Source organism: Neisseria flavescens (assembly GCF_001618065.1).
Lineage (GTDB): Bacteria > Pseudomonadota > Gammaproteobacteria > Burkholderiales > Neisseriaceae > Neisseria > Neisseria flavescens_A.
Window position 1 is genome coordinate 1 of sequence record NZ_LAEI01000058.1, and the last position, 57,671, is coordinate 57,671.

General features: G+C 46.4%; 49 protein-coding genes, 1 tRNA gene, 6 pseudogenes and 1 riboswitch (1 of these 57 running past the window's edge). Of the genes and pseudogenes, 26 read left to right on the forward strand and 30 right to left on the reverse strand.

Translation table 11 applies throughout. From position 1 onward, the window contains the following. Positions 1-302 precede the first annotated feature (302 nt). The 6 genes from TW89_RS08875 to TW89_RS08900 all read right to left on the reverse strand — a co-directional run bounded on the left by TW89_RS08875 (position 303) and on the right by TW89_RS08900 (position 7,719). On the reverse strand, positions 303-776 hold the full coding sequence (locus TW89_RS08875) for a pilin (protein ID WP_128581195.1): 474 nt from the start codon (positions 774-776) through the stop codon (positions 303-305). Positions 777-870: 94 nt separating this feature from the next. Continuing rightward, entirely contained in the window at positions 871-1,347 is a 477-nt protein-coding gene (locus TW89_RS08880) for a pilin (RefSeq protein ID WP_128581197.1), read from the reverse strand. A gap of 789 nt (positions 1,348-2,136) precedes the next feature. After that, positions 2,137-4,695, reverse strand: coding sequence for a [protein-PII] uridylyltransferase (glnD, locus tag TW89_RS08885; protein ID WP_128581198.1), 2,559 nt, complete (start codon positions 4,693-4,695; stop codon positions 2,137-2,139). Between the two features lie 19 nt (positions 4,696-4,714). Continuing rightward, a complete protein-coding gene (locus TW89_RS08890) occupies positions 4,715-5,011 on the reverse strand; it encodes a helix-turn-helix domain-containing protein (RefSeq protein WP_128581199.1) in 297 nt (98 codons plus the stop codon). A gap of 437 nt (positions 5,012-5,448) precedes the next feature. After that, positions 5,449-5,889 carry a TIGR01244 family sulfur transferase gene (locus TW89_RS08895; RefSeq protein WP_128581200.1) on the reverse strand — a complete coding sequence of 147 codons (441 nt, stop codon included), beginning with the start codon at positions 5,887-5,889 and terminating at the stop codon, positions 5,449-5,451. Between the two features lie 78 nt (positions 5,890-5,967). Continuing rightward, positions 5,968-7,719 carry a M61 family metallopeptidase gene (locus TW89_RS08900; protein ID WP_128581201.1) on the reverse strand — a complete coding sequence of 584 codons (1,752 nt, stop codon included), beginning with the start codon at positions 7,717-7,719 and terminating at the stop codon, positions 5,968-5,970. Between the two features lie 332 nt (positions 7,720-8,051). Here TW89_RS08900 and ccoN point away from each other — a divergent pair. From ccoN to ccoP, 4 genes and pseudogenes are all read left to right on the forward strand, one after another. Further along, positions 8,052-9,484, forward strand: a pseudogene (gene ccoN / locus TW89_RS08905) (cytochrome-c oxidase, cbb3-type subunit I). A gap of 24 nt (positions 9,485-9,508) precedes the next feature. Beyond that, on the forward strand, positions 9,509-10,120 hold the full coding sequence (gene ccoO, locus TW89_RS08910) for a cytochrome-c oxidase, cbb3-type subunit II (RefSeq protein WP_003748778.1): 612 nt from the start codon (positions 9,509-9,511) through the stop codon (positions 10,118-10,120). 4 nt (positions 10,121-10,124) lie between these two features. After that, complete coding sequence (locus TW89_RS08915) at positions 10,125-10,322, forward strand: cbb3-type cytochrome oxidase subunit 3 (RefSeq protein WP_003748776.1); 198 nt, start codon at positions 10,125-10,127, stop codon at positions 10,320-10,322. Beyond that, positions 10,322-11,668 carry a cytochrome-c oxidase, cbb3-type subunit III gene (ccoP, locus tag TW89_RS08920; protein WP_128581203.1) on the forward strand — a complete coding sequence of 449 codons (1,347 nt, stop codon included), beginning with the start codon at positions 10,322-10,324 and terminating at the stop codon, positions 11,666-11,668. The genes TW89_RS08915 and ccoP overlap by 1 nt, the downstream gene beginning before the upstream one ends. Positions 11,669-11,818: 150 nt before the next feature. On the opposite strand, the gene ubiT is transcribed toward ccoP, so the two are convergent. The 13 genes and pseudogenes from ubiT to TW89_RS08985 form a co-directional block, all read right to left on the reverse strand. Then, entirely contained in the window at positions 11,819-12,265 is a 447-nt protein-coding gene (gene ubiT, locus TW89_RS08925) for a ubiquinone anaerobic biosynthesis accessory factor UbiT (RefSeq protein WP_049323906.1), read from the reverse strand. Further along, positions 12,252-13,169 carry a U32 family peptidase gene (locus TW89_RS08930; protein ID WP_128581205.1) on the reverse strand — a complete coding sequence of 306 codons (918 nt, stop codon included), beginning with the start codon at positions 13,167-13,169 and terminating at the stop codon, positions 12,252-12,254. The genes ubiT and TW89_RS08930 overlap by 14 nt, the downstream gene beginning before the upstream one ends. Before the next feature lie 10 nt (positions 13,170-13,179). Continuing rightward, positions 13,180-14,187, reverse strand: a complete 1,008-nt coding sequence (gene ubiU, locus TW89_RS08935; protein WP_128581206.1) for a ubiquinone anaerobic biosynthesis protein UbiU — start codon at positions 14,185-14,187, stop codon at positions 13,180-13,182. 334 nt (positions 14,188-14,521) lie between these two features. Beyond that, the gene (locus TW89_RS08940; protein ID WP_128581207.1) at positions 14,522-15,142 is read right to left on the reverse strand and encodes a DUF2238 domain-containing protein; all 621 of its coding nucleotides are present in this window, start codon (positions 15,140-15,142) and stop codon (positions 14,522-14,524) included. A 108-nt stretch (positions 15,143-15,250) separates the two neighbouring features. Beyond that, positions 15,251-16,240: a phosphatidate cytidylyltransferase gene (locus TW89_RS08945; RefSeq protein WP_128581209.1), complete on the reverse strand. Its 990-nt coding sequence runs from the start codon at positions 16,238-16,240 to the stop codon at positions 15,251-15,253. Beyond that, the gene (locus tag TW89_RS08950; protein ID WP_128581210.1) at positions 16,237-16,944 is read right to left on the reverse strand and encodes a lysophospholipid acyltransferase family protein; all 708 of its coding nucleotides are present in this window, start codon (positions 16,942-16,944) and stop codon (positions 16,237-16,239) included. Before TW89_RS08950 ends, TW89_RS08945 begins: the two co-directional genes overlap by 4 nt. Before the next feature lie 63 nt (positions 16,945-17,007). Next, positions 17,008-17,382 (reverse strand): hypothetical protein, encoded by a 375-nt coding sequence (locus tag TW89_RS08955; RefSeq protein WP_128581252.1) that lies wholly within the window; start codon positions 17,380-17,382, stop codon positions 17,008-17,010. 2 nt (positions 17,383-17,384) lie between these two features. Then, positions 17,385-18,672, reverse strand: a pseudogene (locus TW89_RS08960) (phosphatase PAP2/dual specificity phosphatase family protein). 67 nt (positions 18,673-18,739) lie between these two features. Next, a complete protein-coding gene (locus TW89_RS08965; protein WP_128581212.1) occupies positions 18,740-20,482 on the reverse strand; it encodes a bifunctional alpha/beta hydrolase/class I SAM-dependent methyltransferase in 1,743 nt (580 codons plus the stop codon). A 157-nt stretch (positions 20,483-20,639) separates the two neighbouring features. Continuing rightward, entirely contained in the window at positions 20,640-21,614 is a 975-nt protein-coding gene (locus TW89_RS08970) for an HNH endonuclease family protein (RefSeq protein ID WP_164836717.1), read from the reverse strand. A gap of 145 nt (positions 21,615-21,759) precedes the next feature. Beyond that, complete coding sequence (locus TW89_RS08975) at positions 21,760-22,539, reverse strand: DUF262 domain-containing protein (RefSeq protein WP_128581216.1); 780 nt, start codon at positions 22,537-22,539, stop codon at positions 21,760-21,762. Beyond that, positions 22,526-23,833 carry a DUF262 domain-containing protein gene (locus TW89_RS08980; protein WP_128581218.1) on the reverse strand — a complete coding sequence of 436 codons (1,308 nt, stop codon included), beginning with the start codon at positions 23,831-23,833 and terminating at the stop codon, positions 22,526-22,528. Before TW89_RS08980 ends, TW89_RS08975 begins: the two co-directional genes overlap by 14 nt. 41 nt (positions 23,834-23,874) lie before the next feature. Then, on the reverse strand, positions 23,875-24,627 hold the full coding sequence (locus TW89_RS08985) for a PP2C family protein-serine/threonine phosphatase (protein WP_128581219.1): 753 nt from the start codon (positions 24,625-24,627) through the stop codon (positions 23,875-23,877). A 231-nt stretch (positions 24,628-24,858) separates the two neighbouring features. On the opposite strand from TW89_RS08985, the gene TW89_RS08990 reads away from it, so the two are divergent. Continuing rightward, positions 24,859-25,143, forward strand: a complete 285-nt coding sequence (locus tag TW89_RS08990) for a PepSY domain-containing protein (RefSeq protein WP_003684382.1) — start codon at positions 24,859-24,861, stop codon at positions 25,141-25,143. Between the two features lie 166 nt (positions 25,144-25,309). Further along, positions 25,310-27,171 (forward strand): annotated as a pseudogene (locus tag TW89_RS08995) (Pycsar system effector family protein). 139 nt (positions 27,172-27,310) lie between these two features. Here the strand turns inward: TW89_RS08995 and TW89_RS09000 are convergent. Next, positions 27,311-27,910 carry a CDP-alcohol phosphatidyltransferase family protein gene (locus TW89_RS09000; RefSeq protein ID WP_128581221.1) on the reverse strand — a complete coding sequence of 200 codons (600 nt, stop codon included), beginning with the start codon at positions 27,908-27,910 and terminating at the stop codon, positions 27,311-27,313. Between the two features lie 71 nt (positions 27,911-27,981). Beyond that, positions 27,982-28,027: riboswitch (PreQ1 riboswitch) on the forward strand. A 3-nt stretch (positions 28,028-28,030) separates the two neighbouring features. Here TW89_RS09000 and queC point away from each other — a divergent pair. Further along, positions 28,031-28,690 (forward strand): 7-cyano-7-deazaguanine synthase QueC, encoded by a 660-nt coding sequence (queC, locus tag TW89_RS09005; protein ID WP_128581223.1) that lies wholly within the window; start codon positions 28,031-28,033, stop codon positions 28,688-28,690. Between the two features lie 95 nt (positions 28,691-28,785). On the opposite strand, the gene TW89_RS09010 is transcribed toward queC, so the two are convergent. Then, complete coding sequence (locus TW89_RS09010) at positions 28,786-29,847, reverse strand: L,D-transpeptidase (RefSeq protein ID WP_128581225.1); 1,062 nt, start codon at positions 29,845-29,847, stop codon at positions 28,786-28,788. 139 nt (positions 29,848-29,986) lie between these two features. On the opposite strand from TW89_RS09010, the gene rlmD reads away from it, so the two are divergent. The 9 genes from rlmD to TW89_RS09060 all read left to right on the forward strand — a co-directional run bounded on the left by rlmD (position 29,987) and on the right by TW89_RS09060 (position 38,453). Continuing rightward, positions 29,987-31,312: a 23S rRNA (uracil(1939)-C(5))-methyltransferase RlmD gene (rlmD, locus tag TW89_RS09015; RefSeq protein ID WP_128581227.1), complete on the forward strand. Its 1,326-nt coding sequence runs from the start codon at positions 29,987-29,989 to the stop codon at positions 31,310-31,312. A 124-nt stretch (positions 31,313-31,436) separates the two neighbouring features. Next, positions 31,437-32,912 carry a 23S rRNA methyltransferase gene (locus TW89_RS09020; RefSeq protein ID WP_128581228.1) on the forward strand — a complete coding sequence of 492 codons (1,476 nt, stop codon included), beginning with the start codon at positions 31,437-31,439 and terminating at the stop codon, positions 32,910-32,912. Between the two features lie 23 nt (positions 32,913-32,935). Further along, positions 32,936-34,039 (forward strand): response regulator transcription factor, encoded by a 1,104-nt coding sequence (locus tag TW89_RS09025; RefSeq protein WP_128581230.1) that lies wholly within the window; start codon positions 32,936-32,938, stop codon positions 34,037-34,039. A gap of 10 nt (positions 34,040-34,049) precedes the next feature. Further along, complete coding sequence (locus TW89_RS09030) at positions 34,050-34,586, forward strand: GTP-binding protein (protein ID WP_003748733.1); 537 nt, start codon at positions 34,050-34,052, stop codon at positions 34,584-34,586. A 1-nt stretch (position 34,587) separates the two neighbouring features. Beyond that, positions 34,588-35,229: a hypothetical protein gene (locus TW89_RS09035; RefSeq protein WP_003679679.1), complete on the forward strand. Its 642-nt coding sequence runs from the start codon at positions 34,588-34,590 to the stop codon at positions 35,227-35,229. A gap of 39 nt (positions 35,230-35,268) precedes the next feature. Beyond that, positions 35,269-35,628, forward strand: a complete 360-nt coding sequence (locus tag TW89_RS09040; RefSeq protein WP_003679682.1) for a roadblock/LC7 domain-containing protein — start codon at positions 35,269-35,271, stop codon at positions 35,626-35,628. 98 nt (positions 35,629-35,726) lie between these two features. Next, positions 35,727-35,802: transfer RNA gene (locus tag TW89_RS09045), tRNA-Asn, on the forward strand. Between the two features lie 245 nt (positions 35,803-36,047). Further along, positions 36,048-36,443: a hypothetical protein gene (locus TW89_RS09050; protein ID WP_063069136.1), complete on the forward strand. Its 396-nt coding sequence runs from the start codon at positions 36,048-36,050 to the stop codon at positions 36,441-36,443. A 450-nt stretch (positions 36,444-36,893) separates the two neighbouring features. Next, positions 36,894-38,453, forward strand: a complete 1,560-nt coding sequence (locus tag TW89_RS09060) for a TerC family protein (RefSeq protein WP_128581231.1) — start codon at positions 36,894-36,896, stop codon at positions 38,451-38,453. A 64-nt stretch (positions 38,454-38,517) separates the two neighbouring features. Here the strand turns inward: TW89_RS09060 and TW89_RS09065 are convergent. Further along, a pseudogene (locus tag TW89_RS09065) lies at positions 38,518-39,620 on the reverse strand (anhydro-N-acetylmuramic acid kinase). A 153-nt stretch (positions 39,621-39,773) separates the two neighbouring features. Between TW89_RS09065 and TW89_RS09070 the strand changes: the two are divergent. After that, a complete protein-coding gene (locus TW89_RS09070) occupies positions 39,774-41,348 on the forward strand; it encodes an inorganic phosphate transporter (protein ID WP_128581233.1) in 1,575 nt (524 codons plus the stop codon). A gap of 309 nt (positions 41,349-41,657) precedes the next feature. On the opposite strand, the gene TW89_RS09075 is transcribed toward TW89_RS09070, so the two are convergent. The 4 genes from TW89_RS09075 to secA form a co-directional block, all read right to left on the reverse strand. Beyond that, positions 41,658-42,113: a ProQ/FINO family protein gene (locus tag TW89_RS09075; RefSeq protein WP_128581234.1), complete on the reverse strand. Its 456-nt coding sequence runs from the start codon at positions 42,111-42,113 to the stop codon at positions 41,658-41,660. A 289-nt stretch (positions 42,114-42,402) separates the two neighbouring features. Next, positions 42,403-42,996 carry a type II secretion system protein GspG gene (locus TW89_RS09080; protein ID WP_128581235.1) on the reverse strand — a complete coding sequence of 198 codons (594 nt, stop codon included), beginning with the start codon at positions 42,994-42,996 and terminating at the stop codon, positions 42,403-42,405. A gap of 92 nt (positions 42,997-43,088) precedes the next feature. After that, the gene (aroC, locus tag TW89_RS09085; RefSeq protein ID WP_128581236.1) at positions 43,089-44,189 is read right to left on the reverse strand and encodes a chorismate synthase; all 1,101 of its coding nucleotides are present in this window, start codon (positions 44,187-44,189) and stop codon (positions 43,089-43,091) included. 130 nt (positions 44,190-44,319) lie between these two features. Continuing rightward, positions 44,320-47,073: a preprotein translocase subunit SecA gene (secA, locus tag TW89_RS09090; RefSeq protein WP_128581237.1), complete on the reverse strand. Its 2,754-nt coding sequence runs from the start codon at positions 47,071-47,073 to the stop codon at positions 44,320-44,322. Positions 47,074-47,227: 154 nt separating this feature from the next. Between secA and TW89_RS09095 the strand changes: the two genes are divergently transcribed. The 8 genes and pseudogenes from TW89_RS09095 to argF all read left to right on the forward strand — a co-directional run bounded on the left by TW89_RS09095 (position 47,228) and on the right by argF (position 53,357). Next, on the forward strand, positions 47,228-47,650 hold the full coding sequence (locus TW89_RS09095; protein WP_164836718.1) for a DciA family protein: 423 nt from the start codon (positions 47,228-47,230) through the stop codon (positions 47,648-47,650). 291 nt (positions 47,651-47,941) lie between these two features. Further along, positions 47,942-48,520, forward strand: a complete 579-nt coding sequence (gene azu / locus TW89_RS09100; protein ID WP_003748712.1) for an azurin — start codon at positions 47,942-47,944, stop codon at positions 48,518-48,520. A 92-nt stretch (positions 48,521-48,612) separates the two neighbouring features. Then, complete coding sequence (locus TW89_RS09105) at positions 48,613-49,122, forward strand: hemerythrin domain-containing protein (protein ID WP_036493113.1); 510 nt, start codon at positions 48,613-48,615, stop codon at positions 49,120-49,122. Between the two features lie 33 nt (positions 49,123-49,155). Next, positions 49,156-49,776: a glucose-6-phosphate 1-dehydrogenase family protein gene (locus TW89_RS09110; protein WP_107810697.1), complete on the forward strand. Its 621-nt coding sequence runs from the start codon at positions 49,156-49,158 to the stop codon at positions 49,774-49,776. Between the two features lie 111 nt (positions 49,777-49,887). Beyond that, a complete protein-coding gene (dapE, locus tag TW89_RS09115; RefSeq protein ID WP_128581239.1) occupies positions 49,888-51,021 on the forward strand; it encodes a succinyl-diaminopimelate desuccinylase in 1,134 nt (377 codons plus the stop codon). A gap of 97 nt (positions 51,022-51,118) precedes the next feature. Next, positions 51,119-51,466, forward strand: a complete 348-nt coding sequence (locus tag TW89_RS09120) for a VOC family protein (protein WP_128581240.1) — start codon at positions 51,119-51,121, stop codon at positions 51,464-51,466. 6 nt (positions 51,467-51,472) lie between these two features. Next, on the forward strand, positions 51,473-52,228 hold the full coding sequence (locus TW89_RS09125; protein ID WP_128581253.1) for a methylated-DNA--[protein]-cysteine S-methyltransferase: 756 nt from the start codon (positions 51,473-51,475) through the stop codon (positions 52,226-52,228). A 134-nt stretch (positions 52,229-52,362) separates the two neighbouring features. Then, a pseudogene (gene argF / locus TW89_RS09130) lies at positions 52,363-53,357 on the forward strand (ornithine carbamoyltransferase). Positions 53,358-53,456: 99 nt separating this feature from the next. Here the strand turns inward: argF and TW89_RS09135 are convergent. The 3 genes from TW89_RS09135 to TW89_RS09150 all read right to left on the reverse strand — a co-directional run bounded on the left by TW89_RS09135 (position 53,457) and on the right by TW89_RS09150 (position 55,672). Continuing rightward, a complete protein-coding gene (locus TW89_RS09135) occupies positions 53,457-54,443 on the reverse strand; it encodes a TraB/GumN family protein (protein ID WP_128581241.1) in 987 nt (328 codons plus the stop codon). 38 nt (positions 54,444-54,481) lie between these two features. After that, positions 54,482-54,727 (reverse strand): DUF1289 domain-containing protein, encoded by a 246-nt coding sequence (locus TW89_RS09140; RefSeq protein ID WP_128581242.1) that lies wholly within the window; start codon positions 54,725-54,727, stop codon positions 54,482-54,484. A 612-nt stretch (positions 54,728-55,339) separates the two neighbouring features. Continuing rightward, positions 55,340-55,672: a hypothetical protein gene (locus tag TW89_RS09150; RefSeq protein ID WP_128581243.1), complete on the reverse strand. Its 333-nt coding sequence runs from the start codon at positions 55,670-55,672 to the stop codon at positions 55,340-55,342. 110 nt (positions 55,673-55,782) lie between these two features. Between TW89_RS09150 and TW89_RS09155 the strand changes: the two are divergent. Next, a pseudogene (locus TW89_RS09155) lies at positions 55,783-56,157 on the forward strand (transposase); the annotation flags it as partial. A 154-nt stretch (positions 56,158-56,311) separates the two neighbouring features. Here the strand turns inward: TW89_RS09155 and hemN are convergent. After that, positions 56,312-57,671 carry the 3' portion of an oxygen-independent coproporphyrinogen III oxidase gene (hemN, locus tag TW89_RS09160; protein ID WP_128581244.1) on the reverse strand. The gene runs 62 nt beyond the window's last position, so the window shows 1,360 of its 1,422 coding nt (coding positions 63-1,422); its start codon lies beyond the right edge, outside the window; its stop codon occupies positions 56,312-56,314.

Consider the following 57,671-nt stretch of genomic DNA (forward strand, 5'->3'; position numbering starts at 1 on the left):
ATGTGTTTGGCGATCATGGCTTGGGCGGTTTGTTGAAAGAAGGTGGTCATGGAAAATCCCCTAAATGTCTTGGTGGGAATTTAGGGGATTTTGGGGAATTTTGCAAAGGTCTCAGGCCGTCTGAAAATGAATTTCAGACGGCATTTATTTTCGTAATGTGATGATTCAGGCTCTTAATGACCTTGTTTTGGAGAGTTTTGTTCTTTTGCTTTGATTCGTTTTCCGCGTTTGTATTTGGCTTTGTTTGGGGTGTTTTCTTCGCAATGTATTTTTGTGTTTTTCTTAAGGTATATGCTTGGTCGTTATCCGTTTGAGTTGTCTCGGCACATGGCGGGAATCATCATCGGATCCAGTGTTCCGCCGCATTGCCAGTTAAACAACCAAGTCGAGTCATTGTTAATTCGATAAGGAGTCAGGGTCAGGACTTTGCCTTTGTTTTGCCCTTTATCGAAAGGAATGCTGATTTTGCCTGTATCTGCTTCTACGGTTACGCCACCGTTTTGGATGTATGTGCCGCCGATGCGTTGAGCAGTAACGCCGATTATGCCTTGTTTGCTGACATCTTCTGCATTGGGCAGGCGGTTATTTACCGCTGAAGCGATGCTGATTTCGGTTTTCAGGTCATCGGCAAGGTATAGTGCTTCGGAGGCTTGTGCCCTGCCGATATAGTTTTGGTAGGTAGGCACGGCGACAACAACCAGAATACCGAGGATGGCGATCACTATCATCAGCTCAATCAGGGTAAAACCTTTTTGGGCTTGAAATGGGGTATTCATTTGAGTGTATCGTTTTCAAGTTTTTTATTTTTATAAAGCAAATCCCATAACCGCGTTATGGGATTTGCTTATATTTTAGACTGCAATACCAATATTAGCGGCAGTTAGCAGGAACGTGTTTAGGTTCGCCACCAGTAAATTTACAACTCCAACTCAAAGGAGCTTCTGAATCTGAGGTACCTGCTGTGGCACCATTTTGACTTGGGGTCAATGTGAATACTGGATCTTCTGTTGCACCAGTGGCTTGGGTGGTAACTGTAATTACCCCACCATTTGCAATGTCAATACTCTTAACATATTTAGTTGGTACAAATTTGTAGCCTGTATTACCCATTTTGGCTTTATCAGTTGTACCAGTAGTATAGGCTGTAACACTACTTAAGCCATCAAGAGCAGCAGCTGTTTCGGCTACAGCTAATTTAGCAGGTTCAGCTAATCCCAAGCCTTCAGATACTTTGGCGCGGATAGTGTAGTCTTGGTACGCAGGCAGAGCGATTACGGCCAAGATGCCCAAGATGGCGATAACGATCATCAATTCGATCAGGGTGAAACCTTTTTGGATTGCTTTCATTGATTAAAACTCCAGTTTGAAAGTGTGAATAATTATGTTTAAGTAAAAAGTCCGTAATGTGCTTGGCACTATGTATTATGAGTAAACCATAAAGTAAGAAGGAATATACAGCTTCCGTCGGGCTTGCTGCTTTGAGGCTTGGGCCTTATCGGACGTGTTGTTCCAAGCAGTCGGTGTGCCAAGTGCGCAAAACTGATTAAAAAAATTATTTTTTATTTTTTGTTTATTGTTTTTATTGGAATTATTTTTTGATTTTTAAGTTTTGTGTGGTTTTGTTTGAAAGTTTCAGAATTTTAGGGAAATTGGGTGGTTGACGTTTTTTGTCAGTTTTGTGTTTTTTGTGACAGGGAGTGTGTGCGAGTTTGGGTGTGTGACGTTTTTTGTCAGAAATTAAGCTTGTTCAATAATATGTTAATTGATTTAGATAGACGGTATCTTTATGGATTAATCGGTAGGTTTAATATTTTGTGATTTTATTTTTTTGTTTTTATGGGTTTTATTTTGTATGCGTATTTTGTTTGAATATGAATGGGGAAAAGATTTGGCAGGAAGGATTTTTAAGGAGGGTTTGGTGTAATAGGTGAATGAAAATTTGTTATTAGAATTATATTCATATAGGTTATGATTTTGGAATGTAGTTTTATGTCAGAAGGAAGTTTTGGTTCGCATTTTAAGGCTTTGGATTTCTTGAGTGTTTGAGAAGGGTATATTCAGGATGTTTATAATTTGGATGTGATTAGGGTGAGCAAAAAATGCTCACCCTATGTTTTTAAGATGTTCAGACGGCCTTTATGGGGTTAAGACTTCGATCAATGCCTGTTTTAGGGTGTTTTGGGTTTGCGGGTCTTGTAGGGATGGGCTGTAGGTAATGAAGCTGTCCTCAATGCGCTGATCCAAGGTGGTGATTTTGGCGTAGCGCAGGCTGATGTTGTGTGCGAAGAAGGTCTCGGCGATGTCGGCGAGGAGGTGGGGGCGGTTGACGGCGGTGATGTCTATGGTGTGCCAGCCGGGATAATCTTCTTCGGGGGTGATGATTACGGTAGGCAGAATAGGAATATGGCGGATGCGGCGACTGATGTGTGGGCGGCCGCTTTGTTTTTTGACGGTGGTATTGCCGTGGATGAAGCTGTTGAGTTCGGCTTCGAGTGCGCTTTGGCGGTCGGGATATTCTTCGGGCGGGAGATTGTCGGGAAGTTGCAGGATAAAGGTGTCGAGGATGTAGTCGTGCTCGGTAATGAAGGCGCGGGCGGCTTGGATGTCGAAACGGTGGCTGCTGAAGATGCGGCAGAGGCGTGCAAAGAGGCGGTCACCATTGGGCATGAACACCATGACTTGAAGGCTGTTGCTTTGGGGAAGGATGCGGCTGCGGACGGCCGGACTTTCGGTGTCGTAGGCGAGGTTTGCGGTGTGCCAGAGGATTTCCCGTGTCTGATGGCGGACGTAGTATGCGCTGCCGAGTATGCGGCGGAGTTTTTGTTGGTTTTTGAGGGGAACGGCCGCGCGCGTGAGCTGATCGGTCGAGGCTTGTTCGCGTCGGTTGGGGAGGCGTTCGGGATCGTGGTGTTTGCTGTTTAAAACGGCGGCGGTGCTGTGGTAGAGGGTTTGGAGCAGGCTGGCGCGCCATGTGTTCCAAAGTTTGGGGTTGGTGCCGCGGATGTCGGCAATGGTAAGCAGGTAGAGTGCGTCGAGGTATTCGCGTGTGGGAATGCGGCGGCAGAAAGCTTGGAGGACATGGGGATCTTGGATGTCTTCTTTTTGGGCAACAGTGGACATGAGCAGGTGGTTTTCAACCAGCCATGCGAGGAGGTGGCTTTCTTCTTCGGTGTAGTAGTGGTTGGCGGCGAATTGTTGTGCGTCTTTGATGCCTTCGTTGGCGTGATCGCCGCCACGGCCTTTGGCGATGTCGTGCAGCAGGGCGGCGGTGTAGAGGACATATGGTCGCGGATAGGCCTGCATGATGGCGCTGGCCTCGGGCATTTCGTGGCTGTGGGTTTCGATGGCGAGACGGCGCATATTGCGGACGACGGTCAGGATGTGGTCGTCTACGGGGTAAATATGGAAGAGGTCGTGTTGGAGCAGGCCGGTGATTTTTTCCCATGCGGGGAGATAGCGGCCAAGTACGCCGTAGAGGTTGAGAAAACGGAGGGTTTGGGTAAGGCCGGTGCCGTGTTTGAAGAATTGGATGAAGCGGCGACGGTTTTCTGGATTTTGGGTGAAACGGGTGTTGATTTTTCGTGTGGCCGCCCACCATGCACGCAGGGTTTGCGGCTCGATGGTGGTGATGTTTTGCTCCTGCATGGTTTGGATGATGGTGAAGATGTGTTCAGGATTTTGTTCAAACAGGGCAAGGTCGTTGGCGGCGATTTGGTGGCCGATGCGTTTGTAGTGGCTGTCGATGGGGTGGATATGTTGGGGACGGCTGGAGGTTTGATGGTTTTTGAGAACCGGAATGAGGATGCCGTTGAGTTGTTTGATGGCTTTGGTGGCGCGGTAGAAGGTGTGCATCAGGGCTTCGCTTCTGCCGCGGATGTCGGGTTGGGTATAGCCTAAGCTTTCGGCAACTTGGGATTGGTAGTCGAAAAGCAGCCTATCTTCGGGGCGGTCGGCGGTAAGGTGGAGGTGAATACGGATATTGGCGAGACGGCGGTAGCCATGGGCCAGCATGCCGGCTTCGGTGCGTGTAAGGACGCCGGCGGTAACGAGGGCGGTGGGGTTGCTGTCTATGCCTTGTGCTTTGGCTGTCCAGATAAGGGTGTGGATGTCGCGCAGGCCGCCGGGGCAGGTTTTGATGTTGGGTTCGAGTTGTGCGCCTGTGCCTTGGGATTTGGTATGGCGTTGCTCCATTTCGAGGAGTTTGGCTTCGATAAAGGCGGCTGTGTCGCGGCGTGTGTTGAGTTTGTTTAGAAGTTGGGTGGTAAGGTTGGTATTGCCTTGGAGATAGCGCGCTTCTAGAAAGGCGGTTTCACCGGTAATGTCGTTTTGGGTGCTTTGGAGGATTTCTTCTATGCTGCCGCTTTTGATGGCCGGATTGAGGCGTGCGTCCCAAAGGGTTTGGATAAATTGGGTGGTTTGTTGTTGCAGGTCGTCTGAAAAAGGAGTGGAGGAAATAATCGCTAAGTCCCAGTCGGAATGGGGGTAGAGTTCACAACGTCCGAAGCCGCCGATGGCAATCAGACTGATGTCATTGCTGTTGGGGAAATGGATTTGCCAGAGGGTTTGCAGCAGGGTTTCGGCAGCGGCGATATGGTCGCGGAAGTAAGCGGTAGGGCGGTTGTTTTGGCGGTAGGCAGTTTCTGCTGTGGCTTTTTGCTGCCGGTAGGTTTGAATGGCTTGTTGGGCGGCGGTCATGATGGTATCTGGCTGTGAATTAGGCTTGGGTGTCGGCAGGCTCGGTCATTTGGCGGAGCATTTCTTGTGGTGGAAGGAGAAGTTTGTAAGGGGCGATTTTGAGTGCAGATGCGATTTTTTCAATGTTGGAAAGGGCGATGTTCCAGCGTTTGCGTTCGACGGCGGAGACGTAGGTGCGGTCGAGTCCGCATTGGCGTGCGAGTTCTTCTTGCGACCAGCCGTAGTTGACGCGGTATAGGCGCATGTTGTAGGCGATAACGGCACGGAGGTCTTGCGGATCGGGCAGGCTGGGAGGGGGAGTGAGTTTGTTGACCATGGTATTTTGGGTTCGTGGTTTGAATGATAAGGGGATTTTATACTATTTTTGTGAGGGGAAAGGAAAGGCCGTCTGAAAGTTTTCAGACGGCCTTAAAGGGGGTAGGTATAAAAAAAGGGGGTGGCTTTCGGCCACACCCAAACACACACACATCAAGAGGAAAGAAAAATCATTTAATAAGAGAGCTGGCTCTTATAGAGGAAAACTGGAGGATTCGGGCTTGGCCCTGAAGTATTGAAAGGCATTATAAATGAAAATAGGGTTGGGGTATTGATACAGGTCAATTCGGGCTTGATTTAGAAAATATATTTTTAGGATAGTGGAAATAAATTAAAAATAAGGTTTGATTGTGAATAAAAGTTATCAGGCCGTCTGAAAAATGGGTTTCAGACGGCCTGATCGGTTTAAAGGCTGCTACTTACTATATAAATTAAGTATTAAGCCAAACCTTTATCTTTGGCTTCTTGCAGGCGGGCTTCAAAGTTGCTGAGGTTGACACCTGCCTGTTCGGCTGCGGCAACTACTTCGGCTACAGATGCGCCGTGTTGCACTTGATGATAACCCCAAAGCAGGGAGCAGCGAGTGCCTGTGCGGCAGAAGGCAAGAATGGGAGCCGGGGATTGTTGCAACAGATTTTGGAAGGCTGCAACATCGGCTGCGTTGATTTGAGGCGCAACGACGGGTTGGTGGGAAAATTGGTTGATGTCGGCCTCTTTAAACCAGTTTTGCACTTCGGCAAAAGCTGGTTGGTTTTCTTCTTCGCCGTCCGGGCGGTTGCAGATGACGGTTTGGATACCGAGACGTACGGCTTCTTGGACATCGGCTTCGGTCAGTTGAGGGGCGATATAGAGGGTGTCGGTCAGTTTACGGATGGGCATAGTTTTTCCTTTCTTTATATTAAATGGATATGTTGATTTCAGACGGCCTAGGATGTGGCAGGCCGTCTGAAGTTTTATTTAATGATTGTACAACCAGTTTTCGAGTTTTTGTCGATCGGTAATGTGCAGCAGGGCGGTATTGGCTTCTGCTGCTTGAACTGTGATGCTGGTTTCGCGCAACAGGCCTTGGCGGAAGAAATGGATGGTGGTGCGCGTTCCGATAGGCAGTTTGCTCCACTGCGTTGCAAGGTCGTTGCAGGCATAGCCGCCTAGGGCGATGATTTTGTCTTGCGGGCAGAGTCCGGCATTTTCTGCGCTGCCGCCATTAAATACATGAGTCAGGACGGCATGGTCGCTGTTTTGTTTGAAACGTGCGCCCAAATCGTTGGCGGGGGCAACCGATTGGGGTTCGCTGGCAAATGCTCCGCCGTGCTGGCGTGGCAGGGGAATAAAGTCGAGTTTGACACCTACGCTTTGCAGGCATTCTACGAGCGGAAGGTTATCGGTGCTGTATAAGGCCGTCTGAAAGAAGGTTTCTAAATCTAAACCGGTCATTTCTTGGCAACGGGATTGCCAGTGTTTTTCTGGTATGCCTTGATGGGTGTTGCACCAGTCGCGATAGTGTTGCTGCATCACGCTGTCGAGGGTGTATTTGCCTTGGCTTTTTTCACGGATGATAAGGTCGAGGCAAAGTGCGGCCAGTGCGCCTTTTTGATAGTAGCTGACAATGGCGTTGGGGCTGTTTTCGTCTTGTTTGTAGAACTTGTCCCATGCGCTGAAACTGGATTGAGCAAGTGTTTGTTTTAGACGGCCTTGTGTCTGCTGGACGCGTGTGATGCCTTGTGCAAGCAGGGTAAGGTAGGCTTCGGGGCTGATGGTTTTGCTTCGGGCAAGAAAGAGGTCGTCGTAGTAGGAGGTAATGCCTTCAAATGCCCAAAGTTGCTCGGTGTAGTTTTCTTGGTCGAGGTTGTAAGGTGCGAATACGGCTGGTTTGATGGATTTGACGTTCCATGCGTGGAAGTATTCGTGGGAGAAAAGGCCGAGCAATTCGGTATAGGCTTTGTCGGCTTCGCCCATATCGTAAGATGGCAGACTGTGGCGGTCGGCGAGTAGGGCGGTGCTGCTGATGTGTTCCAGTCCGCCATAAAGGTTGTCGCCTAGATGTAATAGGAAAAGGTATTCGGAAAACGGGGCAGGGGAGGGGAACATCGCTAACTCGGTTTCGCAGATTTTTTGAATATCGGCGAGGAAGCGGGCTCGGTCAAAATCGGGATAGATACCGCTTAATGCAATACGGTGTGGGATACCTTGTGCTTCAAATTCGAGAAATTCGATGATGCCTGTTTCAACCGGGTGGTCGATAAGCTCGGCGTATGAGGCCGTCTGAAAAGTGGTTGCCGAGGTTTGGGGCAGTGTGGTAGCTATCTGCCATGTGTGGGGCAAGGTGGAAAATTCGATTTGATGTGGCCGGTATTCTTGTCCGTGGACTTTTAAGAAGAGGCATGCGCCGTCGAAAAAGCCGCGCTCGGTACTGAGGAATGAGCCGCGAACTGATAAGTCGAATGCGTAAACAGTGTAGTAAATTTCCCACGCTCCGCTGAGGGCAGGGGTTTGCCAATGGTTTTTGCTGGTTTGCGTCAGTGGCTGGGCTTTGCTGTTGCAACGCGCGCTGATGTGCGTGATGTGGCGGGCAAAGTCACGGATGAGGTAGCTGCCGGGAACCCAGTTCGGCAGGCTGATTTCTGTTTCAGAATCATTGGTTTGAGTGAATGATAAGGTGATGTGCCATTCATGAGACAGAAAGTTGGGGGTAATTTTGTAATTAATCATGGCTATTGGTTAATTTGCTAAAGTTTATTAAGAGGAAGGGGTTTTAAAGGGTAGGTTTAATCTATATCAATAAAACTGTACGAAAAAGGGGGCTTGAAAAAATGCTGTGCCCGATTTATTGGATATGTTTAAATAATTTCTTGATTATAAAAGAAATGAGATTATGTCTCACTAAAGGTTTTATGCAATATGGAATGTAATTTTGCTTGGCATGTTGTGGTGTCTATGTTAAATTTAGAAAAATTTGAGCCTTGGCCGTATTGCGCTTTTCGTAAATGCAGGGGTTAGGGTGAGATAAAAATTTTTTATACCCATAATTTATGGAGACTTCCATGGACACACAAACTTATAACTACAAAGTGGTGCGCCAGTTCGCCATCATGACTGTAGTTTGGGGTATTGTGGGCATGTTGGTCGGCGTTATCGTCGCTGCCCAGCTTTTTGCTCCGGCCCTCGATTTATCCAATATCGGACCTTGGTTCCACTTCGGTCGCCTGCGTCCTCTGCACACCAATGCGGTTATTTTTGCATTCGGCGGTTGCGGTTTGATCGGTACATCATACTACGTTGTTCAACGTACATGTAATACCCGTCTGTTTGGCGGTTGGTTGCCTGCATTTACCTTCTGGGGTTGGCAGGCCGTTATCGTAGCTGCGGCCATCAGCTTGCCTATGGGTTACACCCAAGGTAAAGAATACGCCGAGTTGGAATGGCCTATCGACATTTTGATTACGCTGGTGTGGGTTGCCTACGCAATCGTATTCTTCGGTACGATTGCCAAACGTAAAATCAAACATATTTACGTTGCCAACTGGTTCTACGGCGGCTTTATTTTGGCCGTTGCGCTGTTGCACATCGTCAATAATATCAGCATCCCTGCCGGTTTGATGAAATCTTATCCGGTTTACGCAGGTGCGATTGATGCGATGGTTCAATGGTGGTATGGCCACAATGCGGTGGGCTTTTTCCTGACAGCCGGCTTCTTGGGTATGATGTACTATTTCGTACCTAAACAAGCGGGCCGTCCGATTTACTCTTACCGCTTGTCCGTCGTTCACTTCTGGGCTTTGATTTTCACTTATATGTGGGCTGGTTCTCACCACTTGCACTACACTGCATTGCCTGACTGGACTCAATCTTTGGGTATGGTATTGTCTTTGATCCTGTTTGCACCTTCTTGGGGCGGTATGATCAACGGTATCATGACTCTGTCCGGCGCATGGGACAAACTGCGTACCGACCCGATTTTGAAATTCTTGATCGTTTCTCTGTCTTTCTACGGTATGTCTACCTTCGAAGGCCCGATGATGTCTATCAAAACCGTTAACGCTCTGAGCCACTACACCGACTGGACTGTTGCACACGTTCACGCCGGCGCATTGGGCTGGGTGGGCTTTGTAACCATCGGTTCCGTTTACTATATGATTCCCCGCTTGTTCGGCAAAAATGAAATGTACAGCACCAAATTGGTTGAGGCGCATTTCTGGATCGCGACTATCGGCGTGGTTCTGTATATCGCTGCAATGTGGATTGCCGGCGTAATGCAAGGTCTGATGTGGGGTTCTTTGAATGACGACGGCACGCTGACTTATTCCTTCGTTGAATCCGTAAAACGTACCATGCCTTACTACATGATTCGTTCACCGGCGGTCTTCTGTACCTGAGCGGTATGTGCATCATGGCATATAACGTTTACCGTACTGCTATCAGTGGTAAAGCAGTTGATGCTGAGATTCCTGCGGTTTCTCAAACTCAACACCACTAATGACAAGAAAGATAGGCTACCAAAATGAAATTACAACAATTAGCTGAAGAAAAAGTCGGTGTACTGATTGTATTCACCCTGCTTGTAGTCAGCGTCGGCCTTCTGATTGAGGCTGTTCCGCTGTTCTTCACCAAGGCAGTTACCGAACCTGCACCCGGCGTGAAACCATATAATGCCCTGCAAGTGGCCGGTCGCGATATTTATGTGCGCGAAGGCTGCTACAACTGCCACTCTCAAATGATTCGTCCATTCCGTGCAGAAACTGAACGTTACGGTCATTACTCTGTTGCCGGTGAGTCTGTTTATGACCATCCGTTCCAATGGGGTTCTAAACGTACCGGTCCGGATTTGGCTCGTGTTGGCGGCCGTTATTCCGATGAATGGCACCGCATCCACCTGCTGAACCCGCGCGACGTTGTGCCGGAGTCCAATATGCCTGCATTCCCATGGCTCGCACGCAATAAAGTCGATGCCGAGGCAACTGTGGCGCATATGAAAGCCCTGCGTAAAGTGGGTACACCTTACAGCGATGAAGAAATTGCCAAAGCACCTGAAATGCTGGCTAACAAATCAGAGCTGGACGCTGTTATTGCCTATCTGCAAGGCTTGGGCTTGGCATTGAAAAACGTAAGGTAACATCATGGACGCTAACTGGGCTCGCTCGCTCTTTACTGTTTGGGTATTTATCAGCTTTATTTTAGTTCTCTATATTGTGTTCAATAGACGCAATAAGAAAAACTATGACGATGCTGCCAGCAGTATTTTCGATAATGACGAACAAAGGCCGTCTGAAAAGGACGATCAAGCTCAGTCAGTCCGTGATCACGGAGCAAAATAATGAACACAACATCCCAATTTACCAGTAGTTTCTGGAGTATATATATTGCCGTTATCGTCGTGCTCAGCTTCATCGGCCTGGCTTGGCTTCTGCTTTCGCAAAACGTTGTGAAACGCCCTAAAAAAGGCGAAGAAGTAAAAACCACAGGTCATGAGTGGGACGGTATTTCGGAGTACAACAACCCTCTGCCACGTTGGTGGTTTTGGCTTTATGTCTGCACATGGCTGTTTGGCGTCGGCTACCTGATTATGTATCCAGGTATCGGCGATTACAAAGGCCTGTGGGGCTGGAGCAGCCATGGTCAATATGAAGAAGAAGTTGCCAAAGCCAATCAGCAATACGGTAAAGTGTATGCTAAATTTTCCAATATGCCGATTGAGAAAGTGGCTAAAGACCCTGAAGCCCGTGCTATTGCACAAAACCTTTTCAATACCTACTGTATCCAATGTCACGGCTCAGATGCCAAAGGCTCCAAAGGCTTCCCGAATTTGACCGACGACGATTGGTTGTGGGGTGGCGAACCTGAAAAAATTCAGGAAACCATTGAAAAAGGCCGTACTGCCTCTATGCCGGCATGGGGTCCTGCTTTGGGTGAAGAAGGCGTGAAAAACGTAACACAATATGTTATGTCCCTTTCTAAACCTAAAGGTCAATACGACGAAGAACGTGCAGAGCGCGGTAAAGCCCTGTTTAGCGGCCCACCTGCCAACTGTTTCACTTGTCACGGCGATAAAGGTCAAGGTATACAAGGTCTTGGTCCAAACCTGACCGACGATGTATGGTTGTGGGGCGGTACTCAAAAAGCGATTACCGAAACCATTACCAACGGCCGAAGCAGCCAAATGCCTGCTTGGGGTCACTTCCTCGACAAAGACAAGCTGCACATCATGACCGCTTATGTTTGGGGTTTGTCCAACAAAGACGGTAAAAAAGCTCCTGCTAAAAAAGCTGAGCCTGCTCCGGTAGCTCAACCTGCCGATGCTTCTGCTCCGGCGGCTGCTTCGGCTCCTGCTGCCGATAAAGCTGCTTCAGATGCTAAAGCTGCTCCGGCTGCTGAAGCCAAACCTGCTGAAAAAGCAGAAGCAGCTCCGGTTAAGGTAGACGGCAAAGCTGTTTTTGAAGCCAACTGTAAAACATGTCATGGCGGTATGATTCCGGGTGCACCTGCTGTCGGTAAAAAAGACGACTGGGCTCCTCGAATTAAGCAAGGTAAAGATACTTTGCACAAACACGCGCTTGAAGGTTTTAATTCAATGCCTGCCAAAGGCGGCAACAGCAGCTTGAGTGACGATGAGGTTAAAGCGGCTGTAGACTTTATGGCAAATGAGTCCGGTGCAAAATTCTAATTTTGAGTCGGATTAGAAAAAGCGTACCTAATAAGGTACGCTTTTTTATATTTGATAAAACCAATAAGAGAAGACATATCAAAGAGATGAAATATATAAGGCCGTCTGAAACATTCAGACGGCCTTTGTTCTTGTTTCAACCAAGATTAATCAATCCAAAGTGGACGTACTGCGTTTCAGGAACCATTCGCTGAAAGGCCACTCGACGCTGTCGAGTAAGTTTTTGGTAATTAACCCCAGTTCCGTATCTCCTTCGATTTGCAATTTACGGTTGAAAAATAAGGTATCGGGATCTTCCTCGCGCATCATCATGCGCATGAAGTCTATACCGTTGGCGGCCAGCCTCAGATCGGGGGCACCGCTGAAGTTGTCGTCCAGGAATTTTTCCGTATCGGCACTAAACCGCACTTTGATACCGGCATCCAAAACTTCGATTTCGAATTTTCTTCCGGCAAAAAGTTCCATATCGGCAGGTAGTAAACCTTTTTTCAGCATGGTATTCAATACGGAGACCAAAACAAAGCGTGGAGGTTTGCCGGGAAGTTTGGTACCGATTTTTGCCATCCATTTGGGTAATATGATTTCAGGCAGCGCCATAATATGCCTCCTTCACGGTTTCAATACCGGGCTGACCGCGCCAATAGCCATCAACCAGTGTTCCGGTAGTCAGTTGTTCCAACTCGGGGCGGACATCTTCCCATGTGGCTTTTCCGTCCAATACATCGCGGTGAATTTGGATAATTTCAGCCATGCCGTGCATTTGTGGCGACAGTCTGAGCATATTCACGCCGATTTTATTTAAGTCTTCATGGTGGGGCAGTAGGTTTTGGCAGCCGTAAGACATGGTTTGGATGCCGTTTATGGTGAGAAACGGCTGGCCTTCGCGCGTATTCATGGCCATACCGTGCTCGTGGTCGAGGCAGCGGAACTCGCAACTGTCTTTATTCAAATTGTAATGGCGGGCGGTAAAGCAACGTGATGAATAGGCAAGCGGCATTTTGCCCCAAGCGAAGAGTTCGGTTTCAATGCCGTCTGAAGCCTTGATGATTTCGGCAACCTTATCGCGGCTCAGCTCGGACGGTGCAATCCAGCGGAATGCCCCTAATTTTCGGAATACGTCCAAAGTAGTTTCGTTGTAGATATTCAGGCTTGCGCCGGCAACAAACGGGATGCCATGTTCGCGTGCCAATTTGACCGCACCCATGTCGTTGGTTTCAACTTTAAACTTTCCCTGCTCCGTGATTTTGCGCAGGCGTTTCAGATCGGATTCGCTTTCAAGCAGGACTTGTGAAGAAAGAATAATCTCCTTACCGCTTTCCGCCAAGTCTTCAGCCAGTCCGAACCAGTCGGCAAAGCGCATTTTCTGACGGCGTGAGCAGACTACCTCACCCAAATAAACAGTGTCCAACGGCGTATCCAGCATGGAAACGTAAAATTCTAGCAGGGCTTCTTTTTGCCAGAAAAATAAAATAGGGCCCAGCGACAATTTCAATGAATTCATTTTCTTCCCCTTATTTCCATGGGCGGTTGTATGCGCCCAAAGTTGTCTGATGACCTTCCGAAACTTTGCTCAAGGCATTGTTCCAGGACGGATTGACTTTGAAATGCGACGGGTCGGTTGCGGCTGCATCCAGTGCTTGGCGCAGGGATTTGGTTACTTGCGCCGTATACATCGGACTGCGTTGGCGTCCCTCGATTTTGATGGCGGATACACCGATTTTGATGAGTTCGGGCAACATTTCCAAAACATTCAGGCTGGTCGGTTCTTCCAAAGCATAGTAGGTTTCATCATTGACTTCAAAGCGGCCTTTGCACAAGGTTGGATAACCTGCCGGTTCATTGGGTTTGTATTGGTCTATCAATACCTGGTTTAGACGTACGTTCATGCGGTCGGGCAGTTGTTCCCAGCGGACGGATTTTGCCGGAGAGCAGACACCTTGCATATTGGGCGATTCGCCTGTTGCATAGCTCGACAAGATGCAACGGCCTTCCACCATCACACACAAACTGCCGAAACCAAAGACTTCAATTTCCACATCAGTATTGTCAATCACATGTTTGACCTGATCGATGGTCAGCACGCGCGGCAAAACGGCACGACGGATGCCGAACAGCTCTTTCATCATATTGATGGCTTCGTAATTGGTGGCCGAACCTTGTACCGACATATGCAGGCGTAAATTCGGATGTTTGTCTGCCGCATACGCCATGATGGCGGGGTCGGCAACAATAATCGCATCGGCACCCAAATCCGCCGCCGTATCCACAGCAGCGTGCCAACGCTCCACTTGGCCGGCTTGTGCGAATGTATTGATGGCCATCAGTACATTGCGCCCGCGCGCATGGGCGTAAGCTACGCCTTCCCGCGCAGATTTCATATCGAAATTCAGTCCCGGAAAGTTTCGTGCATTGGTCGCATCTTTCAAACCTATGTAAACCGTGTCCGCACCGTTGTCCACAGCGGTTTTCAGTGCAGGCAGATTGCCGGCGGGGCAGACCAATTCTGGAATTTTCTGCATTTTGTGTTCCTCGTCTTGATGATAACCTCTATCGGGTTAATCAATATTTTGTAGAATTCCGGATATTTTATGGATTAATGACACAAGATATGCTGACTTAAATCAAATCGAAAAATTCAGGTTGACGTAGACATATTGTTTACAAAATCTTAACAGACGTTGTTTTTTATATATTTCATGTGCTTAAAAATTTTGATGACGGATTTTGTTTCAAAATCGGCTTATGTTTTTAACTATCGTATTTATTAATTTTTACAATAATGGTGATAGAAAAATGAAAAAAGGCCGTCTGAAAATTTGGTTTCAGACGGCCTTTCGCTTTAAAGGGGTAGATTTAAGAGAAACCCAAGCGTTTATCGGGTCGGGTAAACACAAAAATAAACAGAGAAGTTAACGCGCCCAAAGTATCGGCAAGCATGTCTTTTTGCGCGTCCCAAATATCGCCTTGAGAACCCAAGAATTCCAGTCCGGCCTCTCCGCCGTCGATGACGGCATATTGCCATTCAATGATTTCATAGGCGGCAGCCACGCTCATAATGAAGAATAGGGAGAAAAATAAGGCCAACGGCAGGTTGCACAGTTTGCGGCGCAGCAGCCATTCAGCCATTGGATAGGCATAAAAGCCGATGATGTAATGGGCAATACGGTCGTAATGATTGCGGTTTTCGCCCAAAATTGGTTCAAAAAAGCGGTTGATGGATTCAAACGGTACATCGGCAAAAGTGTAGTATGCACCGATGGAATGCATGATCAGCCAGAAACTCATGAATAAGTAGGCCAGGTTGCTGAAGCGGAAAATGCGGTAGGTGGCAACCAGAAGGAAGAATACGGATGCTACGGGAATGATTTCGGCGTACCAGACCGCGCGGTCATGGGGATTGATACCTGACCAAACAATAAGGGAGAAGATAATCGTAGCAAGAAAAATGGGAAAGATTGGAGAGGGTTTATTCATGTTGTGTGTATGTAGTAATAATGGGCGCGTATTGTATAACGAATTGGCAGGGCTGGCAGTTTTAGACATTCAAGGCCGTCTGAAAACAGCTTTCAGACGGCCTGAAGTTTAGCCGTTCCAGAAATAACGGGCGATATGAAAGAACACGGGTGCGGCAAAACAAATCGAATCCACGCGGTCAAGCATGCCACCGTGGCCGCGTATCATATTGCCCCAGTCTTTGACACCGTAATCGCGTTTGATGGCAGACATAACCAGGCCGCCAAAGAAGCCCATCAGGCAGACGATAAAGCCGATAACGGCCGCTTGGCCGTGGGAGAACGGTGTAATCGGTGCCATCAGCGCGGCAATGGCCGTTGCCGATAAAATACCGCCGACAGTGCCGGAAATGGTTTTGGACGGGGAAAGCGAGGGCATGATTTTTGCACCGCCAATCAGTTTGCCCCAAACGTATTGCAATACATCCGATACTTGCACTACGCCAATCAGGAAGATCAGCAACAGGATATTGTTGCTATTATCGAAGCCGTCCAAGTCTAGAAACATCAGCGCCGGAACATGGGACAGACAGAAGATGCAAATCATCGCCATCCATTGCGTTTTGGCGGCGCGTTCCAAAAAATGCGCGGTTTGGCCGCTGAGGCTGGCAATAATCGGCAGTATCAAAAAGCCGTAAACCGGAATAAAAATGCTGAACATACCGTACCAGCCGTCATAGACGAAATAGTATTGCACCGGCAGCAGCAGGTAAAAGCAGACCACCATGCTGTAATAGTCGCTGCGTCGGCGATAGACAAGGGTCATAAACTCGCGCAGTGCGGCAAATGAAATCAGGAAAAACAGTACAACCGTCCCGATTTTTCCGAACCAAAACGCGCCCAGCAACACCAACGTCATCAGCCACCATGCGTAAATACGGGCGTTGAGGTTGGCAATGGTGGCATTATCTGCGCCGTTTTTGCGCTTGAGCCATTGTCCGATGATGCTGGCAAAACACAATACGGCAAATACGCCGACAAAAATATAGCTGGCTTGCGGAGTCAGATGAGCGGCGGCTTGTTCGACAATGATTTGTTGGGAAGTCGTAGAAAGGCTCATGCTTGTCCTCCTTTGTTTTGCTGAACTTCAGATTCATTTTGGCAAAGTTCGCTGCGGTCGTTTTCAGACGGCCTGAGTGCCAGCAATGCTTCACGGCTGCGTGTCAAAAAGCTGTCTTTGTCTTCGTTTTCTTGCAAGGTAAGCGGCTGTCCGATATGGACTTCACACAAAAGCGGTATAGGCAGGATTTTGCCTTTGGGCAGTACGCGGCTGATGTTGTCTATCCAAATCGGCACAAATTCGGTATTGGGTTTGCTTTTCGCCAGATGATAAATGCCGGACTTGAACGGCAGCAGGATGGTGTTGTCGTCAATATTACGCGTGCCTTCAGGGAAAATAATCAAGGAGTCGCCTGCGTTCAGCGCGTCTTTCATCTGTTCGGTAATCGCTTGCGGATTATCGCTATGGCGCGGAATCAGCAAGGCATTGAAAACGTTTTGAATGATGAAGCGTTTGAGTTTGCTCGTCAGCCAGTAATCCGAACCGGCGACAGGGCGCGTGGACAAGCGCCAGCGGCGGGGCAGAGAAATCCACACCAATACAAAATCGCCATGGCTGCCGTGATTGGCGTAATAGACTTTTTGGTGCTGATTGAATGTCAGCTCGCGCGGGCTTTTAGGGCGTACGCCCGTAAGAAAAGAGACCGACAGGCATAAGGCTTGGTCGGTCAGCCAGGCAAGTTGTTTTTTGAGGAAGTTTTTCATTGTTTCTGCCTTTTGAAATGAGATACCGCTCTAGATTTGGTTTGGGTAAATCAGCAAAAATAATCAAATGCTTTGGATAAGCAAAATTAAAAATTGTGCGGCGGTCAGGTATAAGCTTTTGCGCCATAAGGAAAGTGCGCCGTTTATCCGTTGGGTCAAAGTACGGCTGCCTGAAGTTTGACGCAAACCGTTTTGCTGTAAGGCGTGGTCAAAGTCTTCAGGAGAGTAGCGGTTGTCGGCAAAGTCTTGGAATACGCGGCGGTCAAAGTGAATGCGGATATGGCAGTACAACAAAACCGCTGCCAAGACAAGTTGCACCGCAAACCATGCGCCGCCATATTTTGCCGACAAGGCGAGCAGCAGAGCGTTGCAGGCGGCAACATAATGTGCGGTAGAGAGCAGGTGGGCAGTAATACGGCTATCAGTTACGTTGTCCATCATTATCCTTGTTTTAAACGGTTGGCCGCAGCTTCAACTGCTTGGGCGGTGGCCGGCGATAATACCATTTGCGGCCGAGCCTGTTTGAGTTCGGCCTTCGCTTGCGCCAAGTTTTTGCAGCCACCATAGACCAGCAGCCACGTCAGCACCACTGCGGCACTTCTTCCATAACCCAAAGCGCAACATACCAGCACTTTGCCGTGTTTTTGGCGCAAGGTTTCCAATATCAAGGCCGTCTGAACCAAATCGTTTTCAGACGGCGTTACCATATCCAGTAAAGGCAGAGTGCGATATTCTCCTTGATAGCTACGGCAGGGATATTCGGCGCATACATCCAATACGGCAGGCAGATGATTTGAAATTCCCAAAATGCTGCCAATCAATACATCATTGCGGACTTGTGCCGTTTTCGCGTTACCACGTAACCAATACGCCATGTTGAGCCGTACGCCCACCAGATAAGGCAACAGCAAAACCGTCGCTGCCGCCGATAGTTTACCGTTAGCCTGTTTTTGGAATATGTTTGCATTTCCAGTCAAATAGGCAAAGGCCACCATCAGCAAAGACACGCTCATCCATATCAACCACAGCCATGCACCACCCAGCAGCGTAGGCAAAGCCATCAAACACGCACCAAGCAAATACAGAAGCGCAATCTTTCTTGAGCGTACATCATGCGATCCCAGTCTTAACGGCGAAGTCATCTGATGCGGGAAAGCCCACAACACCAGCCAGCCAAGCAATGCTCCGGTCGGCACGTCAATAAAATGATGTTGATAAGTTGTCAGTACCGACAAGGCAATCAGGCTTTGCCATAAGAAAAGCGGCAGGCGGATTTTAGGAAAGCGCGTCCAATAAAATGCACCACGATAATTGCCAACGCAATATGCAAAGATGGCGCTTGGTTATATGGCAAATACAAATGCAGCCAATGAATACAAACAGCCAGCCTGATAGCCCATCGGCAGGCGGTTTAGGCCACCCGAAACTCAGCGGAAACAGCACAAAGCAAACAGTCGCAATCAGTTGGGCGGCTACAAGGTGCGCTACATATCGGTTTTGTTCATGTGTATCACGGCAAAGAAAAAATGCCGCGGCATACATCAGGTTCAGCGACCAATAAGGTACAATCGTCCATGCCCAAAACGGAATATTGCTCTCCCATGCAAAAGCGATTTCAGGCACATAGTCCAGCGATGCCGCATAATGGTTGGAGAAGCCGTAGCTAGTGTAAAACAGGATACCGACTGAAATCAGCTTGAGCAGGGAGGTTTTGAGGGAGGGTTTCATGGATAGGTACATGGTTTAAATAAGGCCGTCTGAAAGTTAAAAAAATGTTCAGACGGCCTGTATTTTATTATTTCTTCACAGCTAGACTCACGGTGAAAATACCGTCTTCGTCTATCCATTGATGGATTTTTTCAAAACCGGCTTTTTCAACCAACTGATCCATTTCCTGCTGACTGCGGCGGCGCATTACCCAGTTTGGGCTGCCTGCTTTGTGGCTGGTCAGGGCGCGGGCAATCATTTCCAGTTGCGGATGCCACGGCTGGCCGGTGTAAATCAGGTAGCCGCCCGTTTCAATGGCTTCACCGAAGCCGTAGAGCGAGTTCAAAATCAAATCGTTGTCGGAAAACAATTCGTGCAGGCCGGAGACGATACCCAGCGTTGGACGCGGCTGTAAATCGTGATAATTGGCGCGGTCGTAGGCATTGACCTCGTTAAAGGTAACCGTGTCTTGCAAGCCGCGTTCTGCAATCAGCTTGCGGCCGGCTTCAACATTAATCGGACTGTAATCACGCAGGCGTACGGAATCAGGCAATGTGTCGGCAGTCAAAGCATCCAATACATAGCGGCCATGACCGGACGCAATATCTAAAACGTGTACAGGTTTGCCTGCTTCACGCAGTTTGGCAGAGGCCGTCTGAATGGCTTTGCCGATATTGACTTTGCGTTGGCGAATGCCGCGCCAGCCGATGGCGTTGAGATAGTATTTGTCCACCCATACACCGAAAGCGTTGCTGCCTTGTGGTTGATTGCGGTAGACGTAATCCAGCGTGCTGCCCGAATCAAAACCTGTTTTTTGACCAATTCTCAAGCCTTCACTCCAGCGCGAACCCAGTTTGAGCGAGGCGCGATATGTTGCCCAAAATGCGCCACGAGGCGTACAAATAGGCAAAGGCGTTGCCAGTTCGTCAGCTTCGCGACGGCTGTCTCCGAACAAGTGCGCTTGAGTCAGATCGACTTGTTGCAAAGGCTGATTGAAACGCTCGCGGATAAAACGGCGCATTTCAACAAAAGCAATTTCACGGTCTTGCTCGCCTAACGTGTCGTGATAGAAACCGGGCAATATATGGCGTTCTTTAATATGGCTGCCCAAACGGTTGTAGAAATCGTGTTGCGGTTTGTGATGAACGACCCAATCGCTGCCTGAAATCAACAGTTGTATAGGCGTAGTAATCGCTTGTGCATCGGCAACGACGCGTTCAGCGGCTTCGTATAAACCAAGCAGGATGCGCACAGAAATAGCGCGGGCAATCAGCGGATCATTGTCGTAGCTTTTTTGACGTTCGACATTGTGGGTCAGATAGTGGGCTTTGACGTAGCTGTTGACAAAGAAATTGCCACGCCATTTTTGCATGATTTTCAAACCGGTACGGGCAAACGGAACATAGAGTTTGACTTTGAACGCAGGCGAAGCCAATACGGCGCAACGGATCTTCGGCGCGTAATCGTGCAACCAAGTAGAAACCAATACCGCACCGACACTTTGCGCAATCACACAAATGTTTTCAGGTTTGATACCGTATTTGCTTTGAATGTGTCGGATAAAATCGTCCACATCTGAAACCGAAGTGCCGATACTCGGACTATCGCCGCGTTCACCAGGGCTGTAACCATGACCACGTGCGTCCCAAGCAAAATAGGCAAAATCATCAAAATCCAACTCGTCCGCCACAAACATCATCCGGCCGGAGTGCTCATGTCCGCGATGGAACAGCACAATGGCTTTGTCGGAAGAACCATCGGCAGCAGGGCGATAGCGGTAGAAAAGCGAAGTACCGTCTTGGGTAGAAAAGTATTTTTGCTGTTCGGACATGAGAAACTCCTAATAGTCATATTTTTTGAACAGTATCATGACATATCGAATAAATGCAATGACTATCCTATAGACGGACGAATGCAATGATGGGGAGATATGTTAAGTGCCGATTATGGTCGATACGATGAGTCAGTCAGTGGTTCATTTAAGATTTTTAGCATTTTTTTTCATGATCTTTTATCTCGCTTTCTGTCCAGTTTTCGTAACTCATCATAATAGCTTGTTTTAAGCTATCATAAGTATCCTTTTCTTTGTAATACTGCCGTTTCCAATCTGGAAGTTTATTACTGAAACTGGAATTTTTACTTTGAGATAACAAATATAGATTGCCAAAATTATCTAAGACATTTGTATCTAATTTATCTAGGCCAAAATCTTGAGAGGGATTTTGTGGGTAATGGTGCTCAACCGAGCTTCTAAAACTAAATCTAAAATTTTTCCAGATAGATTGTTTAGATTGGTCAATAGCTGAAAAGACCTCTACCTTGTCTTGATATTTCCATAATTGATAATCCAAGCGATTAAATACAAAATTTGGGACGTTTACTCCATCATTCCAAGACTTATGTACTGAAGAGATGGTGTAATTATCATTTAAGATAATTTTCATAAAATCCCTGTTTCCATTGCAGTTGTTTTCAAAATAAAATTTATCACAAAGATTTTCAAGAAACTGAATATATGTCTCTTGAGTAATACTTTTCTTATTCTCGAATAACCAACGCAATGTAGCATATAGCCAGTTTTTATAGATTCGGGATGGATTAGAAACATGAAACATAGAAAGCAACATTATTGCATTCTTGGTTTTATCATTGGTTTCTTGAGTATCAATGGAATCGCCATTGTCGATACCAAAAACATTTTTATAGTAATAATTCTTTGATTCTTCTTTTTTGATTTCCCATAAAGACCAATGCTCATTTTCTGAACGTAGTGAATTTGACTTAATAATATATTTATCAAATAAATATCGACAAGATAGCAATGTATCTATGAAATTTACAATCTTTTCTTTGTTCCAGTCTTCATTGTGAAAAGTATACAAAAGTTCTTTTTCATCCAGAGGAATCTCTTTAAAGGTAATTTCGTTAATGCCAGTAGGAAATTTTTCTAGATAAATTTTCAAGATATGCATTAAGAAGTTAGGGAAATCAATAACGGAATTAAAACGCCCATCTGTCTGCTCGTTTGGTTGTTCTTGGGAGGAGTGGATATCCCCATTATCGGCGGTTATTAATTGAAGAATCGATTGTTCTTCATTTGCGGAGCCGTTATCTGAATGTTGAGTTTTTTTGCATCAGCAATATTCTCAATAATTTCATTAAATTTTTTGGAATAGTATTTTCCCAATTCTTGCCAAAAATATTTTCTCTAAGTGATAAATTAATCCCCATTACAACATATCGGCTCATGTCAGAACACGCATCCCAAATTTTGGCGAAAATAGAGCGTTCACTATCTGTGTCTAAAACCTCCATTAAAGCAGCCTTGATAATCTCATGTTTTTCTAATTGCTCTCCCCGCGTATTCATAATTTCAAAGTAATGATTGAGGTCGGTGTCTTCGGGTACTTCGGTTCTAATAATTTTAACGTTTTCTTGTAAGAACTCTGCCAAACCCATTCCTTCTTTTTCTGTTCTCTCAGTTTCCCAATATTTTTTTATTGATTTTAAAGCATTTTTAAAAACATCAGGTATGGAGTCAGAGTCAAGATGCCCTAAGGCATTGTCGGAGTCATTTCTATGCTCAAAGGATACATTACTAACAAAGGTATCTGATTTTAAGTAGTGCATGATTAAAGTCAGTGTGGTCAATCGTTGTTGTCCATCTATGACTTCTAAATCTCCATTTTCTCTTTTGTAAATGATTAAGCTGCCAATATAATAATTATTCTTATTTTTCTCATATGCATTCCATAGGTCTTGGATAAGAAGGCTGATCTCATTATCTCCCCATGCGTAATTACGTTGATAAATAGGAATAATATATTTGTCTTTATTCAATAATTCATTTATGGTTAATGTTTTTACGTAATCATTATTTGTTTTCATCTTTAATATCCAAAATCTCTTTTATTGTACTGTCTACATGTTCTGAAAATTTAACTTTTTTAGTTTTTTGAATAAAACTCATTACTTGTTCGGGTGTGATGGATCTTTCAATATAAGAAATTAATCCGGCTGGAGCATGAGCCTTCTTAATCTCAATGGTCGTGAAGGTAATGCGCTGATATTCTATCCGAGTACGGTAAGCCCATAGAAAAGCTTTGGTTATAAATTCTTCAAAGTAGCTTTCTCCAAATTTATCAAAGTAGAACAATACGGTACATTCAAATAAATTTCTAATGTATTTATCACCAGTTCGATAGCTGTATTTATGATTGTTTAAAAAAGCCATTACTCCTTTTTCTAAATCAATTCCATTAATAGAATGAATTTTATCTAACAATCCATCCTTTTCTTTGAATAGTTTTTCATAGATGGCTGTATAATGTTCAATGTAATCAAAGAAATATTTTCCATTGATTAACACTTGTGTGGCCTGAAATGCTGATATTGATCCATATAAAAATGGATTTTCATGTAATAATTTTTGTATGGTATGAGTAGCTAATATTCCGTGTAAGTAAGGATAATCAACTTTTTCATGAACGCCTTTAAATGTATCTAATTCATCTGATGTAAATATTTCTGCATTCTCTTTGTAATGCCAGCGGCGAAGTCTAAATAAGATATAATTGATAATTTTATCTAAATTATTTATATCATTAGACATTGCAGATTTCTCCCAGCGTTCGACACATTGGTGAATAATCCGCTCGTCTTTATCTCTCATGTCTCTTAAATGATAGGCTTTTAAGAGGTCATAAGATTCTAAAGGTTTGCCTCTGGCATTTTGTGAATCAAAAAATTGAAAAGCCTCATCTAAGTCATCTAATTCAATACAAACCATTTCACACGTGCTAAGGAGGTAATCCTTAAATTCATTTGTGAAATTATAGTTTTTAAGAAAATTATAGTTCGTTGTAATATTATTTTTGCTGATGCTATGATTCGGTTTTTCCTTTAAAAGAGACACATCCTTCCCCAGTTTATGAAGCAATAACGAGAGTGTAATAAGCCGCTGTTGGCCATCTACTATTTCAGAACAGTCTTCATTCTTATTTAAAACAATTGTTCCGATGCGGTATATTTTTTTCCCCTCCCTAAAATTTTGGAGCAGGTCATCGATTAATTGTTGTACATTTTTGATTGTCCATTTGTATGGTCTTTGATAATTAGGGATACTCAAATTTAATTTAAATATGTCATCAATCTTGAGTATTTCTGCTTTTTCTATGCTCATATAGATACCCCTTAGTATGAAAAATAGGTAAACATTATAGACTACAATCGGCAAACTACTACCGACATATCATCATAAACTCTTTGTTTCGCAATTAATTTACGAAATACAGTCAGATGGGACTTATCGTTATCATATTGTTGCCAAATTTTTTCTCTTATTTCTTCTGAAAGGGCGTCGCTTAGGCCGTCTGAACAAAGCAGCAGGCTTTCTCCTGTTTTAAGTGTAAGTTCGATATGGCACATTTTGTCTTGGAATTCGGAATAATCTGCTACTAGATAAGAAGAAACGCCGCCATATATGGTGGCGAACTCTTCTTCTTTTTTATCCGACAAACCATCCAGCAATTCGGAGAGTATCGAGTGATCTTGGGTCAGTTGCTTCCATTTTCCTTGTGTATCAATCAAATAGGCGCGACTGTCGCCTACGCTGATGATTTTGGTTTTGCCGGTGGTTTGGTCGATTTCGGCGGCAACAAAAGTGGTTGAGGAACCAAAATAATCCTCTGCCAACTCTTTAGATAAAGCGGCTTGTACATGATTGATGGTTTGACGGCTGAGTTTGGCTGTACGGCTTAATAGGTGCATGGCTAATTTGCTGGCTTTTTCGGGATGGTTGCTATTGGAAATGCCGTCAGCTATCCCGATGATAAAGTGTGGACGGGTTTCAAGACGTGTTTCAGCGGTTTTGAGTTTATATTGAAACACTTGTTCGCCGTTAAAAAGGGCATCTTGGTTGTGTTGTTTGTTGCTGCCGATTTGTTGGCAAAAGGTAATTTCGCAAAATTTGTTCATGATTTATCCATTTGTTGGGTGAATATTCGCTGCAGGCTCTTCATTTTTTCTAACCCTCCGGATTTACACTTGGGCAATACGTTTGAAATTTGATGATTAAGGTTAAAGGACGTCTGAACAGTTTTCAGACGGCCTTTACTGCGTTTAACCAAGTACTAATTAACTGCTAATTTTGTCATGTTTTAATACATCCATCGAAACCCGAATACACATTTAAAAAGGAAATCAAACATGAAAAAATTCTTATTGACCGCCATCGTTGCTTTGTCTGCCGCTACTGCCGGTGCCAGCGATTATATCGAACACAAAATCTACAGCGACAAAAACTTCGAGCAAAATCGTGCTAAAGCCGTAAAAATGTTGGAACAACGTGGCTATCAAGTTCACGATGTTGAAGCCGACAGCCGTCGCGGCCAGCCTGTATTGGATATCGAGGCTTTTAAAGATGGCCGTGAGTACGACATTGTTTTATCTTACCCTGATTTGAAAATTATTAAAGAACGCATCGATTATTAATATTGCGATATAAAGTGGATTGTCGCAGGGCTTTGGGTCCTGCGACAGTTTGCTATTTAGGCATTTAGAGAATGTAAATAGCATGTAAATTATCTAAAATAAATGAACTAAATATGCTTTTTTATTTTCCATTTAATTCAAAGTGTTTGATGTTGGGAGTCCTGATATGAGTTTGAATGATTGGAAGGAAGATGGTCAGCCGAAGCAGATAGGCGACCAAGAAAAACCTTTAAACGATAGTGTAGCTGCCGAATCCCAACAGGATGGTGATTTTGGGGATCACAATCAAAACGGTGTTGTTGAAAACGAAGTTGAGGCTGTGGCTGACGCGGTAGAAATTCCGGAAACGGTAGAAGGTCAGGATGCAGTTGAACATCCTGAGATGCCGTCTGAAAAAAGTGAGAAGAAGGCCAAACGTAAAAAAGACAAGACGAAGAAGAAAAAAATAAAGCCGAGGATTTGAATGCGCCTGATTTGTTGGGTACGAATAAGGGCGTGGAAACCATGTTCCGCAACGCCGTACGCTCGGAGATGGAATTGTTGGCGTTGGCGGCGACCAAAGCGAACATTATGATTTCGCTGAATGGTTTTATTGTTTCTGCTCTGATGATTTCGGGTGCGTTTATTTTTTCATCGTCGCCCGAATTTTTGATTCCGGCCAGTACGTTTATGATTACTGCCGCCGCGTCTATCGTGTTTGCATTGCTTTCTGCTTCGCCGGAACGTATCGGTAAAATGCAGGCGGCGCGTACATGGTTTAAGGATTTTATCCGCGGCCGTTCGAAACTGCGGGATTTGAAAACCCGTCTCAGTAGTACCGAAACGCGCTTTTTTGGCGGCAGCCAACCCAATATTTTGATTTATGAAGACCGTGTGAAGCTGCAAAAAGATCAATATTGGGAAATGATGCAGGAGATTATGGGCGACCGTAAACAAATCTATGAAAAGATGAGCGATCATCTTTACTGGCTTGGTTTGTTGGCGGATAAACAGTTCAAATACATTAACTTATCTTACGCGGTATTCCGCTGGGGTTTGCTGGCTTCGTTGGCGGCATTTATCGGCGTGAAAACATTGCCGTCATTGCTGATGCCTCCGGCCAACAACGCGGCAGAGCTGCGTTCGCTGGGTATCAATATGTTTAACGGCGTATTTGAGCCTTCTGCCGTACAACAGCTCCCGGATGGTAAGTTGCTGATCGCGGAAGACGAACCCAATCATGCGTTCAGTATCATCAGCATTGATAAAACCGGCAGGTTTGTGGAAGACGAGGCATTGGATACGCGCGTGATTACCGGTTTCAAACGTCGTCTCAGCGACTTGGAGGCTTTGGCACGCGACGATGAAGGCTTTATCTACGCGCTGACTTCACACTCGCGCACCCGTAAAGGCAACCGCTCGCCTGACCGCGAACACCTGATGCGCTTTAAAATCCAAGACGGCAATGTGTTGGGTCTGACCAGCTACGACAATCTGACGCAAGTTTTGGAAACCGACCACAAATTGAACGACCTCATCCGCGAACGCACCAAAGCCGAAGTTTCCTTTGAAGAAATCAATATCGAAGGTATGGCATTCGACCCTGTGAAGAAACGCCTTGTCTTGGGCTTCCGCGATCCTGAGTTCAACAATATGGCACTGGTGGCATTCATCAGCAATCCGAAAGACGTGTTCGAGCGCAACGCCAAACCTGAGTTTGACGAAGTTGCCATCCTTGACATCGACGGCGGCGGTATCCGTTCCCTCAACTATGATCCTGTGTTGAAAACCTACGTGATTGCCAATGAGGTGAAGGATGAGAATGGGCAGAAATTCTCACAACTGTGGACTTGGAGCGGTAATCCGACCGATGAACCGCAAAAAATCTCTCTGCCTAATTTGCAACACATCACCAACGTTGAAGCCGTCGATTCGATTACCGTTAACGGCAAGCCGCAGATGATTTTGATGGGCGACGAAGGCAATGCTTCGCAGAAAATTACTGCCAAGTATATGTTGGTAGATTACAGTCAACTGGGTAAACAGTAAGTTATCTTGGGCTGAATAAAAGGCCGTCTGAAACCATAAACTATCGGTTTCAGACGGCCTTTTTTTGTTTTCATTAAAACGGAGAAATGGGTCTAGACACTCTAATTAACGATGATTAACCCAAGAACGTGGACTGGTTTTAGACGGCCTTCAAGCCATTGATGACACGTTTGTAACAGGTATGAACCAATGCCGCGCAGGCCAGCCACATAAGGATATAAAAAGTCGGATGGAAGCTGCCGGCGATTGCATACCATACTGCCAATGCGCCGATAAAGAATGCGCGGTCGCTTTTGCCGAATGGCCCGTCATAACGCCGGCCGTTGCCATGGACTTGTCCCAAAACACCGCAAAACTCGGTCATTGCCGCCAGCCAAATAAACAGGGCAATTTGTACGCCGCCGAAGGGCGCGATAAAGGCAAAAGGCAGATACAAAGCAGCATCGGCGACAATATCAGTGATTTCATTCAAATAGCCGCCCAATGCCGATTGTTGGCCGAACTCCCGTGCCAGCATACCGTCCATCGCATTCAGTGCCATGCGGACAAACAACCAGATCGGCAAAAGCCAGAATAATGTGGATACACCTGCAAATAATGCTAAAAGCAAACCGATCAAAATGGAAACGGCGCAGGCAAACAGAGTAACCTGATTGGCAGTAATACTTTTTTGATACAGTCGCTTAACAATGGGACGCAACAGGTTTTGGAATTTTGGTTTCAGGGCGTAGATGCTCATAATTATGCTATATAAAAGAAAATGAAGTGCCGTGATTATAGATGAAATCCGTTATAATCCGTCAATCTTCAAATCACGCGGTTCGCAAACCTCCCGCGTTAACAAAACTAGGAATTTACTATGGAAAAACAGCAGGCCCTCGTTATTTTTTCGGGCGGGCAGGATTCAACAACCTGCCTGATTCAGGCAATTCAAACATATGGCCGTGAAAATGTGCAGGCCATCACTTTTCAATATGGGCAACGCCACGCCATCGAATTGGAGCGAGCGCGTTGGATTGCCCAAGATTTAGGCGTGAAGCAGACAGTACTCGATTTGAGCCTGATGCAACAGATTACACACAATGCCTTGATGGATGATACGGCATCCATTGAAACAGCTTCAGACGGCCTGCCCAATACATTTGTAGATGGACGCAATGCTTTATTTTTGCTTTACGCCGCCATTTACGCCAAAGGGCAGGGAATACGCCATATCATTGCCGGCGTATGCGAAACCGACTTTTCCGGTTATCCCGACTGCCGCGATGTGTTCGTCAAGTCGATGAATGTCACGCTGAATCTGGCCATGGATTACGCTTTTCAAATCCATACGCCCTTGATGTATTTAACCAAAGCGCAAACATGGGCATTGGCGGATGAAATGGGTGTGTTGGATTACATTCGCGAGCAGACGCATACCTGTTATAACGGCGTGGTCGGTGGTTGTCATGAATGTCCGAGCTGTATTTTGCGCGAGCGCGGTTTGTCAGAATATTTGGAAAGTAAAAAGGCCGTCTGAATTAAGAGGGGTATATATTTCCAATATCCAGTTGTACGAAAAGGCCGTCTGAAAAATTCATTTCAGACGGCCTTTGGCTATGTATTTTGTTCTGCTTAGAACAGTAAATCTGCCGGTTCGCTGCTTGCCGGAGCATCTTTCACAGGAGCAGAGGCTGGGGCAGTAGCTGGTTCGGAAGCGGCGTTAGGTGCAGAAGCAGGAGCATTGGCCGGAGTGGTTGCCGGTTTGGCAGCCGGTTTTGCCGGTTGCACCGGAGTCGGACGAACGCTTTGTTTCGGTTCGGATGCTGCCTTGTTGGTATCGTCGGTAGCATCGACTTCGATTTCAGTTCCTTGAGGCAATACCACATCTTTAGCCGGAGCCGGTTTCGGTATGACTTTAGGTTTGCTGTAAGCATCCGTGCCGCTGGTCCATGCCAAAGATTTCAAAGGAGATTTGAGTTTCACGCCTTTGGCGCAGGTCAGACAGTTTGCTGCGCCGGTGCGTCCTTTCAGGATTGCATCCACACGCGCGGCAGGAATGGTTTTACCGTGCGCTTTTGCCCAGGCGGCAATGCTTTTTTTCAGGGCAGCCGTATCAAGGTTTTTCTTGTTGTACGGGTCACGATAGGCAGCCAGCCACAAGTTTTGGTTGGCATCTTCGTTCAGGCTTGCCATTTGGTAGATAACGGAAGCAGGAGAACCTGTTGCGATGGTTTTGGCGAATTCCAATGCGTCAGGCGATTTCATGCGCACGCAACCATGGCTGCGGACGCCGGGTACGCTGGCAGGGGCATTGGTGCCGTGAATGCCAAGGCTTAATTTAGGGTCGCCAAGACGGACAAATACGGGGCCCAGCGGATTGTTTGGGCCGGCAGGTACGCTTTTTACGCCGTCATTGCGTTCTTTTTGGATGGATTTAGGGATATGCCAAACTGGGTTGTAGGCTTTTGCGCCGATTTTATGTTCGCCCAGATTGGTTTGGGTCATGGCTTTGCCGACGGCAACAGGATAAATTTTGCTCAGTTTACCGTTGTCGTAGAGGAACAAACGCTGTTGCGTAATATTGATAACGACGTGTTGTCCGGAAGAGGCGGGGGAGACGTCTGGAATAAGTGTGTTTGCAGCAGCGGCTGAAGTTAAAAGGGCGGCTGTCAGGCCGAACAGTATTTTTTTCATGTCGTCTTTTTTTGTAGGGTTTGAAATGAAAGTTTCTGGCGCATGATACCTGAAACTCTGTGTTTTTGTGAGAAAATATGCGCTTTCGGTATTGGAAGGCAGTCAAACGGTCGGGTAGCGGCTGCGTGGCGGAAACGGTATGGGTGTGAAAGAACAGTATCAAGAGGCGGAAGTTTTTTCTTTGGATTATGAGGGCAGGGGTGTTGCCAGAGTCGATGGGAAGACCGTATTTATCGGCGGTGCGCTGCCTGGGGAGCGTGTAACGTTTACTATTCATAAAGAGAAAAAGCAGTTTGCAGAGGCTCAAATTGAAAAGGTTTTGAAGGCTTCTTCCGAACGTGTCGAGCCAGAGTGTTGCTATTTTGATACATGTGGCGGCTGTTCGCTTCAACATGTTTCTTTCGGAGCGCAAGTTGCGTTAAAGCAACGGATTTTGGAAGAACAGTTGGAACGGATAGGTAAGGTCAAGCCGGAGATAATTTTACCTCCCTTATATGGTTACTCCTGGTATTATCGCGATAGGGCGCGTTTAAGTGTTTCGGTAGATAAAAAAGGCCGTCTGAAACTCGGTTTTCAGGCCAAAAAAAGCCATGATGTCGTCAATATCCGCCATTGCCATATTTTGCCTAAACATGTGTCCGATAGATTGCCTGATGTCCGTAATTTGCTGCAAAAGCTGCATGATGACGGTGTAAAAGTGAAATTTGTTGAGTTTTATTGCGGAAAAAATGTGACGGTGCTCAACATTCGTTTCGTAAATCAACCGTTTGGACAAATATTAAGCGAATTGCGTAATTGGTTTGATAAGATATTGTCGGGTACTGAAAAGGCATGGCAAATATGGTTGCAAGATCATGCCGAGTCCTTGCCGTTTTACCCTGAGAATGCGCCAGCCCTGAACTATACTTTTGCTCAATTTGATGTGGAAATGCCTTACAAACCTGGTGATTTTACGCAGATTAATGCGCAGCTGAACGAAGTGATGGTGGCAAGGGCTGTCAGGCTTTTAAATCCTCAAAAAGGGGAACGGATTGCCGATCTGTTTTGCGGTTTGGGCAATTTCAGTTTGCCGCTGGCAAAAAGTGGCTCATCGGTTGTCGGTATTGAAGGCGCCGATTATTTGGTCGATAGGGCAAGGGAAAATGCACGCTTGAATCGTTGTGCCGAGAATATGACGTTTTCTGTTGCAGACTTATTCGATACCGATGAAAAGACTATTGAGTCGTGGGGACAATTTGACAAGGTGTTGCTGGATCCGCCGAGAAACGGGGCTTATGCTGTTGTCAAATCGCTACACAAACCGTTTTTGCCTCAGAAGATAGTGTATGTTTCGTGTAATCCATCAACATTTGCACGAGATGCCGGTGTCTTGGTTGATAAGGGCTATAAGTTTAAGGCAGCAGGAATCATGAATATGTTTGCACAAACCTCGCATGTTGAATCCATCGGTGTGTTTGAGTTGTAAATTGGTATCAAGTCCTTTATGTGAGTAGGGTTTTTAATGTAAAAATGAGTGCATTCATGTTATCATCATTCGTTTGGGGAATGAATAACGTTGAAGTTGCGTGTAAAGCAACAGATGTTAATAAATGCAGTTTGCAGCACAAGACCGGGAGGTGTTCTTGAACTATCAACTTTTAACTATTTTTTTGCTGGTGCTTTTTTTGCTGGTGTTGTTTTTTGTTCGTCATAAACAAAGTAACAATTCAGACAAACAAAGCGCACATGCATCAAAAAGCGGCCGTACATCTGCTGCTCATACAGCCTCCTCTGAGGATGGAAACGACTGGATTGAGAAAGTCAACCAGACAGTTTCCAATGCGGATAATCAAGACTGGGAATGGGGCGGAAGCGGCTCAAACGATGCAACAGCTTCTGTTTCCGCGCAAGAAGTCGATCCGTTGACCGAATATCAGGTTTATAAACAGTTCGGCTATGAGAGCAAAGCAGCGGAGTCTTTGGCTGGTTATCTTAATACTTTGGAAGACGGCGCTCCGGAAAAACTGGTTCATGAATTAATCGGTTTGAATCTGCGTGTCGGCAATATCGACATGCTGGCGGATACGCTTGAGCGGCATAGTGCCTCCCTTTCTGAAGATAGCGTAGCCGAATACCTGAAAGCCGGTCTGGCTTTGGATTCTACTAACCTGCGCCTGCGTGTTTTTGCCGAGCATCATCTCGGTTGGAATATGCAGGAAGTGGACCGTCAAATTGGCGAACAAAGCGGTTTGGAAGTTGCTTCCGACGAGCATATTGCCTTTGAGAACGACTCGGTTGAACGCATTGTCGTCCCCGGTATGGGCAAACGTGCGCCTATCGTATTAGGCAAGAAAGATTTTGGCGAAATCAGCCCTGAAGAAATGGGTGCGGTTATTGGTTTTGCCAAACCGGAGCGTAGTGCAAAAATCCTGAAAGACAAGATCAGCTACGAGACTGCTTTGCATCAATACAACAAAGCAATCCAAACTTCTGCGAAGCCTGCTGGTCTCATTATTGATGCCTTGCGTCTGGATTATCAGAATGAAGAAGTAGGGCAGTTTGCCAAGCATCTGTGGAAGCTTTACCACTCTTTGGGTCAATATGGCCGTCAAGTAAAAGAACGTATGCTTGGTTGGGGTTATAGCCTCGGTTATCATGAAATTTTTGATGATTTGGAAAAAGGGCCGTCTGAACAGCAAATTAAAGAGATTGGCTTGAAACGCGGTTACATTCAGCCAAGTTCTTTACAGATGAAAGCCAAATATCGTGAGTTGGTTCAAAAAGACTCTTCGATTATCAGCGCCAGCTCTTCACCAGCTGATGAAGCTCTGAAAGAAGTGGAATCTTTGTTGGCCTACGGTCAGTTGGATTTGGCCATCGGTACTTTGGAACAGGCTGTTTTGCAGTATCCTCAAGAGTCGCAGTTGTACATTATCTTGTTTGATTTGTACGAACGTGTTGAAGATTGGGGACGTTTGGAACAATTTCTGCGCTTGTTGCGTGAACGTGTTGTCAGCCTGCCTGAAGAGGTTGTCTTGGCAATGAGCCGTCTCTTGCAACGAATGAACCAATATTCAAAAAAATAAGATAATCGTAGAAAGTACGAGTGATGAATAATCATTTACCAAAAATTAAAACCATACGGGTTATGTTACAGGAGATGGGTGAGCAACAGCAGGCGGTATTCCGTATGGCATTTAAAATGCACAATACGACGAATTACGTCATCGTTTCCCCTGATTCTGATGAAAAACCGGATTTGGTATTGGTTGATACCGATACTCCGGCAGGTGTAGAAGCTTGGAAAGAGTCGAAGAAAACTTATCCGGAAGTACCTGTGGCTATGTTTTCTTCCGAGTTGCCGACAGTAACGACTCCTTATTTGGCTAAGCCGGTCAAATTCGATACCTTGTTTCCTGTTTTGCGCAGCCTGGCTCAAGGCGGCAATGTTTTTGAGCCGTCTGAACAACAAACGGCCGAAGAGAATAAAAGACAATCAAATTCCGATGGCACAAGAAAAGCAACCATTCGCCGATTTAATCCAAATAAAGGCTTGTTGGGCGCGCTGAAATTTGCCAGTCAAGGACATCAAGATGTTGCTGTCTTGCATGAAGGCAAGCCGATATTAATCGTGTTTCCTAGTATTCAGCGTGTACTGTTGACAGTCAGTGCCAATGAGTTGGAGAAATTGTGTAAGAACGATAACTTGGCTGTCGTGTGTAAGGCTGTTCCTGATAATCCTCAATGGAAAGAAAAAGCCAAAGTCACCATTATGTCATGCTTGTGGCAAATGGCTATTTGGACTGCATCAGGCCGTCTGATTTATCCGATGACGCCGCAAACTGTCTTTACACTCAAGCGGTGGCCAAACTTAACCCGTTTGGCACATGTTCCGGAATCTATGCGTCTGTCGGCATTTCTGACAAAAACGTCTGTTAATCTGAACATCCTCTATAAAGTCATGCCTTTAGAAATGCCTGATATTTTGAACTATTTATCGGCAACATATATGACAGGCTTTTTGGCGACAGATACAGAGTTTGCAACTGATGCGAACAATACGCCTTTGTTGAACGAACAGATTGATGTGAATAGCAAAGACGTACCTGAAACAGCAATGAGCAAAGAGGCTCAAAAAATTGCCGGTCCGTCGAAAGAACAACCTCGCGGTCTGTTGCAACGCCTGATGCGTAAGTTGCTGGGTAAATCGTAAAGGACACGTCATGAAAGAAAATAAAATTATCTTTACCGGTCCTGTTGGCGTAGGTAAAACCACTGCAATTTCAGCTTTATCTGATGAACCACCGGTTCAAACCGATGCATCTGCATCTGATATGACACTTGTCCGCAAGGGGTACACAACTGTAGCAATGGACTACGGTGTCATTCATTTGGATGAGGAAACTAAGGTTCACCTTTATGGTACGCCTGGTCAGGAGCGTTTTAATTTCATGTGGGAAATTCTGAGCCAAGGCAGTATGGGCTTAGTGCTTCTTTTGGATAATACAAGAAGCAATCCATTGAAAGACTTGCAATTCTTCTTGGATGCATTCCGGGAGTTGCTGAAAAAAGCACCTCTGGTTGTAGGGGTAACGAAGATGGATATCCGATCTTTACCAAGCGTGGATGTTTATCAAAAATATTTAGCACAGAATAATTTTAATGTACCGGTTTTTGAGATTGATGCGCGTCGAGAAGACGATGTAAAACAATTGGTTACTGCCATGTTGTTCTCAATTGACCCCGGATTAGAGGTATAAGATGGAAGCGACACTCTCTTTACAAGCAAATTTATATCCTAAGATTACACCGGCGGGTGCGTATTATGCTGTTTCAAGTGATACGCCCAGTGCCAGCAGAACTTTATTGTATGGTCTGTTGCGTGCAGAGCCGTCTGAAACCATCAGCAGCGAAAAAATCTTGGCGTGGGCGGATACCAGCGACATCAATACCGCTTTGAACCTGCTATACCGCCTCCAACGCTTAGAATTTTTGTATGGTGATGAAGAAATCAGCACAGACGATATCCATTTGACTGACGAGCAATTGCCTACATTATTGGAACAGTTGTCCAATTCTGGCAAAGCTTTATTGGCTGATGAAAACGGTTTGTATTTTGCCAATGCCAATTTCCATCACGAGGCTGCGGAAGAGTTGGGTCTTTTGGCGAGCGAAGTGGCCAAAATGGAAGACAATCACCGTCTTTTGATTCGCAATAACCTGCATATCAATAATAGCGCATGGGGTATTTGTGATCCTTCAGGCCAAAGTGAATTGACCTTTTTCCCGCTGTATATTGGCATGACCAAGCTGATTTTGGTAATTGGCGGAATGCCTGACTTAAATAAAGAGGCTTTTGTTACTTTGGTTAAAGTGCTGTACCACCGATACGGCAGCCGTTGATTTTTGCCTGACCGATATTTATTTTAGAATGGAGCGACTATGCAACAACTATTAATCTCTGTATTAAGCGATTTGAACAATACCTCTGCTGATATCACTGCTTCTGCAGTTATTTCTACGGACGGCCTGCCGATCGCAACCATGCTGCCTTCCCACTTGAATGCAGATCGTGTAGGTGCGATGTCGGCAACGCTTCTGGCATTGGGCAATCGTTCCGTACATGAGTTGGCTTGCGGTGAGTTGGATCAGGTAATGGTTAAAGGTAAAAATGGCTATATTCTGTTGAGTCAAGCAGGTGAAAATGCAGTGTTGGCATTGATGGCAAAAGAAAGCGGTAAATTGGGCTTGATTTTGTTGGATGCGAAACGTGCGGCCAAACAAATTGCTGAAATCTTATAAAAGTTTTATAAATTAAAAAGATATAAAAATATTTTTGTTTTTATATAGATTGTTGCTTGACAGGTTTCTGATATTTTCTATATAATTTCATCTTTAATTCCCCGATAGCTCAGTCGGTAGAGCGACGGACTGTTAATCCGCAGGTCCCTGGTTCGAGCCCAGGTCGGGGAGCCAGATTTGAAAACCACCATCTTGTATGGTGGTTTTTATTTTATCTATTGGTTAATATTTTAAGATATTTTGATGATAATTGATTAAATGATTACACTTAATTCATCAGCCTTTATAGGAACAAATTATTAAAGTGCCATCACAACCATCCATGTGAAAAGTGGAAAAGAGTTTTGGAAAGCTATAAATCGTAGCAATCCAAAAGATAAAACAATTTATGAAGTAAAATAATTTATGAAAGGTTAAAAATGATTTACTCAGCAAAGCTAAAAAAAATGGATGAAACAATTGAGGAATTTGCATATTTTTCTATAGAAAATAACGATCTATATTGTTTCCTTAATTGTTGTCCAATGGCTATTGAAGTGAATAAAGTTTACAATGTGGAACTTGACTATTTTATTATTGATGAGTTTATATTGGAAGAGGTTAATACAGATGAATCTGTTATTATTCCTTTTGAAAGAATAGGTGATAGTACACAATATAAGATAACAGGTAGGCTAGATGGCAATACATTTACAGCTGGAAATATTTGCTTTGAAGATGATGCTCTTCAATTAGAATATTCTTATTTAGATGGCAGATTAATTACTTTAACTGTATGGAGATTAAGTATATCCGTAATTTCTGAAAGAATATAATCGTTATATTTTCTAAGAAAATTATTGTCTATATAAACCGTGCCGTCTGAAAAAATCCCAATTTTCAGACGGCTTGAGACCTTAGTAAAAAACTAAGTTTTTACCCAGGCATTTAGGGAATTCCTTATAAGAATCTTCTTTCAGCAAACCGAACAAACTATGATCAACAAATACATCGACCGATTCCTTTTGTTAAAGCTGGAGAAAGTGATTGATTGGCAGCTGTAGGCTGTTTTTAAAAGAAAATATGCTGTCAGACTTTGCCTTTCTTTCGCCAAACTGATAAACTGTTTGCCATTATTTTTGGCCGGGGCATAAATTTTTCATGAAAGACGCAGAGCAGAGTAGTTGTTATACCGCTTCTTCCCTTTATCTATGCCTGAAATTTGGCAGTCTGTCCGTTTTAAGCGGAACGGCTGCCTTTTTGTATTTTAAAGGAACGCAATCATTATGGATTTCAGTTGGTTGGCCGAGCCGCATACTTGGATAGGCTTTGCCACGCTTCTGGTTTTGGAAGTTGTTTTAGGTATTGATAACCTTGTTTTCGTAGCAATTTTGGCAAACAAGGTCAAACCGTTGCAACGGGATAGGGCGCGGATAACTGGCTTGGGTTTGGCTGTCGTTATTCGGATTTTCATGCTGGGCTTCATGGCGCACATCATGACGCTGACGCGCCCTTTGTTTGAGCTGGGCGGCCTGGAGATTTCCGGCAAAGACATGATTATGTTTGCCGGCGGTATTTTCCTGCTTTATAAAGCGACTACCGAGCTGCACGAACGACTTGAAGGCCACAATCAATTTGCTGTTGCTGAAGGGCAGAAGAAGCATTCTGCTTTTTGGGGCGTTGTGGCGCAAATCTTGATTTTGGATGCGGTTTTCTCTATCGATTCTGTTATTACGGCAGTGGCGATGGTGGATCATATTGTGGTGGCAATGGGGGCGGTTGTTGTGGCGATGACTGTGATGATTTCTGCCAGCAAACCGTTGACTGCATTTGTGGACAAGCATCCGACCGTTGTAATGTTGTGTCTAGGTTTCTTGTTGATGATTGGTTTTAGTCTGATTGCGGAAGCCTTCCATTTCCATATTCCGAAAGGCTATTTGTATGCGGCGATCGGCTTCTCGATTTTGATTGAACTGTTTAATCAGGTTTCGCAAAAGAATGCCCGCAAAAATGACTACATCAGCACTTCTTGGCGTAAGCGTACCGCTGAAAATGTGTTGGGTATGATGGGTATCCGCGAAAGCATTTTGGCAAAAGCAGGCGATAACGGCGGCGATGACGAGCATTTTGAAGAAAACGAAAAATCCATGATTCGCAGCGTGCTGACTTTGGCGGAGCGTCCGATTATGGGGGTGATGATTCCGCGTCGGGAAATCGAGAAATTGGATATTTCCCAAAGTCGTGAAGAACAAAATGCGCAGTTGAAAAATACGCCGTATAGCCGTTTGTTGGTTGTCGGTAAGGCAGGTGTAGATGAGCCTTTGGGCTATATCAGTAAAAAAGATTTGCTGAACCAGCTGCTTGAATCGGGAGAAATCAATATTCAGACGGCCTTGCGTCAACCATTGATTTTGCCGGACAGCACGACGGCGTTGAATGCGATTGAATTGTTCCGTCAAAGCAGCGCGGATTATGCGTTGGTGGTGGATGAATTTGGCGCGGTGCTGGGTATGGTGACCATGAAAGATTTGTTGGAAACCATTGCCGGTGAATTCCCCGAAGAGTTTGAGCGTGAGGAAGAAGAAGCTGCTCCAGCCAGTCAGGATGAAACACTGTCTGTGGATGGTGCATTGGAGTATGTGGAATTGGCTTCTCAGTTAAATCTGCCTGCTCAAGAGGAAGACGCGGACTTTCATACCGTTGCCGGCTTGATTATGGAAGAATTGCAAAGTATTCCTGATGTGGGCGATTTCATTGATTATCATGGCTGGCGTTTTGAAGTGGTTGAGAAGGACGGACAACGGATTGCCCGTGTGAAAATCAACCGTTTGCCAGAAGAGGAATAAGTGAAGAGTTAGTATGGAAAAGGCCGTCTGAAAATGTTCAGACGGCCTTTTTATTTATCCGACTTTAGTTGCCGTAATGTCCAGAGCCTAAAATTCGGTGTGAATGTGCGCCGGTCGCATGGTTGGGATTGCTTGGAACTTGATTGCACCAACAGGCTGCAAGCCAGGCAAAAGCGGCAGCTTCGACCCATTGCGGGTCAAGATGGAGCTTGGCTGTGCTGTGCAATTTGGTGTCGGGAGAAAACAGGGTTTCTAAGTCATGCATTAACACCGGATTGCGGATGCCGCCACCACAGATATAAAGATGATGAATCGCCGGGGCAGCTTGTTTGGTCGCATCAAAAATGGTTTGTGCAGTATAAAAGACCAATGTGCGTATCACATCTTCCGGCTTTTCATTACCTTTCAGACGGCCTTGAAGCCAGCTTAGGGAAAACAACTCTCGGCCTGTACTTTTGGGATAAGGGCGGCTGAAGTAAGGATGGTCGAGCAGGTTAGCGAGCAGGTCGGGGAGGATTTTGCCTTGTGCGGCTTTTCCCCGTTTTTGTCGTAAGGCTGCTGCCAGATATGTTGCATCCATGCATCCATCAGCATATTGCCGGGGCCGGTATCGAAGCCGAAAGAAGGGCTGTCGGGCGGGAGGATGCTGATATTGGAAATGCCTCCAATGTTGAGTACGGCTCGGGTTTCATTCGCATCTTGAAATAGCGCTTCGTGAAAAGCGGGGACGAGGGGTGCACCTTGACCGTTGCAGGCAAGGTCGCGGCTGCGGAAGTCGCCGACCGTGAAAATGCCGGTCAGTTCGGCTAAAAGCGAGAGGTTGACCAGTTGAATGCTGTAACCGTGTTCAGGTGCATGGCGGATGGTTTGTCCGTGACAGCCGATTGCGGCAATGTCTTTAGCCGACAGGTTTTGTTCTGCCAATAGTTGTTGGACGGTTTGGGCGTATAGGCAGCTGAGTGTTTGCGCCAGGATATTGCTTCTGTGCAATTCATTTTCGCCTATGTCTTGCAGTGCCAACAATTCTTGGCGCAGGCCGTCTGAATAGGGTAGAAAGCTGTGGGCAACGGCTCGTTGCCATTGTTTGCTCTGCATTTGAATCAGTACGGCATCGGCACCATCCATGCTGGTTCCTGACATGATGCCGATATAGTATTGGGGTTGCATTTCGGTTACAGAAAGAGAAGGTAAAACGACATTTTAACGCCTTTTGACGTTTTTACGGGAATTTCGGCATTTAATGTAAATAGTTGGTGCAAGAAAGATTACAAAAAGGTTAAAATAACGCGACTCAACATGTTTTCCAAAAGGAAACTTTCCATGGCTCAAACTCAGTCGAGTGCGAACTTGAAGCTGATTAATACGGCTTTCGCCGCTATGCTTGTGAGCATGGTCGGCTATTTTATTTATTGGGGCCTGGGTTATACCCATTACAACCATTCCAGCCTGTTTATCCTTGCCACCTTTTTCGGCGTCTTCATGGCGTTTAATGTGGGCGGTAACGATATTGCCAACTCTTTCGGTACAAGTGTCGGCTCCGGCACTTTGACCATTCCGCAAGCCTTGCTGATTGCGGCAGTATTTGAAGTCAGCGGCGCAGTGATTGCCGGTGGCGAGGTAACAGATACTATCCGTAAGGGTATTGTCGATTTGAATGGCATGCATCTGGATCCGATGCAGTTTGTCTTTATTATGATGTCTGCGCTTTTGGCCGCGGCATTGTGGCTGCTTTTTGCCTCGCACAAAGGTCTGCCGGTTTCTACGACACATGCCATTATCGGCGGTATCGTCGGTAGTGCCTTGTGTATGGCGGCATTGAACGGTGTGGATTCCGTTGCGCTGATTCAATGGGACAAGTTGGGCGAAATTGCCTTGTCTTGGATTTTGTCTCCGGTATTGGGTGGCATCGTTTCCTATCTATTGTTTTCACGAATTAAGAAAAACGTTTTGGACTACAACTCTTGGGCCGATAATACGCTCAAAGGCATCAAGTTGGAGAAGAAAGCCTATAAAGAAGAACACCGCCTGTTTTTTGAAGCCTTGAGTGAATCTGAAAAAGTCGAATACGCCACCAAAATGGCGCACGATGCCCAAATTTATGATGAGCCGGACTTTGATCCTGAAGAATTGCAGTCTGAGTATTATCGCGGTCTGCACCGCTTTGACAGCCGTAAGGGCGAAGTAGATTCTTATAAAGCCCTGCATTCCTGGGTGCCGTTTATCGCTTCTGTCGGCGGCATGATGATTGCGGCCATGTTGATTTTCAAAGGTCTGAAAAATCTGCATTTGGGTATGAGCAATGTCAACAGCTTCCTGACCATTTTCATGATCGGCGCGGCTATTTGGATGGGTACGTTTGTATTTGCCAAAAGTTTAAAACGCAAAGATTTGGATAAATCGACTTTCCAAATGTTCTCATGGATGCAGGTATTTACTGCTTGCGGTTTTGCATTCAGCCATGGTGCGAACGATATTGCCAATGCGATTGGTCCGTTTGCCGCGATTATGGATGTGTTGCGTACCAACAGCATTACCGCTCAAAACGCTGTGCCTCCGATTGCCATGTTGACTTTCGGTATCGCTTTGATCGTCGGCTTGTGGTTTGTCGGTAAAGAAGTGATTAAAACCGTAGGCACCAGCTTGGCAGAAATGCACCCCGCGTCAGGCTTCTCAGCAGAGCTTTCTGCTGCCGCTGTTGTGATGGCAGCATCATTTATGGGCTTGCCTGTTTCCAGTACCCATATCTTGGTGGGTGCAGTTTTGGGTATTGGCTTGGTTAACCGCAATGCCAACTGGAAATTGATGAAACCGATCGGCCTTGCTTGGGTTATTACCTTGCCTGCTGCTGCCGTTTTGTCTGTTGTCAGCTATTTGGTTTTGCAAACAGTGTTTTAATTGATTATTTGATTTAAAAAGGCCGTCTGAAAGATATTTCAGACGGCCTTTTATGTTCATAAGAGGAGATTTTAATTTGCTTTAATGTTGAACAAATAATGCTGTTCAATGTTTGAACTGATACAAGAATAATCAAGGTAATAGAGAAATATCTTATTGGGAATAGCTTAGAAAAGATTTTGGGGCTTAGTGAGGGCAAACAAAGCTATTTTTAATTAGCCCACTATAAGGTTAAGGCAATAAAAAAGCCCCAATTCATCGACGTTTAAGTGCCGTATTGAATTGGGGTTTTTCTATTTAGTATGAGCCTTATCGGGCCGTCTGAACATTATTCAGCAGCTTCGTGGTCTCAGCTTGAGTAGGAGCCGTTTCTGCTTCAGCGGTAGCCTTAGCGGCTTGACGTTCGGCTTGTGCAGCCAATGCCTGTTGAACGGCTGGGTGCTGTTGGGCGATGGTTTGTTCTTCTGCGCTGACTTCGCCTTTGAAGCGGTTGTTCAAGTCAAAACGTTTGCCGCCGCGAGCCAGGGCTTTCAGGTAGCGTGGACGGCGGCAGTGGTTGGCCAGTACGCGTGCAATCAGTGCAGGGTCGTATTGGGGCAGGGCGGCAACCAAGTCTTGGTCGATACCGACGGCCAACGGTTTGAATCGTTTGAATACATCATATTTGCCGTAGATGTGGTCGGCAATCATGTCTGTCTGTTTTTTCTTGCTCATGGTTTGGACGGCAGATTTCAGCGCAGCGCCCAAAGCGGTTTCTTGTGCCATTGCGGTTGTATTCCTCTAATATAAATCCGTATTTTCGTCATACGGCAATAAGGTGCTATTGTAGTATAAAGACTGTGATTTGGCTAAATTTTTCTGAGAATGTTCGATTGTAAATGTTTATTTTGCAAACGAGCTGGCACACTTATCTCAATAGGCGTTATGAAAGGTCGTCTGAAAATGTTCGGCACAATCTGCCATATTTGTTTTCAGACGACCTCAAGTGCACAGATGAAGCGCTTCATATTTTGCTAGCTTAAGAAGAGGGTTTGAAATGCCTATGCGATAATCTTTACTGGACTTCTTTTTGCAAAAGCAGGCCGATTTTGCTGTTTTCGGACTGTTCAATATTAGGCAGGATGTCGTCAGCAGTAAACGCTTTGCCATCATTGCCAACACTACGCAAATAATAATGAGCATCGCCACTGCGTTCGTAATAAAACAGTCGGAGCGGTTCGGAACTCAGAGGCGTAGTACTCGTATCATACATAAATATCGGCTTGTTTGGCTGAGATTCTTGGAGCTGCTCTAATGATTCAGGATAGACACCGTGTTGCAGACGGTAGAATTCGACTTCGGAAACCAAACTAGACAAAGTATTTACCGTCAGTTGCTGCCTCAGTTCGTCGTACATGCCTCCTCGCTGAACAAAGCCGAAATAAAACAATGCGCCGTAAAGCGCGACGGTGCATAACATTCCTAAGGAGGCAATCAAGGCAACGATTTTTGCACCGCGTTTGCGCCATCCCAATATACTTAAAACCAAAGCCGCTATGCCGAAGATCAAACCGATGAGCGGAATAAAGGAAACGCCTGCAAGGACATAAGCGGCTGTGTGGATTTTGGCAGGTGGTGCGACGAATGTGTGGTTTTCAGTATTTTCCATTGTAAGGTCCGGATGTATAGTTTAAGGCCGTCTGAAAAGTACCATATCATAATATCATATAAATAGGCGTTTTCAGGCGACCTTTTTAGATTTTACCCGCGAGTTTTGGCAATATCTGGCGTATCAACCACTACGTCGGTATTTTGCGCGCGATGGCGTAAGGCGTGGTCAATCAATACCAAGGCCAGCATGGCTTCTGCAATCGGAGCGACGCGTAATCCGACGCAGGGGTCGTGGCGACCGTGTGTGGCAAGCTCGACAGGGTTGCCTTCTATATCAATACTGCGGCGCGGTGTGGCGATGGAACTGGTCGGTTTGATGGCAATATTCACATGAATGTCTTGTCCGGTGCTGATGCCGCCCAAGATGCCGCCTGAGTGGTTGGACAGGAAGCCTTGCGGGGTGAGTTCGTCGCCGTGTTCGCTGCCGCGCTGGACGACGCTGCCGAAGCCCGCGCCGATTTCCACGCCTTTGACGGCGTTGATGCCCATCATGGCGTAGGCGATTTCGGCATCGAGGCGGTCGAAAACGGGTTCACCCAAGCCGACGGGGACGTTGGACGCTTCGATATGCAGTTTCGCGCCGACGGAATCCAACGATTTGCGCACGCTGTCCATATAGTTTTCCAGCTCGGCGATTTGGCTTTGGTTGGCAGCGAAGAAGGGATTTTGGGAAATGTACTCGTAGCCTTCAAACTGAATTTCTTTTTCGCCGACTTGGGTGACGTAGGCGGTGATTTCCGTGCCGAATTTTTCTTTCAGCCATTTCTTGGCGACGGCTCCGGCAGCAACGCGGGCGGCGGTTTCGCGGGCGGAGCTTCTGCCGCCGCCGCGGTAATCGCGCGTGCCGTATTTGTGCCAGTAGGTATAGTCGGCATGACCGGGACGGAAGCTGGTGGCGATGTTGCCGTAGTCTTTGCTGCGTTGGTCGGTATTGCGGATTAAGAGGGCGATGGGGGTGCCGGTAGTTTTGCCTTCGAAGACGCCGGAGAGGATTTCGACTTGGTCGGCTTCGCGGCGTTGGGTAACGTGGCGGCTGGTGCCGGGTTTGCGCCAGTCGAGGTCGGCTTGGATGTCTGACTCGGTCAATGCCAATCCGGGCGGGCAGCCGTCGATGATACAGCCCAAACCTGTGCCGTGGCTTTCGCCGAAGGTAGTAACGGTAAAGATTTGTCCGAAGGTGTTGCCTGCCATAGGGATACTCTTTTGAAATTGGGTTTGGAAATTTTTTGCTTGTTTGGATAATTCTCAGGCCGTCTGAACGGTGAGACGAGAATCTTTGATTTCGTTGTCATCTGTTCAGACGGCCTTTTGAGATGACTGCTTAGTTCAATTTACCGTGGCACTGTTTGTATTTCAGGCCACTGCCGCAAGGGCAAGGATCGTTGCGGTGAACAATCAGGCCGTTTTGTGCAAGCGCTTCAGGGCTGAAGTCTGTGCCGTCAGGATCGAATGCTTCGGTAACCAAGTCGGTTTGCGATTGACCGAGCAATTCTTCCATATCAGGCGCATCGGAGTGGACGGTTTGAACATCGCTGACGCTTTGTGCAGCAGTGTGGTCGTATTCACTATTGCGCTCGATTTGAACGGCGGTCAGCAAAGCAGCAATGTTTTGTTTGATACCGCGCCACAGGTTTTCAAACATGGCGAAAGCTTCGCGTTTGTATTCCTGTTTCGGATTTTTCTGAGCATAGCTGCGCAGATGGATGCCTTGGCGCAGGTAGTCCATGGCGGCGAGGTGTTCGCGCCATTGGTTGTCGATAACTTGTAGCATAACATTGCGTTCGAAGTCAGACATAGCCTGTTTGCCGACCAATTCGACTTTTTCGGCGTATTCGTCTTCGATGCGTTTGATGAGGCGTTCTTTAATGTCTTGGTTGTCCAAAGTGCTGTCTTCTTTCAGCCAGCCTTTAATATCGACATGCAGGCGGAAATCGGCGGCAAGTTGGTGCTCCAGTGCCGGAATGTCCCATTGCTCTTCCATGCTGTCAGGAGGGATGTGGTAATCAACCAAGTCGCTGATAACGTCGGCGCGGATTTCGCGGGTCAAATCGCTGACGTCTTTAGTCGTCAGAATTTCGTTGCGTTGATGGTAAATCACTTTACGTTGGTCATTGGCAACGTCATCGTATTCCAAAACCTGTTTACGCATATCGAAGTTGCGGCCTTCGACTTTACGTTGCGCGCCTTCGATTTGACGGGTCAGCAGGCCGTGTTCGATGGCAACGCCGCGTTCAGGTGCCAAGCGGTTGAGGATGGCGGCGGCACGGTCGAGTGCGAAGAGGCGCAGCAATGGGTCTTCAAACGACAGATAGAAACGGCTGGAGCCGGGGTCGCCCTGACGGCCGGCGCGACCACGCAACTGGTTGTCGATACGGCGGCTTTCATGGCGTTCCGTACCGATAATGTGCAAACCGCCTGCGACCACAACTTGGTCGTGTTCGGCTTGCCAACCGCTTTCAAGGGCGGAAATTTGCGCTTGTTTTTGCTGTTCGCTCAGGGTTTCATCGGCGTGGATGGCTTCGATTTGATGTTTGAGGTTGCCGCCCAAGACAATATCGGTACCGCGGCCAGCCATGTTAGTGGCAACGGTAATCGCGCCAACTTTACCGGCTTGGGCCACAATCAATGCCTCGCGCTCGTGTTCTTTGGCGTTCAGAACGTTATGCGGCAGACCTGCTTTATGTAATAAGTCAGAAACCAGTTCGGAGTTTTCGATGCTGGTGGTACCGACTAAAACCGGTTGGCCGTTTTTATGGCATTCGGCGATATCTTTGACAACAGCTTCAAATTTTTCTTCGGCTGAGCGGAAGATTTGGTCGTTGAAGTCTTTGCGTTGGACAGGACGGTTGGTCGGGATGATGACGGTTTCGAGGTTGTAAATGCTTTGGAACTCGAAGGCTTCGGTGTCAGCCGTACCGGTCATACCGGACAGTTTGCTGTACAGGCGGAAGTAGTTTTGGAAGGTAATAGATGCAAGCGTTTGGTTTTCGCGTTTGATTTCTACGCCTTCTTTGGCTTCAACGGCTTGGTGCAAGCCTTCGGACCAACGGCGGCCGGCCATCAGACGGCCTGTGAATTCGTCCACAATCACGATTTCACCGTCCTGAATGACGTAGTGTTGGTCTTTGTGGAACAGGGTGTGCGCACGTAATGCCGCCATGAGGTGGTGCATCAGGGAAATATTGGCGGCAGAGTAGAGCGAGTCGTTTTCCTGTAATAAGCCCATTTGGGTCAGGATTTGCTCGGCGTGTTCGTGACCGGCTTCGCTCAGGATAACTTGGTGTGCTTTTTCATCTACCCAGTAATCGCCTTCGCCTTCCTCGGTTTCTTGGCGGATAAGGTGGGCAGGAACGGCATCCATTACGCGGTAGAGCTGGATGTTGTCATCTGCCTGGCCGGAAATAATCAGCGGCGTACGCGCTTCGTCGATCAGAATGGAGTCCACTTCGTCGACAACGGCAAAGTTCAATTCGCGCTGAACTTTGTCGTATTGGTCGGTAACCATATTGTCGCGCAGGTAGTCGAAACCAAACTCGTTGTTTGTACCGTAAGTAATGTCGGCACCGTAAGCGGTTTGGCGTTCGAAAGGTTGCAAATCGGCGACGATCACGCCGACGCTCAAGCCTAAGAAATTGTACAACGGCTCCATAATGCTCGCGTCACGGGAGGCGAGGTAGTCGTTGACGGTAACGACGTGTACACCTTTTCCTGACAATGCATTCAGGTAAACGGCAAGGGTGGCCACCAATGTTTTACCTTCACCGGTACGCATTTCGGCGATTTTGCCGTTGTGCAGAACCATACCGCCGATCAGCTGTACATCGAAGTGGCGCATGCCCAATACGCGGCGGGATGCCTCGCGGCAGACGGCAAAGGCTTCAACCAAAATATCATCTAGCGTTTGTCCGTCAGCGAGGCGTTGTTTGAATTCGGCGGTTTTGGCCTGTAAATCTGCGTCGCTCAACGCTTTCATCTGTTCTTCGAGTGCATTGATTTTAGCAACGGATTTACGATATTGTTTCAGCAGGCGGTCGTTGCGGCTGCCGAAGATTTTCTTAGCAATGTTTGTCAGCATGAATAATTCCTGCGCCTTGATATAATAGTGGGCGAAATTGGGATTTTAACACAAGCGCTTGTATAACGCGGTAATGCTGTTTGAAATAAAGGTGGTTTTGCTGTATTTCAATTGTAATTGTTTGGTTAATTTACTGAAAGGCCGTCTGAAATATATGGATTTAGCACAATTGGGCAAGCGTGATCGCTTATTGGCGGGCTTGTTGCAACAATCGCAACAATGGCGGAAATTGGATGCAAAAATCAAAACGGTTTTGCCGGTCAACCTACATCCGCATTTTCAGACGGCCTGCGTAGAAGACGGAAGATTGGTTTTGCTTGCTGCCAACAATATGGCTGCTTCGCGTTTAAAAATGATCCTGCCCGCCATGTTGCCCAAGTTGCAAGTATTGCATGACGGAATACGGGAAGTGGCGGTCAGGGTGGTCCCCAAACCTCCTCCTCATCCGAAAACCAACAGCTTGCGATTGAGCGAGGCTGCTTTGGACAGCTTCGATGCGGCTGCGGCCAAATTGGAAGGCAAGCATCCCGAATTGGCAGCGGCATTGGCAGAATTGGTACGCAAGCACAGCCGCTAAAATCATGCCGAATGAGATTATGGTTAATAAATGTTAAAACTTATTTCATTTGACCGATAGCATCTAATACTAAAGAAATACGACCTAAACAGTAACTGTTTTCTTTTAGGTAAACTGATGTAAACTTGGCCTGAAACTTTGATTTCGTGTGAAGTTTGTAGCAAAATAACGCCTGAATTTCTTATCGCTCTGCGTGAATAAGTTTACGTTTGGCATTTGCCTTTGTTAATATATTCGCGCGGGTTCTATTAATAGAACTTAACAAGACTCTCATCATTAGGAGATACATCAATGAAAGCTTATCTGGCTCTGATTTCCGCTGCCGTTATCGGCTTGGCTGCATGCTCTCAAGAAGCTGCAAAACCTGCTGAAGCACCTGCTGCTTCCGCTGCTTCTGAAGCTGCTCCTGCAGAAACTACTGCACCTGCCGATGCCGCTCCTGCCTCTGAAGCTGCTCCAGCCGATGCTGCCGCCGCTCCTGCTGCCGGCAACTGCGCAACTACTGTTGAAGCCAACGACGCTATGCAGTTCAACACTAAAGAAATCCAAGTAAGCAAAGCTTGTAAAGAATTCACCATCACTTTGAAACACACCGGTACCCAACCTAAAGAAAGCATGGGTCACAACATCGTCATCGGTAAAGCTGAAGACATGGACGGTATTTTCAAAGACGGTGCCGGTGCTGCTGCAACTGACTACGTTAAACCTGACGACGCACGCGTTGTTGCCCACACCAAACTGGTTGGCGGCGGCGAAGAAGCTTCCCTGACTCTGGATCCTGCTAAATTGGCCGGCGGCGAATACAAATTCGCTTGTACCTTCCCAGGTCACGGCGCTTTGATGAACGGTAAAGTTACTTTAGTTGACTAATCCGCCTCAAGCTCGAAAACAGACAGCCTGCCTTGCGCAGGCTGTTTTGTTATAATCTGGAAACATTAATTTAAGAATAAAACTTCAAAACCATGAATCCGTTTGAAACCAAAAGCGTTACTTTTGCCGAACCCATTGAAATGCTGTACGCCTGTCATGGCAAAGTGCGCCGTTTCTGCAGCCAGGTTGCCATGTTGTCGGACTATATTGCCGAAAACGGCTGCAATCAAATCGTTTTGCAAACCATCCGCCAGATTGCCCAATATTTTAATGTTGCTGCGCCGTTGCACCATGAAGACGAAGAAGAAAATTTCTTCCCGCTTCTATTGCAATATGCGCCGCAAGCTCAAGAAAGCGTTGACGAGCTTTTGCGCCAACATATCAGCCTGCACAACAACTGGGCGGCGGTATCTGCCGAATTCGCCAAACTCGAAGCAGACAACGCCTATGTCCCCGATGCGGAAACGTTCAAACGCTTTGTCGCAGGATATGATGTTCATCTGGCAATTGAAGAGCCGCTATTTGATATGGGCAAAACCTTTATCCCCAAAGAAAAACTGACCGAAATCGGCGAAATTATGGCCGCACGCCGCCGCAAATAAGGCCGTCTAAAACAATCGTCTCAAGGATATATTATGCTGACCCCAAAAAGTTGCGATTTGTTCAATATTCCTTTTTTCCAGTTTTCCCAGCTTAAAAAATACCAGCCTGAAAGCATTCCGCAAATCAAAGCCGACTATAAAGAAAACTGGCAGGTATGGCAGCAGCTGATCCAGCAGGTTGCCGCCGAATTGGGTGCACCGTTTGCGCCGCCGCATATCGAACGCTGGTGTAACGGCTGGCAGGTTCGCGCTCATTTCTTTGCCTATTTCAAATACGAACAATATAAAAATTCCGCAGCGATTTTGTCGATTTTGCTGAATCGCCGCCGTTTGAGTGTCAGCTTGGATTGGCACTGCTATAAAGCCGATGTTTCACCTATTGCGCTGCCTGATTACAACCGCTGGCTGGATAATTTTGATACTGAAAAATACGCTTCATTCGATATGTGGCACGGCGCGGAAAGCGAATATGACGATTATCGTACCGTCGCCCAACAAAGCGACGGCGATAGAAAGCTTCGAGACGACAAAGATTTCTTCTGTATCGGGAAACACATCGAACGCGATGATTTAGGCAAGCAGGATGTCGTGAAATGGATAGTGGAAACAGTGGAAGAATTACTGCCGCTTTATGAAGCTTGCCATGGAAAATAACTCAGAATACTGAAAGGCAGACTGCCTATTCAGTATCTTCAAATAAATCAAGGCTGTCTGAAAATTATATTCAGAACATTTCAGACGGCCTGTTTCTCAAAGTGAACAAATATGACCGAAACCCAATCCCTAGAGCTTGCCAAAGCGCTGATTTCCCGCCCGTCCGTTACGCCGGATGACCAAAACTGCCAACAACTGCTGGCCGAACGCCTGCAAAAAATCGGTTTTGCCGTAGAAAAGCTTCATTTTGGCGACACCAAAAACGTTTGGTTGCGACGCGGTACGCAGGCTCCGGTGTTCTGCTTTGCCGGACATACCGATGTCGTGCCGACAGGCCCTGTTGAAAAATGGGATTTTCCTCCGTTTGAACCGACCGAGCGTGAAGGCCGTCTGTATGGTCGCGGCGCGGCGGATATGAAAACCAGCATTGCCTGTTTCGTTACCGCCTGCGAGCGTTTCGTTGCCGAAAATCCCGACCACCAAGGCAGCATCGCGCTCCTGATTACTTCTGACGAAGAGGGCGATGCGCTGGACGGTACAACCAAAGTCGTTGATGTGTTGAAAGCGCGCGGCGAGTTGATTGATTACTGTATCGTCGGCGAACCGACTGCTGTGGATAAATTGGGCGATATGTTGAAAAACGGCCGACGTGGCTCGTTGTCGGGCAATCTGACCGTCAAAGGCAAGCAAGGCCATATTGCCTATCCGCATTTGGCAATCAATCCCGTGCATACTTTTGCCCCGGCCTTGCTGGAACTGACACAAGAGGTCTGGGACGAGGGCAACGAATACTTTCCGCCGACCAGTTTCCAAATTTCCAATATCAACGGTGGTACAGGCGCGACCAACGTTATTCCTGGTGAGCTGAACGTCAAATTCAATTTCCGTTTCTCTACCGAGTCCACCGAAGAAGGTCTGAAACAACGCGTCCACGCCATTTTGGACAAACACGGCGTGCAATACGATTTGCAGTGGTCTTGCTCAGGCCAACCTTTCCTGACTCAGGCAGGAAAACTAACCGACGTGGCACGCGAAGCCATTGCCGAGATTTGTGGCATTGAGGCCGAATTGTCCACCACTGGCGGCACTTCGGATGGACGCTTCATCAAAGCCATTGCCACAGAACTCATCGAATTAGGCCCGTCTAACGCGACCATCCACCAAATCAACGAAAACGTACGTTTGGAAGATATTCCGAAGCTGTCGGCGGTATATGAAGGTATGTTGAAACGTTTGTTGAAGTGAAAAAGGCCGTCTGAAAAAGTAGGATATTAGCCTGATAAAATGGTGTATATTTTTCTTAAGCAATACTGCGATAACAATTAGTTGATAAGGAGAAAAATTGAAGTACGATAATTTTTTCTTTCCTGCAGATGATCTGGCTACTAGTTGCCGTTTTTATCAAGATGTACTGGATTTGCCCGTTAAATTCGACTTTTCCGAAAGCGGTATGGTTGCTTTTCGGGTGGGCGAAGAAGAAGCTGCTATTATTCTTAAAGAGCGGAAAAAATTTCCCAATATGACGCCTGCCGTGTGGATTGAAGTGGATGATGTGCGCGCGAAGTATGCGGCGTTACAGGGTAGAAATATCCGTTTTCTAAGTGAACCTTTCCGTATTCGTACCGGATGGGCTGTGGAATTTTTTGATCCGTCGGGTAATCGTTTGGGGTTTGTTGATTATCGGGAGTAAATGCAGATGATTACTCTGCCTTCTTTAGATGCGCTTCCAGCAAAGTGGAATGAAATCCGAGAACTATTGGAAACAGACTTTTCCGCCGACCTTGAAGCCCTGATGCACGAGCGGTTTACGGAACATGAAGCCAAGCAGTTTGAGCAGGATTTTATTGACTGTATCGGTTGTGCCCCTGAGGAATATGTCCGTATCCGACGAACCATCCGACTGTTGGAAACGCGTTATCCTGATAGTTCGAACGAACTGACTGCCGCCGTGCTTGCCACGCCTTTGGGCGAGATGTTGGCGGTGTTCGGCAGTAAGGGTTTGTGTCTGCTGGAATTTGTCGGGCAGAAACAGCTAGAGCAGGAAATCATGGCTGTCCAAAAAGCTTTGCGTGGGCAGTTTATTTTCCAAGAAAATGAGCAAACGCAACTTTTACGCCAAGAATTGGATTTATACTTTCAAGGCCGTCTGAAAGTTTTTGCGACGCCTTTGGAAACGATAGGCACGGCCTTTCAGCAGCAGGTGTGGAATGCGCTGCTGACCATTCCTTACGGCGAAACACGCAGCTACAAGGAGCAGGCGCAACAGTTGGGTAATCCTAAAGCCGTCCGCGCCGTTGCCGCTGCCAACGGGCAGAACAAGGTGTCTATCTTGATTCCCTGTCACCGCGTTATCGGCAGCGACGGCAAGCTGACCGGCTACGCAGGCGGTTTGAACCGCAAACAATCGTTGCTTGCCTTGGAGCGAGGCGAAGTTCAGACGGCCTTATTTTGAGAGGATAAGAGGCTGCATTAGGGGCAGGCTTCGCACGCTGAAAAATTGAGTAGCAGAAGGTCGGGGAAGCCCGGAAAAATCTGCATGGAGAAAAATGTTGGGCAATGCCCACGCTAGAAAAAGAGAAATAAGACATGAGCCTGAAAAACCGCCATTTTTTAAAACTTTTGGATTTTACGCCGGAAGAAATTACTACCTATCTCGACCTTGCCGCCGAATTGAAGGCCGCTAAAAAAGCAGGGCGCGAAGTGCAGCGGATGAAGGGGAAAAACATTGCCCTGATTTTCGAGAAAACATCAACCCGCACCCGTTGCGCGTTTGAAGTGGCCGCACGCGATCAAGGGGTAGGGGTAACTTATCTGGAGCCTTCTGCCAGCCAAATCGGGCATAAGGAAAGCATTAAGGATACGGCGCGGGTTTTGGGCGGATGTTTGACGGTATCGAATATCGCGGCTTTGGGCAGGATGTGGTGGAAGAGCTGGCCAAGTATGCAGGCGTGCCTGTGTTCAATGGTTTGACCAACGAGTTCCACCCGACCCAAATGCTCGCTGATGCGCTGACGATGCGCGAGCATAGCAACAAGCCTTTGAACCAGATTGCGTTTGCCTATGTCGGCGATGCGCGTTACAACATGGCCAATTCGTTGCTGGTGTTAGCTGCGAAACTGGGCATGGACGTGCGTATCGGTGCGCCGAAAAGTTTGTGGCCGTCTGAAAACATTATCGAGACGGTGCAGGCTGTTGCCAAAGAGACCGGCGGACGGATTCTGTTGACGGAGAATGTGAAAGAAGCCGTAAAAGGCGTGGATTTTATCCATACCGATGTGTGGGTCAGCATGGGTGAGCCTAAAGAGGCGTGGCAGGAACGTATCGATTTGCTGAAAGGTTACCGCGTTACCCCCGAATTGATGGCGGCGGCGGAAAATCCGCAAGTCAAGTTTATGCATTGCCTGCCTGCTTTCCATAATCGTGAAACCAAAGTCGGTGAATGGATTTATGAGACATTCGGTCTGAATGGTGTGGAAGTAACGGAAGAAGTTTTCGAAAGCGAAGCCAGCATTGTGTTTGATCAGGCAGAAAACCGGATGCACACGATTAAAGCGGTGATGGTAGCGGCATTGGGCGATTGATTTTGGCGCTCAACGCTGCTTACTGCTCCATTTAATAGAGATTAAATAAAGGCCGTCTGAAAGAAAGACTTTCAGACGGCCTTGTCGTTTGCTTGGGGTTTATTGCCAAATCAGAACTTTGGGTTCGGGCGTTACTTGATAGCCTTCTTTACGTAGCAGTTCGATTAAGCCTTTTTCGCTGGGTAAATGGGCAATACCGACGGCAAAGAGGGTGCTTTGTTTGGCCGATTGCTTGCGGATTTCAGGCAGCCATGCCAAGTTGCGGCGGATCAGAAGGTCGTTTTTCAGCCAATCGGACATGGCTTTGGCGTGTTTGGTATCAACAAGTTTGAGGGTGCGCTGTTCGGTTTCTTCCAAAAGTGGGATGAGTTCTTCAAAGCGGCCGTCTGAATAGGCTTGATGGAGTTTTTTGATATCTTCGGTTTCTTCTTTATTGGTTTTAATGCTGGCTTTCAGAAAGTTGAGCATGGTCTCTTCAGGCTGGGCTTTGAAGATCGCGGTAACATCGTCCAAACTTTCCAATGAACCACGCGGCTTATTGATGTCGGCGGCCGCATTGGTCAGCAACATATCTGCACCGGTTTCTGCGCTATATCCTTGGGGAAATGCGCTGCCGGCAAAAACCAATGCTGCCCACGGATGGAGTTTGTCGGCAATTTGGGCAATGGGTCGGCTTTCTTCATTTTTTGAATAGATTTCTTGTAAAAGACGGAAATCTGTTTTGCCAAGCTTGCGACTGAGCGGTTCGGTACTCATGACCTCTTTGAAGTATTTTTGATACATTTTTTTTGTTTCCGGGCTGCTGTCCGGCAATGCGTCAACTTCTGTGGTCAGTTGGTTGGTGGATTGCAACAGTTTGAGGGCATCGGAAGACAAGGTCTGATTGGTTTTCCCCATGTGGATGGTGCCGAGCAGATAGGAATCGGGTTGGCCTTCTTTGCTGATTTTCCAAACATTGCTGGTGAGTTTAGGCTGCTGCCAATTGAGTTCGGCAGGTTTGCTTTCGGGTAAAGTTGCAGCGGGTTTGCAGGTACCTAAGGCGAGGGCGGTAAATGGTATCAGCAGACAGGCAAGCAGTTTTTTCATGTTTTTCCTTATTGTGGTGTGCGGTAGGCAAGAGCAATTTAGAAATCGAGTAGGTTTTGAACTGGATGTTCGCCCGTTTCGGTTTTTTCCAGTTTGCGGTTGCGGATTTTGGCCTTCCTGAGGGATAGAAGGTGCATGACTTGATGCTTTTGGCTGTTGGTCATCTGGAGCCAGTACAAGCGTTCTTCCCGGCTGCGCAGGCAGCCTTTGCAAAAACCTTTGGCATTGGCTTCGCAGACACCTATACAGGGACTGGGGATGGGGAAAAAATCAGGTTGTTCCATATTTTAAAAGCGTTTGAGAAAAGAGACCGGACAAACCAAAATTGTAGACTGCATTCGTATTTGTCTAAACACGATCGGTGTATCCAGCAGGGTTCCTAATATCCAATTGAGTTGATCATTTCAATAAGTTTATATCTGCCACCCTAGGCATAAAAAACCTAAGAGAAACCATAAATATATCGCAGAAGAAGTCAGTATCTTCCCTATCGTCAGATTTTCCCAATAAAACCCAAGTAAGAACATTATAAAAATTAAAGGAATTCCAATATAAATATAATATTTAAGCGAACCTAATTCACTGAACACGTTTATAACAGAATAGAGATCGATAAATCCACCTGACCAAAAAACAATTATTGCCGGCCCTAAAAAAATAGCCGTTATTAAATGAGGGAGCAGTATGATTTTTATCCATTCTTTATATTTGTTGTTCATTTTAATCTCAATTACTGCAATGGTATCGTATCGATTCAAATGGGGGAGCAAAGTATACAGTAACGTCACCAAGAATAATTACGGTATGTTTGGCAGAATCATGTTTTAATACATATTTGGAGTTCCGCTATATTTTGATTTTCAGACGACCTATGTGTAGCCCCAACTATCTGCATTTTATGACTTAATCAGTTTGCGCAAAGACTGATTGTTGTATTTGATATCGGCAATCAGCTGGTCATATTGGTGCATTCTACGGAGCGAGCGGGTAATCAGATAGACCGAGAAAATAATCAAGCTGATGTTCATCAGACTGACCAGTACGAGCAAAGGCCAAACATCAACGGCCTCGTACCATTTCGATGTCGCAATCAGCGCACTGAAAATAGACAAAGGGAGTGCGAAAACGGCAATGCCCGTACGCATGATAGCAAGTGCCGTGCGTTTTTCAGCAAGGAGAAGCTGCACTTGATTGATGCTGAGGATATCGTTTTGCTGTTCGGTAATCATAGGATACGCGCCTATACAAATTAACTTTGAATCCTGATAAAGCGGGAAATATGGTTTTATGTTACCCGAAAGTATTGAAAATAAAACAAAGGTCGTCTGAAAATTTTCAGACGACCATACCGGCAATAGGGAAAGAAACCGCAGTGATCCTACTAAGACACCTCACAGATAAAAATTTTGAAACAGCGAATAAATTTGTAGCCTTTGCCGGTCTAAGTCCAAAAATTGAACAATCAGGAACAAGTGTCAATAAAAAAGGCAGATTGAGCCGATACGGACACCGCCAATTAAAACGCGCCTTGTTTATGCCTGCCCTTGTTGCCTACCGCATGGATGCATTTCCTCAACTTGTCAGAAATTTGGAAGCGGCAAAAAAGCCTAAGATGATAATCATCGTTGCACTAATGCGGAAATTGGCAAAAATCGCATTTTATATACACAAGACTAAAAAGCCATTTGATAAAGCGCGACATCAGACGGTTTAACGAATTTATACAAAACAAAACGGCTGTAAAAACAGCCGTTCTTTGTCGTTTCCGTTGAAAATGCAATAACTAAATATCCATTAAAAACAGAAGCATAGGAAATTAACCTATTTTAATAATTGACAGGTCAATATATCATCTTTTCTATTCCTATTTATACAGTTTGCGAGTATTTGGCTTTGGTTTCTTTATGGCGCAAATGGTAGTCGAACACCATGGCGATGTTGCGGATCAGGAAACGGCCCTTCGGCGTAACGGTCAGGCTGTGCGGTTTGAGACGGACCAGGCCGAGGGTTTCCAGTTGCTTCATATCTTCCAGTTCGGCTGCAAAATAGCGGCTAAACGGAATGCCGAACACGCTTTCATAAATTTGATAATCAAGCGAGAAGCGGCACATCAAATCCTGAATGATGTTGCGGCGCAGAATGTCGTCTTGATTGAGCTGGTAGCCGCGCATAATCGGCAGATGTCCGGCATCGAGTGCGGCGTAATAGGCATCGATGTCGCGCTCGTTTTGGGAGTAGGTGCTGCCGATTTTGCCGATAGAGGATACGCCGATTGCCACCAAGTCGCAGTCGGCATAGGTCGAGTAGCCTTGGAAGTTGCGTTGCAGGAAGCCTTCTTTGAGGGCGATGGAGAGTTCGTCGTCAGGTTTGGCAAAGTGGTCCATACCGATGAAAACATAGCCGCGCTCGGTCAGGGTTTGAACGCAATATTGCAGCATATCGAGTTTTTCTTCGCTGCCGGGTACGACATTGGTGTCGATACGGCGTTGCGGTTTGAAGATATGCGGCAGGTGGGCGTAGTGGTAAAGGGCGAGGCGGTCGGGATCGAGGGATAAGACCGTGTCGATGGTGGTTTTGATGCTTTCGGTGTTTTGGTGCGGCAGGCCGTAAATTAAATCGACGCTGACTGATTTAAATCCGGCTTCACGCGCGGCATCAATCACTTCTTTGGTTTCTTCGTAGCTTTGAATGCGGTTGACGGCTTCCTGCACTTTAGGGTCAAAGTCTTGAATACCGACACTCATGCGGTTGAAACCGAGTTTGCCCAGTTTGAGGACGGTCTCGCGGCTGACTTTGCGCGGGTCGATTTCGATGGAGTATTCGCCGTTGGGAATCAGCTGGAAGTATTTACGAATCATGTCGAAGACGCGTTCGAGTTGGTCATCGCTCAGGAATGTCGGCGTACCGCCGCCGAAGTGGAGCTGCGCGAGCTGGTGTCTTCCGCCCAAATGCGGGGCCAGCAATTCCATTTCTTTTTCCAGATACTGGATATAGGCATCGGCACGGCTTTTGTCTTTGGTAATGATTTTATTGCAGCCGCAGTAATAGCAGATGGTATTGCAGAAGGGAATGTGGATGTAGAGTGAAAGGGGTTTGTTGAGTGCGCCCATGTTGCGCAGGTTTAAAGCTTGGATATATTCGGCTTCTTTAAAGCCTTCATGGAAGCGGTCGGCGGTCGGATAGGATGTATAACGTGGGCCGCTTGATGGCAAACTGGCAATCAATTCG

What these genes read in the sequence shown, in the direction of transcription:
- TW89_RS08875 (WP_128581195.1), bottom strand. Translation starts at nt 776, where the DNA reads ATGAATACCCCATTTCAAGCCCAAAAAGGTTTTACCCTGATTGAGCTG.
- TW89_RS08880 (WP_128581197.1), bottom strand. Translation starts at nt 1,347, where the DNA reads ATGAAAGCAATCCAAAAAGGTTTCACCCTGATCGAATTGATGATCGTT.
- glnD (WP_128581198.1), bottom strand. Translation starts at nt 4,695, where the DNA reads ATGACCGCCGCCCAACAAGCCATTCAAACCTACCGGCAGCAAAAAGCC.
- TW89_RS08890 (WP_128581199.1), bottom strand. Translation starts at nt 5,011, where the DNA reads ATGGTCAACAAACTCACTCCCCCTCCCAGCCTGCCCGATCCGCAAGAC.
- TW89_RS08895 (WP_128581200.1), bottom strand. Translation starts at nt 5,889, where the DNA reads ATGCCCATCCGTAAACTGACCGACACCCTCTATATCGCCCCTCAACTG.
- TW89_RS08900 (WP_128581201.1), bottom strand. Translation starts at nt 7,719, where the DNA reads ATGATTAATTACAAAATTACCCCCAACTTTCTGTCTCATGAATGGCAC.
- ccoO (WP_003748778.1), top strand. Translation starts at nt 9,509, where the DNA reads ATGAAATTACAACAATTAGCTGAAGAAAAAGTCGGTGTACTGATTGTA.
- TW89_RS08915 (WP_003748776.1), top strand. Translation starts at nt 10,125, where the DNA reads ATGGACGCTAACTGGGCTCGCTCGCTCTTTACTGTTTGGGTATTTATC.
- ccoP (WP_128581203.1), top strand. Translation starts at nt 10,322, where the DNA reads ATGAACACAACATCCCAATTTACCAGTAGTTTCTGGAGTATATATATT.
- ubiT (WP_049323906.1), bottom strand. Translation starts at nt 12,265, where the DNA reads ATGGCGCTGCCTGAAATCATATTACCCAAATGGATGGCAAAAATCGGT.
- TW89_RS08930 (WP_128581205.1), bottom strand. Translation starts at nt 13,169, where the DNA reads ATGAATTCATTGAAATTGTCGCTGGGCCCTATTTTATTTTTCTGGCAA.
- ubiU (WP_128581206.1), bottom strand. Translation starts at nt 14,187, where the DNA reads ATGCAGAAAATTCCAGAATTGGTCTGCCCCGCCGGCAATCTGCCTGCA.
- TW89_RS08940 (WP_128581207.1), bottom strand. Translation starts at nt 15,142, where the DNA reads ATGAATAAACCCTCTCCAATCTTTCCCATTTTTCTTGCTACGATTATC.
- TW89_RS08945 (WP_128581209.1), bottom strand. Translation starts at nt 16,240, where the DNA reads ATGAGCCTTTCTACGACTTCCCAACAAATCATTGTCGAACAAGCCGCC.
- TW89_RS08950 (WP_128581210.1), bottom strand. Translation starts at nt 16,944, where the DNA reads ATGAAAAACTTCCTCAAAAAACAACTTGCCTGGCTGACCGACCAAGCC.
- TW89_RS08955 (WP_128581252.1), bottom strand. Translation starts at nt 17,382, where the DNA reads ATGGACAACGTAACTGATAGCCGTATTACTGCCCACCTGCTCTCTACC.
- TW89_RS08965 (WP_128581212.1), bottom strand. Translation starts at nt 20,482, where the DNA reads ATGTCCGAACAGCAAAAATACTTTTCTACCCAAGACGGTACTTCGCTT.
- TW89_RS08975 (WP_128581216.1), bottom strand. Translation starts at nt 22,539, where the DNA reads ATGAAAACAAATAATGATTACGTAAAAACATTAACCATAAATGAATTA.
- TW89_RS08980 (WP_128581218.1), bottom strand. Translation starts at nt 23,833, where the DNA reads ATGAGCATAGAAAAAGCAGAAATACTCAAGATTGATGACATATTTAAA.
- TW89_RS08985 (WP_128581219.1), bottom strand. Translation starts at nt 24,627, where the DNA reads ATGAACAAATTTTGCGAAATTACCTTTTGCCAACAAATCGGCAGCAAC.
- TW89_RS08990 (WP_003684382.1), top strand. Translation starts at nt 24,859, where the DNA reads ATGAAAAAATTCTTATTGACCGCCATCGTTGCTTTGTCTGCCGCTACT.
- TW89_RS09000 (WP_128581221.1), bottom strand. Translation starts at nt 27,910, where the DNA reads ATGAGCATCTACGCCCTGAAACCAAAATTCCAAAACCTGTTGCGTCCC.
- queC (WP_128581223.1), top strand. Translation starts at nt 28,031, where the DNA reads ATGGAAAAACAGCAGGCCCTCGTTATTTTTTCGGGCGGGCAGGATTCA.
- TW89_RS09010 (WP_128581225.1), bottom strand. Translation starts at nt 29,847, where the DNA reads ATGAAAAAAATACTGTTCGGCCTGACAGCCGCCCTTTTAACTTCAGCC.
- rlmD (WP_128581227.1), top strand. Translation starts at nt 29,987, where the DNA reads ATGGGTGTGAAAGAACAGTATCAAGAGGCGGAAGTTTTTTCTTTGGAT.
- TW89_RS09020 (WP_128581228.1), top strand. Translation starts at nt 31,437, where the DNA reads ATGCAGTTTGCAGCACAAGACCGGGAGGTGTTCTTGAACTATCAACTT.
- TW89_RS09025 (WP_128581230.1), top strand. Translation starts at nt 32,936, where the DNA reads ATGAATAATCATTTACCAAAAATTAAAACCATACGGGTTATGTTACAG.
- TW89_RS09030 (WP_003748733.1), top strand. Translation starts at nt 34,050, where the DNA reads ATGAAAGAAAATAAAATTATCTTTACCGGTCCTGTTGGCGTAGGTAAA.
- TW89_RS09035 (WP_003679679.1), top strand. Translation starts at nt 34,588, where the DNA reads ATGGAAGCGACACTCTCTTTACAAGCAAATTTATATCCTAAGATTACA.
- TW89_RS09040 (WP_003679682.1), top strand. Translation starts at nt 35,269, where the DNA reads ATGCAACAACTATTAATCTCTGTATTAAGCGATTTGAACAATACCTCT.
- TW89_RS09050 (WP_063069136.1), top strand. Translation starts at nt 36,048, where the DNA reads ATGATTTACTCAGCAAAGCTAAAAAAAATGGATGAAACAATTGAGGAA.
- TW89_RS09060 (WP_128581231.1), top strand. Translation starts at nt 36,894, where the DNA reads ATGGATTTCAGTTGGTTGGCCGAGCCGCATACTTGGATAGGCTTTGCC.
- TW89_RS09070 (WP_128581233.1), top strand. Translation starts at nt 39,774, where the DNA reads ATGGCTCAAACTCAGTCGAGTGCGAACTTGAAGCTGATTAATACGGCT.
- TW89_RS09075 (WP_128581234.1), bottom strand. Translation starts at nt 42,113, where the DNA reads ATGGCACAAGAAACCGCTTTGGGCGCTGCGCTGAAATCTGCCGTCCAA.
- TW89_RS09080 (WP_128581235.1), bottom strand. Translation starts at nt 42,996, where the DNA reads ATGGAAAATACTGAAAACCACACATTCGTCGCACCACCTGCCAAAATC.
- aroC (WP_128581236.1), bottom strand. Translation starts at nt 44,189, where the DNA reads ATGGCAGGCAACACCTTCGGACAAATCTTTACCGTTACTACCTTCGGC.
- secA (WP_128581237.1), bottom strand. Translation starts at nt 47,073, where the DNA reads ATGCTGACAAACATTGCTAAGAAAATCTTCGGCAGCCGCAACGACCGC.
- TW89_RS09095 (WP_164836718.1), top strand. Translation starts at nt 47,228, where the DNA reads ATGGATTTAGCACAATTGGGCAAGCGTGATCGCTTATTGGCGGGCTTG.
- azu (WP_003748712.1), top strand. Translation starts at nt 47,942, where the DNA reads ATGAAAGCTTATCTGGCTCTGATTTCCGCTGCCGTTATCGGCTTGGCT.
- TW89_RS09105 (WP_036493113.1), top strand. Translation starts at nt 48,613, where the DNA reads ATGAATCCGTTTGAAACCAAAAGCGTTACTTTTGCCGAACCCATTGAA.
- TW89_RS09110 (WP_107810697.1), top strand. Translation starts at nt 49,156, where the DNA reads ATGCTGACCCCAAAAAGTTGCGATTTGTTCAATATTCCTTTTTTCCAG.
- dapE (WP_128581239.1), top strand. Translation starts at nt 49,888, where the DNA reads ATGACCGAAACCCAATCCCTAGAGCTTGCCAAAGCGCTGATTTCCCGC.
- TW89_RS09125 (WP_128581253.1), top strand. Translation starts at nt 51,473, where the DNA reads ATGATTACTCTGCCTTCTTTAGATGCGCTTCCAGCAAAGTGGAATGAA.
- TW89_RS09135 (WP_128581241.1), bottom strand. Translation starts at nt 54,443, where the DNA reads ATGAAAAAACTGCTTGCCTGTCTGCTGATACCATTTACCGCCCTCGCC.
- TW89_RS09140 (WP_128581242.1), bottom strand. Translation starts at nt 54,727, where the DNA reads ATGGAACAACCTGATTTTTTCCCCATCCCCAGTCCCTGTATAGGTGTC.
- TW89_RS09150 (WP_128581243.1), bottom strand. Translation starts at nt 55,672, where the DNA reads ATGATTACCGAACAGCAAAACGATATCCTCAGCATCAATCAAGTGCAG.